This window comes from Massilia phyllosphaerae, from assembly GCF_034659755.1.
GTDB lineage: Bacteria > Pseudomonadota > Gammaproteobacteria > Burkholderiales > Burkholderiaceae_D > Telluria > Telluria phyllosphaerae.
Genome location: NZ_JAXSQX010000011.1, coordinates 57,672 through 113,750, shown reverse-complemented (window position 1 = coordinate 113,750; position 56,079 = coordinate 57,672). Strand labels below are relative to the sequence as shown.

Sequence of the window (56,079 nt, the reverse complement as noted above, 5' to 3'; positions counted from 1 at the left end):
TCGGCCATCTGTTCGGCCCCGGACAGGCCGACCACCGCCGCCAGCGGGAAGCCGTGCAGGCGGCGCACGCTGAGCCAGCGCGCCACGCCGTCGGGCATCGTCACGTCGGCGCCTCTGGCGTCTGCCTCGATGGCGTCGACGTTGATCGTCCGGCCCCAGGACAGGCGTTCGCCGACGCGCTGCGCGCGCGTGACGCCGTCGCTGCCGACCAGCGCCAGCAGGCCTTGCTCGCCCTGGCGCGAGCGTTCGTAGGCACTGGTGAAATAGGCCGGGTCGACGTCGACGATGGCGATGCCGCCGAAGCCGCCGCCGGCAGCCTCGATGCGGCGCGTGAAACGCAGGTGCGGTTCTTCCGGCGTGCCCCCGGTGCGGCTGACGAAGGGCTGGGCGCCGCCGTCGCGGTGCACGGTGAACCAGGGCTCGTGCGCGACCTCGTGCAGCGGGCGGTCCGGATTGCTGGCGACGATGCGGCCGTCGCGGTCGGCGATCGCCACCGCGAACACCAGGCCGGGCGGCAGCAGGCCCTGGCGGCGCAGCGCCGGCAGCGCCCCGGCGGGACCGTCCACCTGCACCGCGTACTTGATCACCTTCAGGGTCTGGTCGATCGCGTTCAGGTTGCGCGCCACCTGGGCTTCGTAGGTCTCGACCAGTTCATGCACGGCGTCGCGCGCGGTGTTTTCCGCGGTGCTGCGTTCGGCGTCGATGAAGTGGAAGGTCGAGATCCAGATCGCGGCCAGCGGCAGCAGGGCAAACAGCGGCAGCACGAAATGGGTCTCGAGCAGGCGCCCGAACCAGGAGCGGGCACGCATCATTGCACCACCAGCACGGCGCGCACGCTCGGGTCGAGCGCGGCGCGGTCGATGTAGCCGATGGTGTCGGCCCTGTCGGCCACGCAGCGCCGCACCGCGATGCTGTCGGGCGCTTCGAGCGGCGGCTGGCCGCGCCCGGTGAACACCATTTTCGACCACCAGGCCTTGAGCAGCGCCGGAGTTTTATTGGTGATGCGCAGGTAGAACTCGTCGCGCAGCGGGGTGCCGAGGCGCTGGTCGAGCGGCGCCGCTTCGGTGCCGTCCGGGAAGCGCGCGCTCTGGCCGAGGAAGATCGCCGCCACCTGGTCGGCGCGCAGCGTCGTCAACGCGCTTTTGGCGGACACGATCACCACCAGCTCGGCGGCTGAGGCGGGCGCGTTCGCGCCGCACACCAGGGCCGGCAGCAGGAGCGCGGCGGCGGCGGCGTGACGGAATAGCTTGATGAGGCGCATGTCAGTACACGAAGTCGAGGGCGACGCTGGCGACATGGGTCGTGCGACCGGACACGAAGTCGGGCGTCGGGTTGATCAGGGTGCCGCGTGAACCGCGGCGCGGCGTGACGCGGTCGTACTGCAGCTTGAGGGCCATGTTGGTGCGCAGGTCCCAGCGTACGCCGGCGCTGCTCGAGGTCTGTTCGGGGATGGTGCCCAGTATCCCGTTGAGGAGCTGGTTCAGGGCCGCGCCGCGGGCCGCCAGCGCGGGCGGCAAACCGGCCAGCGGCAGGCCCGGGTCGCTGGTGGCGCTGGCGGCGTGCACGCGCGACCAGGTGAGGTATGGGGTAAAGTTGTCCTGGCGCCAGCCGGCGCTGGCATACATGCTGCGGGTCGCGCCCAGCAGCGAGTGGGTGAGCGTGCGGCTGGCTTCGGCCATCGCGAACCAGCGGCCGGGATCGTAGTTGACGCCGAGGCTGGCGACGGTGAAGCGCTTGTGGTCGATCGCATAGGCGCGCGTGATCGCGGCGCCGGCCGTGCCGAAGGCGTCGAAGGCTTGGAACAGTTCACCTGCGATGTCGGTCGTGGCTTCGGTGTCGATCACGCTGGCGCGCACGCTGAGCGCGCCCCAGTCGCTGGTATGGGCCAGGCCGGTAATGTGGCGGCCATAGGCGCGCCGCGGCTTGCCAAGGCCGATGTCGGCGTAACCGTAGAACACTTGCGACACGTTGCGCAGCGGCCCCAGGCTCCAGCTGTAGTTGATGTCGGCACCGTCGCCGCTGGTGAACGGCATCGAGCCGTAGGCTTCCACCGGCGGGCGCACCCACGGGTAGATGTAGCCGACCTTGCGGTATTCGGCCGCCAGGAACATCGGCAGCGCCATGCGGCCCACGCGCAGCGCCAGTTCCGGGGTCACCTGGTATTTGATGTTGGCCCATTCCACGCGCGGGCGGTAGCTGTTGTCCAGGTCCTGTTCGCTGACCACCTGCAGGACCGCCGACCAGCGCTTGCTCAGCGCCAGGTCGAGCTGCAGGCCGAGGCGGGTGTCGACGTCGGGGCTCCAGCGCCCGCTGGCGCCGGCACCGTTCTTCTTCAGTACCGACGAGGTGAAGTCGGCGTGGCTGGCGCTGGAATGGACCAGGCCGACCGTGCCGAAGCCGGATACCGACAAGGACGGCGACAAGGACGGGGAAACACCGGACGGCGCGCCCGCGCCATCCTCGGCATGGGCGGCGCCACCGGTCATCAGGCCGAGCGCGAGCCCGGTAAAGGTCAGGAAGTGACGACGAAATGGCTGCTGCATGTGCTGGTTTCTACGTAGGCCCTGCCTCTTCGCGGCCAGCATGGTTCATGGATGGCCGGAACGGAGTGCGCATTGGCGGCCTGCTGGGACAGGGCAGGCCGGGCGCACGAGTGTGCGCGACCCTTGACTGTAAACGTAGCCTACAGGAAAGTCGAGGATTTCGGATGACTGTTATGCAATTTGTAAAATATTGTTGCGTATAGGTAACTATATCGGTGTCTGACGCCGGGCGGTTATGATGCTGGCCTGTCCACGCCAACCGGAATGCGAATTGATACTGAAGACCGGCCTGCTGTTCATCCTGACCGCCATCGCCGAAATCCTCGGCTGTTTTTTGCCCTACCTGTGGTTGCGCAAGGGCGGCCCGGCATGGCTGCTGGTGCCGGCCGCGGCCAGCCTGGCGCTGTTCGTCTGGCTGCTGACGCTGCACCCGGCGGCCAGCGGACGCGTGTATGCGGCCTACGGCGGGGTGTACGTGGCCACCGCGCTGGGCTGGCTGCGGTTCGTCGACAGCGTCGCGCTGACCACGCGCGACTGGGCGGGGGCGGCGGTGGCCCTGTGCGGCATGGCGATCATCGTGTCGGGCTGGGGCCGCAGCGGCTGAGCGCCATGAACATCCCCCGCGGCGCCGATTGCAGGTATCATTGCGCCAGCATTCAATCACGTCAGCTCAACCACTAACCGCCAACCACCCCGATGCGCCGCTGGGTCCTCATTCTCCTGCTGCTGGTCTATCCATTCCAGGTTGCCCTGGCGATGGCGGACAAGTGCTGCGTGACGACCGCCGCCGGCGTGACCCACCACGTGGCGCAGACGGTGACGATGCTGGACGACGGCTGGGCTGCCGTGCCGGAACCAGTGTTCCTGGCCGACGACGACGGCCCCTCGATGGCCGACCCGCATTGTCCGGCCTGCATGTTCGGCCACATCCTGACGTTGCCTTCCGAGGCCGGCGTGATCCCGGTCCGGCCGCATCATGGGCCGGCCGTCGCCGCCGTCCCGTCCTTGCGCGACTCGCTGTCCGCGGCGCGTCCCGAACGTCCCAAATGGCCTGCCGCCGCCACTGAGTAGCGCGCAGGTTTTTCCTTTTTCCGCGAGCCGCGAGGCCCGCGCCCGCCTGCGCGCCTGAACGACATCGTTATCAGGAGCAGATCATGGACCCTCGATCCATGCGGCCGGCGCGCATGCCTGCCGCATTTCTTTTCGCATTTCTTTTTGCATTACCTGGTGCAAGCACTGCACAGCCCGCACCCACGGTAGCCCTTGCTGCGCCGCTGACGCTGGCGGACGCGATCCGGCGCGCCCTCGAGCAGCCGGCCGTACGCGCCGCCGGCCACGAGGTGGCGGCCAGCGACGCCGCCGTCGGCCAGGCCGGCAAGATTCCCAACCCGGTACTTTCCTGGCTGCGCGAAGGCCAGCAGGCCGGCGCCCCAAGCACCACCGTGCAGATCAGCCAGCCGATCGAGCTGGGCGGCAAGCGCCAGGCCCGCATTGCGCTGGCGCGCAGCGAGGCCGATGTCGCGCGCAGCGAGCTGGCGCTGCGCCGGCGTGCCATCCGCGCCGACGTCATTGCCGCCTGGTACACGGTGCTGGTGGCGCAGGACAGCCAGGCGCTGGCCCAGGAACTGGCCGGACTGGCGCAGCGCAGCGTCGACGTGGTCGCCCGGCGGGTCGCGGCCGGCAAGGTGTCGCCGATCGACGAGACCCGGGCCCGCCTCGGCGCGGTCGATGCCGCCACCGAACTGACCCGCGCCCGGGCCGAACTGGACGTCGCCCGCGCCCGGCTGGGCGCACTGGTCGGCGCCGCGCCGCCGTCCACCGCGTTGGATGGCGCCGCCGATGCGCTGCCCGCACCGCCGCCGCGGCCGGCCTTGCAGGCGCGCGTGCCTGGCAGCGGCGCGGTGGTGCGCGCCCGCGGCCAGCTGGCGGCGCAGGAAGCGCAGGCCGGGGTCGAGCGCGCGGCGCGGGTGCCCGACCTGACGATCACGCTCGGCAGCCAACGCGAGGATGAGCCGGAACTGCGCACGGCCGGGCGCAGGCAGGCGGTGTTCGGCGTATCGGTGCCGCTGCCGCTGTTCGACCGCAACGATGGCCGCCTGGCGGCAGCGCTGCGCCGTACCGACAAGGCGCGCGACGAGCTGGCCGCCGCCGAGCGCGCGGCCGGCGCCGACCTCGACGCCGCCTGGACCCGCTACGCCGCCGCCCGCGACGAAGCCACCTTGCTGCAGCGCGACGCCATCCCCCACGCCTACAGTGCCTGGACGCTGACGCTGCGCGGCTTCGAAGCCGGCAAGTTCGGCTTCCTTGACGTGCTCGACGCCCAGCGCACCTGGTTCCAGGCGCGCGTGCGCCGGGCCGGCGCGCTGCTGGCGGCCTGGAACGCCTATGCCGACATCGAGCGCCTGGCCGGCGCCGACGACCCATCCGAATGAGAACGAACATGACGAATAAACAGAAATGGACGATCGCGCTGATGTGCGCGGTCGCCGCCGTGCTGGCCGCCCTGATGCTGTGGCGCCAACCGGCAGCACCCGCCGGCGCAGGCCACGACGCCCATCAGGATTCCCACGGCCACGACGATCGCCACCCTTCGGAGGGCGGCCCGCCCGCCGACGCCGGCGCCGATGCCGACGACCGCGTGGTCGCGATGAGCGACGCCCAGGTCAAGGCCAACGGCATCGCCATCGACAGCGCGCGCCCGGCGCTGATCGGCGAACGCCTGCACCTGCCTGCCCGGATCGCGGCGAATGCCGAGCGCACCGTGGCGCTGGCGGCGCCGGCCCAGGGCATCGTGCAATCGGTGGCGGTATCGGTCGGCAGCGCGGTGCGCAAGGGCCAGGCCCTGGCCGTGATCCGCAGTCCGGCGGTGGCGCAGTGGCGCGCCGAACTCGTGGCCGCGCGCCAGCGCCAGGCCTTGGCACGCACGACCTACGAGCGCGAGAAAAGCCTGTGGGAACAGCGCATCTCGGCGCGCCAGGACCTCGACGCCGCCGACGCCGCGCTGAAGGAAGCCGGGATCGCCGTGCAGGCCGCGCGCCAGCGGCTCGATGCCCTGGGTATCGACGCCGCCCGCGATGGCATATCGAGCGCGCTGACGGTGCGCGCGCCGCTGGACGGCGTGGTGGTCGACAAGCCGGCGGTGGCCGGCCAGGCCGTCGACGACAGCAAGCCGCTGTTGACGATCGCCGATTTGTCGCAGGTGTGGGTCGAAGCGGCGGTGCCGGCGGGCAGCCTGGGCCAGGTCGGCACCGGCATGGCGGCCCAGGTCAGCATCGGCACCCGGCCGCAGCCGATCGAGGGCAAGGTCGACCTGGTCGCCCCGGTGCTGGGCGAAACCTCGCGCATGGCCACGGCGCGCATCGTGCTGGCGAACCCCCAGGGTGCGCTGCGGCCCGGCATGCTGGCCAGCGTCGACCTGCTGGGACCGGCGTCGACCGTGGCGGTGACGGTGTCCAGCGATGCGGTCCAGACCGTCCACGAGCGCCCGGTGGTGTTCGTGCGCACCACGGGCGGTTTCCGCGCCCAGGCCGTCACCCTGGGCCGCACCGACGGCAAGCGCACCGAAATCATCAACGGCCTGGCGGCCGGCATCCCGTATGCCACCGCCGGCAGCTTCCTGCTCAAGGCCGATCTCGGCAAGGGCGAAGCCGAACACGAGGATTGAGCGAGCGACCATGTTCCAGAAACTCATCGAATTCGCCATCGCCCGGCGCTGGCTGGTGCTGTTCGCCGTGGCCTGCCTGGGCGGCCTCGGCGTGTATAACTACGGGCGCCTGCCGATCGACGCCGTGCCCGACATCACCAACGTGCAGGTGCAGATCAACACCGCCGCCCCCGGCTACTCGCCGCTCGAAGCCGAGCAGCGCATCACCTTCCCGATCGAGAGCGTGATGAACGGCCTGCCGCGGCTGGAGGGCACGCGCTCGCTGTCGAAGTACGGGCTGTCCCAGGTGACGGTGGTGTTCAAGGACGGCACCGACATCTATTTCGCGCGCCAGCTGGTGAACGAGCGTCTGCAGGAGGCGCGCGCGCGCCTGCCGGACGGCGTCGAACCGGGGCTGGGCCCGACCGCCACTGGCCTGGGCGAGATCTTCTACTGGACCGTCGAAGCGAAGGAGGGCGCGCGCAAGCCGGACGGCAAGCCGTACACCCCGGCTGACCTGCGCGAGATCCAGGACTGGATCGTCGCGCCCCAGCTGCGCGGCGTGCCCGGTGTGACAGAGGTGAACACCATCGGCGGCCACCTCAAGGAATACCAGGTGGCGCCCGACATGGACAAGCTGGCGGCGCACGGCCTGTCGCTGGGCGCGCTGCACGACGCCCTCGAGCGCAACAACACCAACGCCGGCGCCGGCTACATCGAGCGCGGCGGCGAGCAGTTCGTGGTGCGCGCGCCGGGCCAGGTGCAATCGCTCGACCAGATCCGCGACATCGTGCTGGCGCTGGCCGACGGCATGCCGCTGCGGGTGCGCGACGTCGCCGCGGTCGAGCCGGGGCGCGCGCTGCGTACCGGTGCCGCCACCGAGAACGGGCGCGAAGTGGTGCTGGGCGCGGTGTTCATGCTGATCGGCGAGAACAGCCGCGCCGTGGCCGAGGCTGCACGCCTGAAACTGGCGCAGGTGAACCGTTCGCTGCCGGCCGGGGTGCAGGCGCTGCCGGTGTACGACCGCTCGGTGCTCGTCAACAAGGCCATCGCCACGGTGCGCGGCAACCTGCTCGAAGGGGCGGTGCTGGTGATTGCGATCCTGTTCCTTTTCCTCGGCAACCTGCGCGCGGCGCTGGTGACGGCGCTGGTGATTCCGCTGTCGATGCTGATGGTGTTCACGGGCATGGTGCAGGCCGGGGTCAGCGCCAACCTGATGAGCCTGGGCGCGCTCGACTTCGGCATCATCGTCGACGGCGCCGTGGTGATCGTCGAGAACTGTATCCGGCGTTTGGGCGCGGCCCAGGCCCGGCACGGACGGCTGTTGACGCGAGAGGAGCGCTTTGCCGAAGTTGCCGCGGCGGCGGCCGAGGCGCGTCGTCCGCTGCTGTTCGGCCAGCTGATCATCATCACCGTCTACCTGCCGATCTTTGCCCTGTCCGGGGTCGAGGGCCGGATGTTCCACCCGATGGCGATCACGGTGGTGATGGCGCTGGCGGCGGCGATGCTGCTGTCGGTGACCTTCGTGCCGGCGGCGGTGGCGCTGTGCGTGCGCGGGAAAGTGGCCGAGCACGAGAACCGGCTGGTGCACGGCGCACGCCGCCTCTACCTGCCGCTGCTGGACCGAGTGCTGCGCAACCGCCCGGTGGCGCTCGCCTTTGCGGTGCTGGCCGTGCTGCTGTCCGGGATGCTGGCGACGCGCCTGGGCATCGAGTTCGCCCCCAACCTGGACGAGGGCGACCTCGCCGTGCTGACCATGCGCATCCCGGGTACCAGCCTGCAGCAGTCGGTGGCGATGCAGCAGCACCTGGAAAGCGCGCTGTTGCAGCAGTTCCCGGAAATCGAGCGCATGTTCGCGCGCATCGGCACGGCCGAGGTGGCGACCGATCCGATGCCGCCGAACGCCGCCGACAGCTACATCATCCTGCGTCCCGAGCGCGACTGGCCGGCGCCGCGCAAGAGCCATGCCGAGCTGGTTGCCGCCATCACGGAAGCAGCGGGGCGCATCCCGGGCAACAACTACGAGTTCTCGCAGCCGATCCAGCTGCGCTTCAACGAACTGATTTCCGGCGTGCGCAGCGACGTCGCCGTCAAGGTGTTCGGCGACGATCCGGCGGCGATGGCGGCTACCGCGCAGCAGGTGGCGCGGGTGCTGAACGAGGTGCCGGGCGCCACCGAAGTCAAGGTCGAGCAGGTCGAAGGCTTGCCGGCGCTGACGCTGAGGGTGGACCGCGCCCGGGCCGCGCGCTACGGCTTGAACGTGGCCGACGTCCAGGATACCTTCGGCGCGCTGGTCGGCGGCCGCGATGCCGGCACCGTGTTCGAGGGCGACCGCCGCTTCGCGCTCACGATCCGGCTTGGGGAAGGTCAGCGCAACGACATCGACGTCCTGCGCCGCATGCCGGTTGCGCTGCCGGCAGTGGCGGGGCGACCGGCGGCCAGCATCCCGCTGTCGGAGATTGCCACTCTCGATTTCGTGCCCGAGGCGAACCAGATCAGCCGTGAGAACGGCAAGCGCCGCATCGTCGTCAGTGCCAACGTGCGCGGGCGCGATCTCGGTTCCTTCGTCGGCGACGTGCAGGCGCGGCTGGCGCACGTGAAGCTGCCGCCGGGCACCTGGCTGGGCCTGGGCGGGCAGTTCGAGAACCTGCAGACCGCCAGCCGGCGCCTGGCGCTGGTGATCCCGGCGGCACTGGCGCTGGTGTTCGCGCTGCTCTATTTGATGTTCAACAGCGTCAAGGACGGCCTGCTGGTCTTCAGCGGCATCCCGTTCGCGATGAGCGGCGGCGTGCTGGCGCTGTGGCTGCGCGGCCTGCCGCTGTCGATCTCGGCGGCGATCGGCTTCATCGCGTTGTCCGGGGTGGCGGTGCTGAACGGCCTGGTGATGATCTCTTTTGTCCGCGCGCTGCGCGAGCAGGGCATGGGGCCGGAGCAGGCGATGCGCGAAGGGGCGCAGGTGCGCCTGCGGGCGGTGCTGATGACGGCGCTGGTTGCCTCGCTCGGCTTCCTGCCGATGGCGCTGGCGACCAGCACCGGGGCCGAGGTGCAGCGGCCGCTGGCGACGGTGGTGATCGGCGGGATTCTGTCGTCGACGGCGCTGACCCTACTTATTTTGCCCGCGTTGTACGCATGGGCGCACCGGAAGGAAACTAAGAGCGCCTAACAGAAGCCTTCATGACAGCGTTGCGGCGTCTCGCCGTACTAGCGTACTGTCTTCGACGCCGCGCCTTGCCCTGAAGGCTTTGTTAGACGCTCTAAGCCCACAGCCTGTCCCCACCCAGCTCGAGCTGGGTGAGGTACAGGCGCACGTCGAATTCGAGCTGGTGGTAGTCCGGCTCCATCCAGCAGCAGAGCTTATAGAAAGCCTTGTCGTGTTCCTTTTCCTTCAGGTGCGCCAGCTCGTGCACGGCGATCATGCGCAGGAATGCGGGCGGGGCGTCGCGGAACACGGTACCGATGCGGATCTCGCGCTTGGCTTTCAATTTACCGCCCTGGACGCGCGAGATCTGCGTGTGCAGGCCGAGCGCCTGCTGCACGATGGCGATCTTGCTGTCGTATTCGACCTTGGTCACCGGATCGGCGTTGCGCAGGTATTCGTCCTTCAGGTCCTGCACGTAGCCGTACAAGGCCTTGTCGGTGCGGATGGCGTGGGCGTCCGGGTAGCGCTGGCGCAGGTGATCGGCCAGGCGGTCGTCGTCGATCAGCCGGCGGACCTGGACCAGCAGGTGCTCGGGATAGGCGCCGAGGTATTTCAGGTGGGCGGGGGAGGACACGGACGGAGAATGCGGATAAAAGCGCACTCTAGCACAAGGTGGCGAAGGTGTTGGCGTCCAGGATGCGATGGGAAGACCGCGCCCGGTGACGAGCGGCGCGGACGATCCCGGTTCAGATGATCAAGATGATGCGGATGATGGATAAGGACAACGGGGCTGCTGGTCGATGCTTGCCTTATTCCTCCTTGCTGTTGCCCTGGCGGTTGCCGGGCTTGGCCGCTGCTGCGGCGCGGTTGGCCGATTGCCGGCTTTCCCCGCCCTTGCGGCCGATGTCGGCCATGTGGGCGCGGTTGCGGCTGACCACTTCCCCGCCTTTCTGGCCGGCGCGGCGCGCCTCTTCCGAGTCGAACTCGTGCGCCGTACCCTTCTGGTGGGCGGCTTGGCCACCCTTGCTGGCGATTTGACGCTGCTGGTTCTGGTCCATCGCTGCGAAACCGCGCTTGGCAGGCTGGCTTTTCTGCTCGCTGCCGCCCGAGCCTGCAGCGCTCTTGCCGCCGTCCTTGCTTGTCGCCATATCGATCTCCTTGTGCCTGTCGGTGAACAATCAAACCCGAGCGTCATGGATGCGCTCGTGCGTTTAGAGAGGCAGGGGATGCGATAGTTCCGCCGGCTTGGGGGCGGCGCACCAAAAAACGGCAGGGACAGCGCCACGATCCGGAAGTGCTCTATTGGCAATACGTGCGACAATGTCCAGCCCGACATTTTGCTTGCCCTAACGGGCTCTTCTCATGGCGTATCCTGAATATATCCTGACCTTGTCCTGCCTCGATCAGCGCGGCATCGTGCTGCGGGTCTCGGGCTTTTTGGCCGAACATGGCTGTAACATCATCGATTCCGACCAGTTCGGCGACGCCGAATCGAAGCTGTTCTTCATGCGCGTGCACTTCGCGCTGGAAGACGCGAGCGTGAGCGATGCCGCGCTGCGCGCCGGCTTCGACGCCCTGTGCGCGAACCTGGATGCCAAGGGCGAGCTGCACGACACCGCACGCAAGCCGCGTGTGATGCTGATGGTGTCGAAGATCGGCCACTGCCTGAACGACCTGCTGTTCCGCTACCGCAGCGGCCTGCTGCCGGTGGAGATTCCGGCGATCGTTTCCAACCACATGGAGTTCTACCAGCTCGCGGCCAGTTACAATATCCCTTTCCACCACTTGCCGCTCGAGGCCGGTGCCAGCGAATCGGCCAAGCGTGCCCAGGAAGCGCGCGTGATCGAACTGCTCGACACCCACCGCATCGACCTGGTCGTGCTGGCGCGCTACATGCAGATCCTGTCGCCGGAACTGTGTCAGGCACTGAAGGGAAGGGCAATCAACATCCACCATTCCTTCCTGCCCAGCTTCAAGGGAGCGCGTCCGTATGCCCAGGCCCACAAGCGCGGCGTGAAGCTGATCGGCGCCACCGCCCACTTCGTCACCGGCGACCTGGACGAGGGCCCGATCATCGAGCAGGACGTCGAGCGGGTCGACCACGCGATGAGCGTGGATGAGCTGACGGCGATCGGACGCGACGTCGAGAGCGTCGTGCTGGCACGCGCGGTCAAGTGGTTCGTGGAACACCGCATCCTGCTGAACGGCGACAAGACCGTCGTGTTCAGCTGAACCCCAATATATAGAAAGCAGCTAGCACCCGATGGCCCTGAAAGCAACGATCTACAAGGCAGACCTGAACATTGCGGACATGGACCGCAACTACTACCAGGAGCACGCGCTCACCATCGCGCGCCATCCTTCGGAAACCGACGAGCGCGTGATGATCCGCCTGCTCGCCTTTGCCTTGCACGCCGACCCGGCGCTCACCTTCGGCAAGGACCTGTTCGACGTCGAGGAACCGGCCCTGTGGCTGAAGGACCTGACCGGCGCCATCGACACCTGGATCGAAGTCGGCCAGCCCGACGAACGCCGCCTGATGAAGGCCAGCGGCCAGTCCAACCAGGTGATCGTGTACAGCTACAGCGCTACCAGCCACATCTGGTTCAAGCAGCTCGCCAGCAAGATCGAGCGCGCCAGAAAGATCACCATCATCAACATCCTGCCCGAGACCAGCGCCGCCCTCGAGCGCCTGTGCAGCCGCAACATGCAGCTGCAGTGCACGATCCAGGACGGGCAGGTGTGGATCACCGACGGCACCGAGACCGTGCAGGTGGAGCGCGAGACGCTGACGGCGCCGCGCTGATTACAGCCCAGCCGCTATAATCGCCGCGTGCACGCTGAGGTTTTTGTTAGCTTATGAACGTCGCCCCCGCGAAGGCGGGGGCCAAGTTGCTGGCACTACCGATATGCGGGCAAAACTTGGATTCCCGCCTGCGCGGGAAGTCGTTTCCGGCAGTGCCGGGAACGACGCTATTCGACTACTCACCAGGTAACGCCATGTTCAAACGCATCGCCCTGCTGGCCACCGCCGGCCTGCTGTCCACCGCCGCCTTGGCCCAATCCCAGGTCCAGGTAAGTGACCCATGGATCCGCGCCACTGTCCCGGCCCAGAAGGCCACCGGCGCCTTCATGCAGCTGAAAGCCGCCAAGGCGGCGCGCCTGCTGGCCGCCAGCAGCCCGGCCGCCGGCCGCGTCGAGATCCACCAGATGGAAATGCAGGGCCAGACCATGCGCATGCATGCGGTCGACGGCATCGACCTGCCGGCCGGCCAGGCCGTCAACCTGGCGTCCGGCGGCTACCACATCATGCTGCTCGACCTGAAGCGCCAATTGAAGGAAGGCGAGCAGGTGCCGATGACGCTGACGGTGCAGGGCGCCGACGGCAAGCGCGACAGCGTCAACCTGACCGTGCCGGTCAAGCCGCTGGCCTACAGCGCACAAGGCGGCCACTGAGCGCGCATTGAGCCGCCACCGGGCCGCCACCGGGCGGCCCAAGCGTCAGCGCGGGTCGCCGCCGGCACGGTGCACGCCGCCCGAGCCCGCGACCGACTTGCGCACGCGCGGGTCGCCGTAGTACTCGACGTCGCCCGAACCGGCGACCGACACGTTCAGCTCGTTGCGCGCCCACACCTTGGCGTCGCCCGAACCGGCGATGTTCACCTTGACGTCGTCGCTGCGCACGCGCGCCAGGTCGACGTCGCCCGAGCCGGCGATCGACAGCGACAGGCTGCGCACGCTGCCCTCGTCGACCCGCAGGTCGCCGCTGCCGCTGACGTTGGCGCGCAGGTCGGCGCCTTCCGCCTTGCGCACATTGACGTCGCCCGAACCGCCGATGGCGATCTGCATGCGGTCGCCGCGCACCGCGTCGGCGTCGATGTCGCCGGAGCCGGACACCGACAGCCGCTCGATTTCGCGCGCCTGGACGATGAACTTCAGGTTGCGCGTCTTCGGCATCATGTGGCCCTTGGCGCGGATTTTCAGCGTGCCGTCTTCCACCACGGTCTCGATCAGCGGCAGCAGGTTGGCGTCGGTCTCGACCGTGATGCCTTCGCGGCTGCCGCTGCGGATCTCGACCTTGCCCGGCAGCGACAGCGCGACGCCGCTGAAAGCCCCCAGCTCGCGCGCCTGGCGCTGCACGTTGCCGTTACCCTGCACCTGTTCTCCCTTGCTCCAGTCCCAGTCGCGGGCCTGGATGGCAGGGAGGGCAAAAGCGGCACCGAGGGCGAGGACGCAGGCGGCGGCGAGCAGGCGGCAGTTCGGGCGGGTCGTGTTCATCTTGTTATCTCCGTGAAAAGTGGCTGGACGTTTGCATCCTAGGCAAACGGCCCGGTGCATGCGCGGACTTTGCGACGAAGTGCGCAATTGCCACACCAGAGTGCCGCCGGCTGGAGCGAACGGTACGCCGTCCAGTATGATACGAGCCTTCCGATTTACCCTTGATGGATTAGAGAACAGACATGGCAGCCGAAGAAGTGACATTCGACCAGGTGGCAAAAGCGGCAAGCGGGCTGCGGGACGCGGGCGAGGCGGTGACGCTAGACGCGGTGCGCGCGGCACTCGACGCCGACGGCGTGCAGGCGACGGCGGGCGCCGTCTACAAGCACCTGGCCGACTGGCGCGCGGCGCATGTGCCGGCCCCGTCAGCCCCCGCGGCGGAACTGCCGCCGGCACTGCTGGCGGGCCTGGCCGACTGGGCGCGCCAGTTCGCGCACGAGGCCGGCGCCGCCGACCGCGAAGCGCTGGCCCGCGCCGGCGACGACATGCAGTCCCTGATCGACGCCGGCGACGAACTGGAAGCCGCGCGCGCCGAACTCAGCGGCCAGGTGGCGGCGGCGTCGGCCGAACGCGACGACATGCTGGCCCAGCTGGCCGACCGCGACGAAACGATCGAGCGCCTGACGGCCGAGCTGAGCAACGCCAAGCAGGTGGCGATGGATGCGCTGGTCGGCAAGGCCAAGGACCAGCTGGCGATCGAAGGCAAGGACGCCCAGCTGGCCGACCTGCGTGCCCAGATCGAACGCAACGTGACGGCCGCTGCGGCGCTGTCCGATGCGCGCCTGGCGGCCGAGATGGAACTGGTCGGCGCGGCGACCGCGCGCGACAGCCTGGCGGCGGAACTCAGGGATGTGCGGGCGCAGCTGGATGTGCTGCGCAACCGGCGCTGAGCTTGCCGCGGCATCAAGCTTACCTGTAGCTAGCATTCGATGGCCGTCGTCCCTGCCTTCGGGAACGACGTTCGGTTGTCAATTTGCCACAGCGGTATCGAAAAAATATCTTTCCAAGTGGAACTTTGTGTTGGCGCTGGTTTTATAATTAATGCATCGCCTGTTTCAGCCCTTGCATGATGGAATATCACCAGTCCTCGCAGATTCCCACCCTGTCGTACGTCGAAAACGAAGACCATCCGGTGTTCGGCACCCTGGTCGAGCAGATCCTGCATCTGCTGAATTCGAAGCTGGTATTTTCCGACGTCATCATCCACCAGAACAGTCCCTTGATGCTGCGCCAGCCGAAGGGGCTGGTGGCGGTGACCGATTCGCCGATCACCCGCGAAGAACTGGAAGAATTCTTCGACGTCATCGAGCCGAACTGGGCCGAGCGCATCGCCGACCGCGCCTTCGACCGCTCGATCGACCTGCACACGGCGCGTATCCGCGCCAACTGCTTCAGCTTCCAGGGAAAGAAGCGCCTCGGCTGCGTGATCCGTCGTTTCCCGAAGGAGCCGCTAGGGCTGCATGAGCTCGGCCTGCATGCCGACGAACTCGAATTCGCGCGCCTGACCAGCGGCCTGGTCCTGATCATCGGCGACACCTGCCAGGGCAAGTCGACCACGATCGCGTCGATGCTCGACGAGATCAACAAGCGGCGCTCGGGCCACATCATCACCATCGAAGACCCGGTCGAGACCCTGATCCCGCAGCGCAAGTGCATCATCACCCAGCGCGAGGTCGGCCTCGACGGCGACGTCGAGAGCTATTACCTCGGTGCGCTGGATGCCTTGCGCGAACGGCCCGACGTGATCGTGATCGGCGAGATCCGCGACGCCCAGACCGCCCAGGAAGCGCTGGCCCTGGCCGAGTCCGGCCCGCTGGTGCTGGCCACGCTGCACGCGCGCTCGACCGAGCTCGGCCTGCAAAAGATGCTGCGCCTGCTGGGCAATTCCGACGCCCAGGGCCAGGCGCTGGCGCATGCGCTGCGCGGCGTGCTGTGCCAGGCGCTGCTGCCGTCGAAGCAGGGCAACCGGTATCACCTCGCGACGGAATGCCTGAGCCTGAATCCGGCGGTGGCGGCGATGATCGAGCAGGGCGACCTGGGCGCCATCCGCACCCACATGAACGCCGGCCATGCGCCCGGCTGCCATACGATGAACAGCGTGCTGGAAGCGCTGCTGGCGGCGCACAAGGTGGGCGTCGACGATGCGCGCGCGGCCACCACGGATCGGATTGGATTCGCTGAAATGGTGTGAGGGAAATAGCCCTCAGGTAGCCCTTAAAGGTACTCTTCACGGTGCTTTCCCACTTTTCTTGATGCCTTCGCGCTGGCGCAATACCGGCGCTTGTCGCGTGCCTCAACATCTGCCGGGTGTGCGCCAGAACACGGCACCGTTCGCGCATGCCTTCAAGAAAAGGAGATGCGTGCAATGTGCGGAATCAGTGGGATTGTCAACAAGAACGCCTCGGCCGTGAGTCCCGGCGCGATCAAGGGCATCAACGATCTGATCGCCCACCGCGGCCCGGACGACGAAGGTTTTTTCCTTGGCGGGCACTTCGCACTCGGGCACCGGCGCCTGTCGATCCTCGACCTGTCGCCGGACGGGCACCAGCCGATGCACTACCAGGACAGGTACGTCATCACCTTCAACGGCGAGATCTACAATTACCTCGAGATCCGCGAAGAATTGCTGCAGGACGGCTACCGCTTCGTGTCGAAGACCGACACCGAAGTCATCCTTTGCGCCTACGACAAATGGGGGCCGGCCTGTGTCGAGCGCTTCAACGGCATGTGGGGCTTCTGCCTGTACGACCGTGAAAAGCAGGTCCTGTTCTGCAGCCGCGATCGCTTCGGCGTGAAGCCCTTCTATTACGCGGATACGCCGCAGAAATTCATCTTCGGTTCCGAAATCAAGCAGGTGCTGGCCGGCCGCGGCGGCCCTGCCGTGGCCAACATGGGCGCGGTACGCGACTTCCTGATCGAAGGCTATTCCGACCACACGCACGAAACCTTCTTCGAAGGCGTGGTCGCGCTGCCGGCCGGCCATAACCTGGTGTATTCGCTGGCGAACCACAGCGCCGAGCTGTCGCGCTATTACACGCTGGCCGCGCCACCCGAGGTCGAAGCGCTCGACGAACCCTCGGCCATCGCACGCTTCCGTGCAGAACTGAAGCGCTCGATCGGCTACCGGCTGCGCTCGGACGTCAAGGTCGGCACCTGCCTCAGCGGCGGGCTGGACAGCTCCAGCATCGCCAGCCTGTCGGCCGCGCTGTACCACGAAGCCAGCCCCGACCGCTTCCAGGCGATCCACGCCAACAGCGGCATCGACGAGATTGACGAAAGCGCCTACGCGCGCGAAGTCGCCAAGGCCGGCGGGATCGACCTGTTCGTCATCGAGCCCAGTGCCGACGAATTCATTCGGGCCATCGACGAGGTCGTGTACTGCCAGGAAGAGCCGTTTGCCGCGCCGTCGATCTTCATGCAGTATTTCGTGTTCAAGAAGGCAAAGGAAATCGGCTGCAAGGTGATGCTGGACGGGCAGGGCGGCGACGAGACCCTGCTCGGCTACGAACGCTACTACGCGGCCTACCTGCATTCGCTGCCCTGGCGCGACGCCATCGGCGAACTGTTCGTGATGCGCAATCACTCCAAGCTGTCGCTATCCGAACTGCTCGGCAACTTCATGTATTTTTCGATCTCGCGCCTGCGCATCTGGCGCCTGCGCCGCAAGTTCGCCTACATCAAGCCCGAATACCTGCTGCAGTTCCCGAACATCCGCAAGCTGAGCAAGGGCTACCGCGACATCCGCGCCATGCAGAAGCTGGAAATCGAAAGCTTCCAGCTGCCGCACCTGCTGCGCTACGAAGACCGCAATTCGATGCGCCACTCGATCGAGGCGCGCCTGCCTTTCCTCGACTACAAGCTGGTCGAAGCCGCCTTCGGCATGAACAACCATTTCAAGATCAAGGACGGCTGGACCAAGCACGTGCTGCGGGTCGCGATGGAAGGCCTGGTGCCGAAGAATATCCTGTGGCGCAAGGTCAAGCTGGGTTTCGAAGCGCCGGCGGACGCCTGGATCAAGGCGGCCAGCGCCAGCATGCGAGCGACCATCGGCGGCTCCGCCATCGTGGCCGGCATGTGCAAGGAAGCACTCAACTTCGACAAGATCGACAAGGTGACCTTCTGGAAGCTCTACAGCATCGCCAAATGGGAAGCCGTGTATTCGGTGCATGCGTCCAGGATCCCGGACGAAGTCCGCGCCGCCAGGCCGGCGCAGAGCGGAGCGTTTGCGCACCGTACCCCGACCGCGCCCTCGGCGGTGCAGGTGCGCAGCGGCCGGTTCGATTGACGCGGCCATGCAGTTGGTGCCGCTGCCGGTTGCTGTCCGCGCCGGCGCCGGCACCCTCGCTCGCGCCGGCTGGCACCGTCAGTCCAGCGGCACCGCGCGATAGCGGTTGACCTGCGCCGCCGTCACTTCGGGCGCGGCATTGCCCCAGCTGGCGCGGACGTAACTGATCACCGCGGCGGCTTCGGTATCGTTCAGCACCAGGCTGAAGGGCGGCATGCCGTAGGGCCGTGGGTTGCCCGCGGTCGACGGCGGAAAGCCGCCGCTGAGCACGATGCGGATCGCGTTGACCGGCTCCGCCATCGTCAGCGCGCGGTTGCCGGCCAGCGGTGGATAGATATTGCCGTTGCCGCGGCCGTTGGCGCCGTGGCAGTCGGCGCAGTGTGTCTCGTACAACTGGCCGCCGAGCTTCATCGCCGCTTCGTTCGGCGGCGCGGCCGGGGCCGCCTCTTCGCGGTCCGCGGGTAGCGATTTCAGGTACACCGCAATGGCGCGCAGGTCGGGTTCGGACAGGTGCTGCAGGCTTTGCTGGACCACTTCGGCCATCGGCCCGAACACGGCACCCTGGGGCGAGACCCCGGTGCGCAGCAGCTGCACGATGTGCGGCACTTCCCACTCCCCCAGTCCCGCTTCGCTGCCCGACGTCAGCGATGGCGCGTACCAGCCGCTGACCGGGATCAGTCCGCCGGACAGGCCACCGCCGCTGCCGCCCAGCAGGTTGCGCGTGCTGTGGCAGGCGCTGCAATGGCCCAGGCCTTCGACCAGGTAGGCCCCGCGGTTCCACGCCGCCGGCCGGGCCTGGTCGACAGGCTGGACGCCGGGGCGGAAGTACAGCAGGCGCCAGCCAGCCAGGGCCAGCTGGCTATCGTACGGAAAACGCAGCGCGTGCGGCCGGTTCGGCTGGCGCACCGGGGGCAGGCTGCGCAGCCAGGCGAACAGGGCATCCGCATCATCGCGCGTGACCCGGGTGGTGTGGGTGTAGGGAAAGGCAGGATACAGCAGGCGCCCGTCGCGGCCGATGCCATTGTGCAGCGCGTTCCAGAAATCGTCGGCGCTCCAGGCACCGAGGCCGGTGGCTTGATCCGGTGTCAGGTTGGGGCCGTACAGGCGGCCGAACGGGGTGTCGAGCGCGCGGCCACCGGCATAGGCCGCGCCGCCGCGCGCGGTATGGCAGCCGATGCAGTCGCCGGCGCGCGCCAGGTAGGCGCCGCGGGCGATGTTGTCAGGCGTAGGTGCCCAGGCCTGGGGCGAGCGCGCCGGAATGAATTCGGCGCGCGGCCAGGCAGCCACGGCCCAGGCGGCCAGGGCCAGCAGCAGCGCCAGCAGCACGATGCCCAGCCGTGCGAAGATGCGCCTCATCGCGCCTGCTCGCGCGCCTGGGTGGACGCAGCCTGCTGCGCGCTGCCGCAGGCCAGCGGCAAGGGCTGCGGACCGGCCGCTTGCGGGGCCGGGTCCGCCGGCTGCGGTTCGCTCGCCAGCCAGGCCGAGACCGCGGCGACGTCGGCCAGCGACAGGCGCGTTGCGATCGTCCCCATGCAGTCGGGCGCGTGGGCACGGCGGCTGCCGTTGCGCCAGGCCCCGAACTGGGCGTTGATGTAGTCGCGCGGCAGCCCGAGCAGGCCGGGAATGGCGGGCAGAGTGCCGGTCAGGCGATGGCCGTGGCAGGCGATGCAGGCCGGCACCTTCAGCGCGGTGTCGCCCTGCTTCACCAGGTGGTGGCCGCGCGCCAGTTCGGCCGTCGGCAAGCCGGCGCGGTCGAGCGGTGCGGCCGCCAGGTGCTGCGCCGCGAAGTAGTCGGCGATCTCGCGCAGGTAATCGTCGGACAGCGGCGTGACCATCCAGGTCATCAGCGGATACTGGCGCCGGCCTTCGCGGAAGTTGAGCAACTGGTGATACAGGTAGCCGGCGGGCTTACCGGCGATGCGCGGGAAATAACGGGGTTCGTCACGCGGCGGCGGCTTGCCGGGGTCGCCGTGGCACGAGGTGCAGGCCACGAGGCGCTGGGCCAGCGTATCCGGTACCGGAGCTGATACGGGAGCAGGTGCGTGGGCAGATGCGGACGTCGGCTGACCCGCAGCCGTCGCGGCCGGTAATAGGCTTGGGCTCAGGCAATACAGCAGGACGATCGGCGCACATCGAAACGCAGCCCGCATGGCGACTCCCGGAATGGCGGAGTTCGCATCATACTTTGTTTTGTTGCAATGTGGTCAATGCGCGTCCTGGAAACTGCGCAGGTAGGCCAGCAGCGCCTGCATCTCGTGGTCATTGCCGATGCCCCAGAAGCGCATCCTGGTGCCGGGCATCGCCTGGTCCGGATTGGCCAGGAAGTGGGCCAGCGTCTGCTCGTCCCAGACGATGCCGGATGCCTTCATGGCGGGCGAATAGGCGAAGTCGGCGGTGGACCCGGCACGGCGTCCGAACAGGCCGTTCAACTGCGGGCCGAAGCCGCCGCGGGCATTGGCACCGACCTGATGGCAGGAGGCGCATTGGCGGAACACGGCGGCACCGTCGACTGGCTTGTCGGCGCGCGAGCAGCCTTGCACTGCGGTCAGGAGTACGAACAAGGGAAGCAGAGGGTAGACAAGGAAGTGCGGCGCTTTCATCCCGCCAGTATAAAACGGGGTGGAAAGTCCGTTAGCTAGTTTGGAGCGGCCGATAAAACGCTGTTGTTGTCCTGGAGGTAACAGAGGCGTACACGGATCCGTTCGGCGACGCCTCTGGAATAAGCCAGTTGGAACTATCCGCTTAGCGGGCGCGCGACGCGCGGCGGCGGCGCGCCAGCAGACGCTCAAGTTCGAGCCTCTGTTCCATCGTTTCCTGAATGAGAATCTCGGCGGACCGGGAATCGCCGATGATGAATTTCCATAATGCCTGCAGCCGTTTCATAATCGCCCGATGTGGTTCACAACAAAAGTCGCGATCTTATTTCCTTTAGGCATTACGAATCGGTGCGTCAACGCACATTAAGATGATAGTAAGAAATATTTGTTCGTCATTGTTGTCCTCACGCCCGGTGGGCACGGTCTTGGATTCAACTAGTGAACGCAACACGCCAAGACAAACAGAGGAGTGGAACAGCAATGAGCGCTACAACGCAGCGGGATCGAGCGGTGGGCTTGGCAAAGTCGCGCCCGGCTGAAGCACTTAAGCAAGCTCGTCAGATTGACGACCCATGGTTTCGCGCACAGGCGTTGACTTGGGTTGCACGATTTGCAGACATTGATGTCATCAGAATCTCGGCGGAAGCAGCGAGAGCTGCGGCTGAAGGTCGCGACAAGTATCAACAGTGTGCAGTCTGCGCATGGGAAATTGTTGCGCTTGCTGAACGAGAGTACCAATCCGAAGCCAGCAAACGTCTTCGCGAAGCCCTGAACCTCGCCAAACACGTGGAGCCTGTCGCTTCTCGAGGCGAAGCGCTTTTTCTCCTTCTGCAGGCCGGCGCAAGGATCGCTCCTGACGATGCGGAAGACGTGTACGACATGCTGAAGAACTTATGCGGCGCAGAGGGACATTGGCGGTGTCAACGTGCAGTACGGAAAGCAGCGAAGATAATGTCTGGGGAATTGCAACCTCGCCCATTCTTTTGGTGACGCAAGACTGTGTGCGTTCGAGCGCAACGTACGCAATAGCGCGGTTGCTGCTTATCGTGACCGTTCGTGACTTTCCCGCTCAGTCAACCTGTTATGCTGTGTTGAACGGCCAGTCCGGCCTTGTGACTGGAATGGCTGGGATCGCTTTTATGGTTGCCGCGCTGGCCTATCGCGCGAAAAAGGCGGAATTTTAGGTCAGGAAGTGCCTTATCACATCTCCAGTTCGGCTCGCAAGTGAACTCAGCCGGACGACCGCAATCGGCCAGAAGCAGACTTATCAAACAAGGAAAATATGCTGCATCACCTGTCTATAGCCGTTTCTGATCTCGACCGAGCCTCTGCTTTCTACGACGCGGTTTTAAAACCATTGGGGTATGCCCAAGTCTTTGCTGACGACGAGGCTGTGGGCTACGGGTATGAAGGTGGTGGCGATAAACTGTGCCTGAAACTTGCAAAGCACGTGATGATTCCTGGAGAAGGCTTTCACTTGGCCTTCACCGCCACGGAGCCTAATCAAGTGCACGAATTCCATGCCGCTGCGCTGCGCCACGGTGGACGGTGCAATGGCGCACCAGGGCCTCGGCCAGAATATGGCGATAGCTACTATGCAGCCTTCGTCTTTGATCCCGAGGGGTATCGGATTGAAGCGGTCATCAACTGAACTGCCTAATAGCCGTATCGCGAATGACCGCAATGGGTCGGGCGCTGCCGTACACTGGATGGCCGAGTTCGGCCAGAAGTAGAGGTTCATCCTGGCATTCCGATGGCGTCGATCGTACTAGATAATTTCATCAAGCAAATAGAAAGAAGATTTATGATCGACAGCGTCTTGTTGGCTCGTGCGCTTTTTTCTTGCTGTGTTCTTGTGGCCGTAACTGGAGGCGTGGCCAGTTTTCTTCTGCTCCCCGGGAAGAGACGCTTTTTCAAACTCTTCTATTCGCATCCAAAAACTGACTTCACTGGCATAGGGTGGCAGCTTCGACAAGCATCGCTATTCTTCACTTATCTGGCCTTCGCAATCGCTGTCATTTTTTGGATTCTGAAAAAATGAGCGACCTTGACGCCAGTGTGCATCCGCTTTGGGGCGAAAGTGGACGCTACCGTAAGGCTGCTAACGGCCAGAATCAGACGTTCATGCAAACCGCAACGACAAGGAAAGATCATGCGTGACGAGGACATCGTGCGGGCGAATTTCTGGAACGAGTCGACAGGGAACTGCGATTGCTGCGGTAAGCAATCGAAGACTATCTGGGGGGATTTAACGGACTCTTATGGAGCGAAGGCTGTCTATTTTGTGCAGTGGACAGTTGACGAGCCAGGCCATATGCCGAATTTCGACATGGTCATTGGGCCATGGGGAGATGGAACTTCCCCAGCTGACCGTGTGTTGGTTTCCTTGTTATACCAGCCTCGTTCAGGTGGTGAAGCGTTCATGCTGGCTGACGGCAAAGGACGGCGTGCGGATGACCGCAGCCTTTGTGACCGAGCACTTGAGCGAGCGGATGTGATCGGTACCACGTTAGCAAATCAAGTGTTTTCGCTAGTCGATTCGCTCTGGCTGACAGAACCACGGATAGAAGGAGTTCGGGCTTTGGACAACCTCGCCCATCCAAGCAGTTGAGCGTCGGCTTCGAGTCGGAAGCGGACTTGGCCTTATGTCCGCAATCGGCGCAATTTCTTATAATACTTCGCTGAAGATTTATGAAAACGAAATGGTTAGTCCAAACAAACGTACTTGGCGACTCACCAACGAAGGATCAGCTTCGCGAAGCTTGCAACGCTGAGGGGCTGGAGTTCATCGGGTTTGCTCATCCACCGGGAAGCCGATGTGAGCCAAGCATCGCGGTCGAACATGCCAAGGGACCAATTGTTTTCCACGCGCGATCATCGGCGCTTCTTGGCGCGTTAGGCACAATTTGGTCATCAGGTGTATTTTTTTCGCCTGAGAGTTTTTGCCATGAGGCATATGCTGCTCACTATGGGAGCGATTACATTAACCATCAGGCTATAGTCGTTTCGTGGGATGAGCTTGTGGGCACCCGCGGAACACGCGATGAGCATCTGTTCATAAAACCAGTTGACGACTACAAAGGGTTCACCGGGCAGTCCCTCAGCGCGCGTTCGCTCGCATCTTATTTTGAGCAACTGTGCAGCCGAAATCCGCAGATCACACGTGCCACGGAGGTGGTTGTCGGGCCTGCCATCGAAGTCGACGCTGAGTGGCGTTTCTTCATTGTCGGCAATGAAGTAGTTAGTGCGAGCATGTACCGTCCGGTTGGCGATCCAAGTGTACCTAAGCCAGTTGTGGACTTTGCTCAAGCGCTGGCCCGCGGTTGGTCCCCAGCACAGGTATATGTTTTGGACATTGGCAAAGCGAATGGGCGCCTAAGCGTTATAGAATGCAATTGCTTCAACGCAAGCCGGTTCTATTGCGCCGACATCAGACGCGTCGTCAATGCAGTTTCAGAATTTCAACAAAAACAGTATTTTATAGGCTGACGCTTCGGCTAAGCTTGGCAAGGATGAATCGATCGGACAACTGCCATATCTTAACGAGTATTTCAATAGCGCCGTTTCAAAGTTTCAGCTTGCAGGGGGCAGGATCATAGAGTGAAGCAAACCGAGGTCTGTTCCGAACCTGTCGAGGAACATCTGCTGCATGAAGAAATTTCGCCATCATGCGTATTTTGCGAAGCCAAAGGTCGTACAGACCTATCGCTTCCCATTCGTCTGTCTTTCCTGCCGCAAGTCGTTCAAGTTTCCTGCGGCTTTACGTGAGCGTCACTGTCCGCAATGTGCAGGGCCGATGGTCATGTTGAGTCGGAAGTTCTCGGCGCCGAAATGCAAGAATCTGGCGCAATGGGCAAAGGTTCGATTCCTCATCGAACATGGATTTCGTTTTTACCCTGTTTTCGATCCTTGCGCAGGCGGCATGCTCACCGCCATGTATCCTGACACGCTGGAACAGGCGAGGTGGTTTGTGCAGCGCTATGCTTCTCAGCGGGCACGACAATGAGCCGATCTCCCGTCCCCAACCGTCGATCTTCATACGGATAAGGGCAATACAATTGCCGGCAAGCGGCCAGGAGCAGGCGTTCGTCAAGCGTCACGGACAGTGCGAATACAGTTCACCTATCGCCAGATTGATGACTCCAAAAAATTCCAATAGTTTGTTTGTCGCGGCACTTCGCTCGCGATTTCCAGAAGAAGCAGCCCTGACTGATCATTGGCTTAGGGAAAGGGGATGGGAACCCAACGATGACAATACAGCGCTCAACTGGGTCGAAGCGTTCGCTGACAGGACCACCGAAGCCGTCAAGCGCAGGGATGCTGAAGCGGTCCAGGCACAAACGGACTTTATCGCTGCCGCCTATCGTGCCGAACCCGGTGCATTGCGTACCATTGTCGATGTCTCGTACGCCGAAAACCTGATGTGGGATGCCAGCGCCTTTGACAAACAGTGGGCCTGGAAATATATTGCGGCAGAAATCCAGCAACTTTTTGCCGAGATATGGGGCGACCCCACCAGCGGTCAGGACTAATGGTTCGAAGCGGACATAAACGACCTCTATAGCGTGCGCAACTACGTCAACGATGTCGCCTGCGCCCTGTCAGTCTTTCGGCAGCGTGGCCCGGACAACTGCCGGCGCCGCCGGCTGCGCCCGCCAGTGACGGTAGATGCGCAGCGCCACGTGGGCATCGTCCGCCGCGTACAGGATCTGCTTGTCGCTCAGGCGCGGCAGCGACCAGTTGGTGGTGGTGATCTTGCGCGACTTCTGCAGGCGCTGGCCGAAGAAGCGCTCGACCGCGGTCTTCGCGCCCCAGGCATTGCGCTCGCCGCGGCGCAGGGCAGTGGAGAGGTCGAGCACGTTGCGGGTGTCGATGCCGAGCTTGGCGCGCAGGCGGCGCAGGTCGTCGCCGAGGCCGAAGCCAACTTTCAGGATCGTTTCCGATTCCAGTATGGCGCGCAATACCGGCACGATGTGCGCGCAGGACGGCTCCGGCTCGCCGTTCGCCGGCGCACGCACGCCGGCAATCTGGAACAGCCAGGCGTGCTCGTCGGTCGCCAACTGCACCAGGTGCGGGCCGGTCGAGACCTCGCCTTTCTGGAAGGTCGGCTTCGATTCGGTATCGAAGCCGACCGTGTCGGACGCCGCCAGCGCCGCCAGGGCGGCGTCGGCATCGGCGCGCGTGCGCACCAGGCGCACGTCAGCGAGCTGCAGGCCTTGGTAGGGTGGCAGCGCGTCGTCCAGGGCTTCGCTCATGGGCGCGATTGTCCTGACTGGTTTAGCGGCGCGAGAATTTCGACGCCAGCTGTTCCAGCTTTTCCTGGCGCTTGCGGTCGGCTTCTTCCTTGACGGCCAGTTCGCGTTCGGCCTTCTTGCGCTCGGCTTCTTTCTTGAAGCGTTCCTGCAGCAGTTCCTTGGCGTGCTGGCGGTGGGTGTCGGTGACTTCGGCGCCCGGATTGCCGTCGAGGTCGTAACGCACGGTGGCCTTTTCCATCGCGCGCAGGTAGCGCATCGAGCCGGTATGGATGCCGAGCGCGGCGCGCATGGTCTTGCGGTTCAGGCCGGGCATCTTGGCCAGCACCTGCTTGTCGATGCCGATCGCGAGCGGCAGGCACTCGCGGAAGGCCTTGAACTGTTGCTGCAACTGCTTCAGCAGGGCGCGCGGGGTTTGCGCTTCGGCGGCCGGTGCGTCGGCGGCCGGTGCCTCGGCGCCCGGCTGCGGGGCGGACCCGGCGTCGAGCTGCGGTGCGGAAGTGCCGGTATCAGTGGCACCGGTATCGGACGTCGGGGTAGGGGACGTACCGGTTGCTGCGTTTTCGGTGGCCTCGTTGGACTCGGCGACAGGACTCATCGTATTCATTGACTTCATGGTAAGAACAAGAAGCGGAAGGATAGCATGGCCGGCGCTCCGTTGTGCCGCTCAGCCGTGTCATAGAAGGTTTTTTAGCGGAAATGACCACCATTTCTCATCCAGCGAACGGGCACGGGGCCGGGAAATCGTGTATGATCCGCCCCTTTGCTTGCGTCGGACTTGCGCCGACGCAGACTGGCCGGGGGGGCGAAGAGCGGGCAGGGGAAGTATGCGAAATTCTTATATCCCTTATCGGATATATTAATTGGCAAGTAAACTTTCTCGCATGCATAATGTGCCTGTCTCCTCTATTCTCCTCTGGAAAATAGATTTCAAGCCCGTCGCCTGACGGGCTTTTTTTCGTTCTGACATGCTAGACCGCGATCTCGACATCACCACGTTCCGCCCCAGCCCACCGGCCCTGTCCGGCGCCGCCCTTTTGCGCGCCGAAGGCGGACCGGCCGGTGCGATGCCGCGGGGTGCTTGATTTTCGGCCTAATCGCCCTTAGGTAGGGCCATCCCGTTATCCCTTCCCAAGGCCCGCGTTGCGGGCCCGGTGGATTATTGACTTCGCAGGCGCGCACTTCGCCTCGACTGGAGAAAGTTTTATGAAAAACACCGCCAAGACCTTGACACTGACAGCGAAGAAAGCGCCGGCGAAAAGCACGGCCCAGCTGTCCGTGCCGAAAACCGCGACCTCCTACTTCCTCGAAACGGAAGTGGCGGCCGGCGCGCCGGCGGCCAAGGTGACGGTGGTTAAAACGCGTTCGCGCCTGGCGTCGCTGAAGGCGGCCCAGGCCGAGCAGGCGAACGAGGCAGCGCAAGCGGCGCAACTCGAGCCGGAACAATTCGACCAGGCCGCGGCGGCAGGTGCCGAAGCGGCCGACGCGGTCGCGCCGGTGCTGGCCGCAACCGAATCCAGCCTGCCTGCCGACGAAGTCGACACCGTGGCCGACCCGGTCGCCGCGCCGGCCCCGGCCGCATCGATCCCGGCCCCGGCCGCCGCAGCCGCCGCCCCGGAAGTCACCCAGATCGTGACCCCGCACGCGGCCGTGGCCGCCGACGCCTCCGACCCGATCCCGACGCCGACGGCACCCGCCGCGCCGCCGGTGATCGTGCGCAAGCGCGTGTCGAAGCTGGCTGCCCTGAAGCCGGCCGAGCCGGCATCGGCGTCGGTACCTGAGCCGGTCGCACCGGTCGTGGAAGCCGCACCGGCCGCCGCCGAGGCGCCGGCCGCGCGCGTGATCCGTACCCGCACCGCGCGCCGCGTCGAGCCGGGCACCGCCGCCGCATCGAGCGCCCCGACCGGCACCGTCAGCACCACCACCGATGCCGCCGCCCTGGCCGCGATCGACACTTCCGGCTACACGCTGCCGGGCGTGAAGGTACCGGGCCGCCGCGGCCGCAAGCCGAGCGAGTTCACGCCGGAGAACGACGAGATCGCGGCGCTGAACGCGGTCGAGCGCGCCGAACTGAAGGCAGCCTCCAAGCTGCGCGAGCGCAAGGCCAAGGGTATCTCGGGCATCCTCGGTGCCGAGCAGGGTTTCTCCGGCGAAGAGCTGGAAAAGCGCCGCACCCAGCTGAAGAACCTGATCAACATGGGCAAGGAGCGCGGCTACCTGACCCATGCGGAGATCAACGACCACCTGCCGGAAAACATCATCGATCCGGAAGCGATCGAAGGCATCATCGCGACCTTCAACGACATGGGCATCGCCGTCTATGAGCGCGCCCCGGAAGCCGAAATGATGCTGCTGTCGGACGCCGTCGTCACGCCGACCAGCGAAGACGAAGTCGAGGCCGCCGCTGCGACCGCGTTGTCGACCGTCGATTCCGACTTCGGCCGCACCACCGACCCGGTCCGCATGTACATGCGTGAGATGGGCGCGGTGTCGCTGCTGACGCGCGAGGGCGAGATCGCGATCGCCAAGCGTATCGAGGAAGGCCTGAAGGACATGGTGCAGGCGATCTCGGCCTGCCCGGTGACGATTTCGGAAATCATCGCGCTGTCGCACAAGATCGCCAGCGACGAGCTGAAGATCGACGACGTGGTCGACGGTTTCGTCGACCTGAACGAAGGTTCTTCGGCCCCGGCCGCGCCGGCCGCTGCGGCCTCGTCGTCCGATGACGAGGAAGAAGACGAGGTCGAGGAAGAAGAAGAGGAAGAGGGCGAGTCGGGCGGCAGCGCCGCCGCCGGCTATTCGGCCGAACAGCTGGCTGCGCTGCGCAAGAGCGCGCTGGACAAGTTCTCGACCATCGAAAAGCACTTCGACAAGATGGGCCATGCGTTCAAGACCCACGGCTACGGTTCGCTGCAGTACCTGGCGGCCCAGGACGTGATCACGACCGAACTGCTCGGCATCCGCTTCACCGCGAAGATCGTGGAAAAGCTGTGCGACACGCTGCGCGGCCAGATGGACGAAGTGCGTTCGATCGAACGCGCCGTGCTGGACATCTGCGTGAACCGCTGCGGCATGCCGCGCGCCCACTTCATCAAGGTGTTCCCGGGCAATGAGACCGACCTCGAGTGGGTGCAGCGCGAAGTCGACTGCGCGTATCCGTACAGCGCCGTGCTGTCGCGTAACGCGCCGGCGATCATGGAACTGCAGCGCCGCATGATCGACCTGCAGGCACGCGTCGCGCTGCCGCTGGCCGACCTGCGCAAGATCAACAAGCAGATGGCTGCCGGCGAAAAGCGTGCGCGCACGGCGAAGCGCGAAATGACGGTCGCCAACCTGCGCCTGGTGATCTCGATCGCCAAGAAGTACATCAACCGCGGCCTGCAATTCCTCGACCTGATCCAGGAAGGCAACATCGGCCTGCTGAAGGCCGTGGACAAGTTCGAGTACCGCCGTGGTTACAAGTTCTCGACCTATGCGACCTGGTGGATCCGCCAGGCGATCACGCGTTCGATCGCCGACATGGCCCGCACCATCCGCGTGCCGGTGCACATGATCGAGACGATCAACAAGATGAACCGCATCTCGCGCCAGATCATGCAGGAAACCGGCACCGAGCCGGACATGGCGACGCTGGCAGCAAAGATGGAGATGCCGGAATCGAAGGTGCGCGAGATCATGAAGATCGCGAAAGAGCCGATTTCGATGGAAACTCCGATGGGCGAGGACGGCGATTCGCAGCTGGGCGACTTCATCGAGGACAACGCGACCCTGGCGCCGCTGGAAGCCGCGATGCACGCCTCGATGCGCGGCGTGATCAAGGAAGTGCTGGACTCGCTGACCCCGCGCGAAGCCAAGGTGCTGCGCATGCGCTACGGCGTCGAAATGTCGAACGACCACACGCTGGAAGAAGTCGGCAAGCAGTTCGACGTGACCCGCGAGCGTATCCGCCAGATCGAAGCCAAGGCGATGAGCAAGCTGCGCCAGCCGTCGCGTTCGGACAAGCTGAAGACCTTCCTGCAGAATCAGTAAGCGCTGCGCAGCAAGGCTTCGCACCACGTAAAAAATCCCCGGTCCGTCCGGGGATTTTTTTTTGGCCATTTCATTGCACCCGTGATCTTTGGAGAGAATCGCGCAATACGTGTTTCTACGTAATTGTCGTGCAATTGCAAAGGAGAATTGTTTCTAGCATGTATCTTCTTTTGTTGCCTCCTATTCGCAGATAGAATTTCGCACTTTCCTTGTCATAGAGCATCACATGTCTGACGATCAAAAATCCTCGTCGCGCCGACGCCTGATCAAGAGTCTGGTATTCGTGCCGATGGCAGCAGGTGCCGCCGGTGCAATCCATGGCGGTTTGACGACGGCGGGTGCCGCGGCCACCGTGGCTCCTGAAGGCAAGCCCGACGCATATACCCCGAAATATTTCACGCCCGACGAATGGCGCTTCCTCGGCGCCGCCGTCGACCGCTTGATCCCGCACGACGAGCATGGTCCGGGCGCGATCGAACTGGGCGTGCTCGAGTTCCTCGACCGCCACATGCAGACCCCGTACGCGGCGGGCAGCATCTGGTACCTGCAGGGTCCGTACTTCGAGGCGGCACCGGAATTCGGTTACCAGGGCAAGCTGCCGCTGAAGGACATCCTGCGCGTCGGCATCCGTGCCTTCGACAAGCACGCCGTCAACAATTTCGGCGGCAAGAAGTTCGCCGACCTCGACCACAAGCAGCAGGAAGCGCTGCTCAAGGACGCCGAGGGCGGCAAGCTGAAGTTCGACGACATCTCGTCCAAGATCTTCTTCGCCAACCTGCTGGCCGAGGTGCGTAACGGCTACTTCGCCGACCCTATCCATGGCGGCAACAAGGGCATGGGTGCGTGGAAGATGATCGGTTACCCAGGCATGCGCGCCGACTACCTCGACTGGGTCGAGGTGCGCGACAAACCGTATCCGATGGGGCCGGTGGACCTGAGCGGACGTCGAGGCTAAAGGCAAGGAATCAAAGAAAATGGCAATCGTAAAAACTAAAGTGGATGCCGTGATCGTCGGCGCCGGCTGGACCGGCGCGATCATGGCCAAGGAACTCACCGACCAGGGCTTGACCGTGGTCTGCCTGGAACGCGGCCCGGACCGCGACACCGTGCCCGACTTCGCCTACCCGCGCGTGGTCGACGAACTCGAAGGTTCGGTGCACCGCAAGTACCTGCAATCGCTGTCGCAGGAAACCCTGACCATCCGCCACGGCGTCAACGACACCGCGGTCCCGTACCGCCAGATGGGCTCGTTCAAGCCGGGTACCGGCGTCGGCGGCGCCGGCAGCCACTGGTCGGGCGCGCACTTCCGCCCGCTGCCGGAAGACTTCACCGCACGCAGCAGCCTGGAACAGCGCTTCGGCAAGAAGTTCATCCCGGCCAACATGACGATCCAGGATTTCCCGGTCACCTACGAGGAACTGGAAGCTTCGCTCGACCACTTCGAATACGTGTGCGGCACCTCGGGCAAGGCCGGCAACATCAAGGGCCAGATCATCGAAGGCGGCAACCCCTTCGAAGGCGCGCGCACGCGCGACTACCCGCTGGGTCCGAACCCGAACTACCTTGGCTCCGAACTGTTCTACAAGGCCGCCAAGGAAATGGGCTACCACGCCTATCCAATCCCGGCTTCGAACGCTTCCGCTCCCTACATCAACCCCTACGGCTGCCAGATGGGCCCGTGCAATGCCTGCGGCTTCTGCTCGGACTACGGCTGCCTGAACTATTCCAAGGCCAGCCCGAACGCCAACATCTGGCCGGTGGTCCGTGGACGCAAGAACTTCGAGATGCGCACCCACGCCCAGGTCATGAAGGTGAACCTGGACGCCGACAAGAAAAAGGCGACCGGCGTCACCTACCTGGACGCCCAGGGCCGCGAAACCGAGCAGCCGGCGGACATCGTCCTGCTGTGCGCATTCTCGTACATGAACGTGCACCTGATGCTGCTGTCGGAAATCGGCACCCCGTACGATCCGGTGACCAAGACCGGCACCATCGGCCGCAACTACTCGTACCAGAACCTGAACCGCGTCCAGCTGTTCTTCGACGAGAGCGTACAGGCCAACCCCTTCATCGGCATCGGCGGCGCCGGCGCCACCTTCGACGACCTGAACGGCAAGCAGAACGACCCGACCAAGTCCGGCTTCATCGGCGGCGGCATCGTGTGGGCGCGCCAGCCGGGTTCCGGTCCGGTGCGCGGCATCTCGACCGCGCCGGGCGTGCCGAACTGGGGCAGCGGCTGGAAGAAGGGTGTCAAGGAAGCCTTCCGCCATTCGTTCTACTACGAAGTGCAGGGTTCCTGCATGTCCTACGACGACGCCTACCTGAGCCTGGACCCGAACTACAAGGACGGTTTCGGCCGTCCGATGCTGCGCATGACCTTCGACTGGCACGACAACGAGATCAAGGCCTCGCAATTCCTGGTGGACAAGGCCCAGGAGATGAGCAAGGTCCTGAACCCGATGGCGATGAAGGGCGATGCCAAGAAGGACGGCACGCACTACAACATCACCCAGTACCAGTCGACCCACACCTGTGGCGGCGCCATCATGGGCAAGGATCCGAAGACCTCGGCCCTGAACAAGTACCTGCAATCGTGGGACGTCTCCAACGTGTTCGCGCCGGGCGCCAACGCCTTCCCGCAGAACAACGGCTACAACCCGACCGGCCTGGTCGGCGGCCTGGCCTACTGGTGCGCCAAGGCGATCCGCGAGCAGTACCTGAAAAACCCGGGCCCGCTGGTGCAGGCGTAAGCGCGCACTAAGCGCACAAGGACACGACAAGAATGACAATGAGCTCCAAGAAGAAAGCCCTGCTCGCCGTGGTCGCGGTAGGCGTGATCGCGGTTGCCGGTGCCTTCGCGTATGCGACGGCGCCGAGCCAGACGCGCGCGATTCCCGAGGCCGCAGCACCGGCCGGCCTGAACGATCCGGCCCTGATCGAGGCCGGCCGCTACGTGGCGGTGGCCTCCGACTGTATCGCCTGCCACACGGCGCCAAGCGGCAAGCAGTTCGCCGGCGGCCGCGCGATCGCTTCGCCGATCGGCAACATGTACTCGACCAACATCACGCCGGACAAGACCACCGGCATCGGTGCCTACAGCCTGAACGAGTTCGACCGCGCCGTACGCCACGGCATCCGCCAGGACGGCACCTCGCTGTACCCGGCCATGCCGTACCCGTCGTACGCGAAGATGAGCGACCAGGACGTGCGCGCCCTGTACGCCTACTTCATGCACGGCGTCGAGCCGGTCAAGGCCGACAACCACGCCAACGACATCACCTGGCCACTGTCGATCCGCTGGCCGATGGCGATCTGGCGCAAGACCTTCGCGCCGGCCGACATGGCCCCGCTGAACCTGACCAAGTACCAGAGCGAGCAGCTGGCGCGCGGTGCCTACCTGGTGCAGGGCGCCGGCCACTGCGGCAGCTGCCACACCCCGCGTGCGGCAACGATGCAGGAACAGGGCCTGGACGAGTCGAGCAAGGCCTACCTGGCCGGCGGTCCGCTGATCGACGGCTGGCTGGCCGCCAACCTGCGCGGCGACAAGGTCGACGGCCTCGGGTCGTGGTCCGAGCAGGACATCGTCGACACGCTGAAGACCGGCCGCAACAAGACCACCGCGGTGGTCGGCGGTCCGATGAACGACGTGGTCGCGCACAGCATGCAGCACATGAGCGACACCGACCTGCACGCGATCGCGGCCTACCTGAAGTCGCTGCCGGCCAGCGGCACTGCCAAGGCGACCTTCACGGCCAGCGACGACACGGCGAAAGCCCTGCGCGCCGGCCATGACGACACCCGCGGCGCCCAGCTCTACCTGGACAACTGCGCGGCCTGCCACCGTACCGACGGCAAGTCGAACGCCATCACCTTCCCGGCACTGCCGGGCAACCCGACGGTGCTGGCCGACGACCCGGCTTCGCTGATCCGCCTGGTGCTGGCCGGCAGCCGCCTGCCGTCGACCAAGGAGCGTCCGTCGGACCTGGCGATGCCGGGCTTCGCATGGCGCCTGTCGGATGACGAGACCGCGCAGCTGGTGACCTTCGTGCGCCAGAGCTGGGGAAACCACGCGCCGGCCGCCACGGCGTCGGAAGTGGCCAAGGTGCGCAAGGAGCTGCAGAAGGATGGTGGACTGTCGGCCGATAAGGGCGACACCCACTAAATAAAAAAGGCGAGGCCGAGAGGTCTCGCCTTTTTTCTTGCATGCGAAGCGAATTGGCATCGCGGCGCGGACTGGTGGATACTGGCGCTTTCCACTCCACTCCCTACCCAGATGCCAGTTTCGCGCCTTTCCCTGTTTTCCCTGGCTGTGCTGTCCAGCCTGAGCCTGTCGGGTGCCGCCCATGCCGCCGATGACGACACGATCGTCACCGACCGCCCCGGCGTCGCCGAATCGAGCAAGGTGGTCGGCAAGGGCCGCGTCCAGCTCGAAACCAGCGTCGCCTGGGAGCGCCAGCGCGACGAGGCGCTGCACAGCCGTACCTTGACCACGCCGAGCCTGCTGCGCGTCGGCCTCGGCGACACGCTCGAGCTGCGCATCGAGACCGATGGCCGCACGATCGAACACGACGCCGATCCGGCAAGCGGCGCGCATGCGATTGCGGCCGGCTGGGCCGACACCGAACTCGGCCTGAAGTGGCATGTGGCCGACCAGCAGGGCAGCCATCCCTCGCTGGGCTGGCTGCTGCATGCCGCGCTGCCGAGCGGCAGCCACGACTTCAAGGGGCATGGGGTGCGGCCGACGCTGCGCCTGTCGGCCGAATGGGAGTTGCCGGGCGATTATGCGCTGGGCCTGATGCCGGGTGTCGGCAGCGATTCGGACGACAACGCCAGCCGCTACGGCTACGGCGTGTTCGCGCTCAACCTGGGCAAGGATTTCGGCGACCATGCGCACGGCTTCGTCGAACTGGCGGCGCCGCAGATCACCCACGCGTCGCATGGCGGCACCCAGATGCTGTTCGATACCGGCATGAGTTATATCGTGAACCGCAACTGCCAAGTCGACTTTGCCGTCACCCATGGCCTGAACCACCGCACGCCGGACCTCGGCCTCGCCTTCGGCCTGTCGCTGCGCATGTAATCCTGCCCGGCAGGCGGGGCGCCTTGCACGCCCCGCCTGTTTGCTGCATCAACCGGTATTGCGCAAGCCCGCCGCCACGCCGTTGATCGACAGGTGGATGCCGCGATGGACCCGCTCATCGATCTTGTCCGGATCGCCGGCCGCCGCGCGGTGGCGCTGAATCAGTTCCACCTGCAGGTGGTTCAGCGGATCGAGGTAGGCGAAGCGGTTCTGGATCGAGCGGGCCAGCAGCGGGTTGCCGACCAGGCGTTCGTCGTTGCCTGTGACGTCTTCCAGGCAGCGCAGGGTCTGGTTGTACTCGTCCGAGATGCGCGCGAAGATGCGCTCGCGCAGTGCGACGTCCGGCACCAGTTCCGCATAGCGCGAGGCGATCGCGAGGTCGGTCTTGGCCAGCACCATGTCCATGTTGGAAAGCAGGGCGGCGAAGAACGGCCACTCCTTCGCCATGGCGCGCAGCAGGGCCAGGCGTTCCTCGCGCGTGCCTTCGCCGCCATCGTCGCCGAGCCAGCCCGAGACCGCGGCGCCGAAACCGAACCAGCCCGGCAGCAGCAGGCGGCATTGGCCCCACGAGAAGCCCCACGGAATCGCGCGCAGGTCTTCGATGCGGCGGGTCGACTTGCGCGAGGCCGGGCGCGAACCGAGGTTCAGTTCGGCGATCTCGGCGATCGGGGTGGCGGCGAAGAAGTAGTCGGTGAAGCCCGGGGTCTCGTACACCAGGTTGCGGTAGGCTTTATAGGCGCGCTGCGACAACTCGGCCATCACGCCTTCGAAGCGCTGGAACTGCTCGACCTGCGCTGCGTCCTCGCCATGCGGCATCAGGCTGGCTTCCAGCGTGGCCGCGACCAGCAGCTCGAGGTTGCGGCGCCCGATTTCCGGGTTCGAGAATTTCGAGGAGATGATCTCGCCCTGTTCGGTCAGGCGGATCTGGCCGTTGACGGTACCCGGCGGCTGCGCCAGGATCGCGTCGTAGGTCGGGCCGCCGCCGCGGCCGACGGTGCCGCCGCGGCCGTGGAACAGGCGCAGCTTGACCTTGGCGTCGGCGAACACCTGCACCAGTTTCAGTTCGGCCTGGTACAGCTCCCAGGTCGAGGTCAGGATGCCGCCATCCTTGTTCGAATCCGAATAGCCCAGCATGACTTCCTGCAGGCGGCCCTGGCCTTCGATCAGCGTGGCCACCAGCGGCAGTGCCATCCACTCGGCCATGATGCCGGCGGCGCGCTGCAGGTCGGGAATGGTCTCGAACAGCGGGATCACCATCACGTCGTGGCGGCCTTCGCGCGGGTGCAGCAGGCCGGTTTCCTTCTGCAGCAGCAGCACTTCGAGCAGGTCGGACACGGTCTCGGTGTGCGAGATGATGTAGTTGCGGATCGCGCGCGCGCCGTAGCGCTGGCGGATCTCGCGCGCGGCGCGCAGCACGCCCAGTTCGGACTCGGCTTCGTCGGAGTAGGTCTCGTAGGGCGTGTACAGCAGGCGCGGCTGGGCCAGCTCGTCGAGCAGCAGTTTCACCTTGGCCGCTTCGTCGAGCGCGGCATAGTCGGCCTGCACGCCCGCGCGCGCGAACAGCTCGGCCAGCACGCGCTCGTGCACGTCCGAACTCTGGCGCATGTCGAGCGAGGCCAGATGGAAACCGAAGATCAGCGCCGCGCGCATCAGGCCCTGCAGGCGCGGCTTGACCAGGATCGCGCCGAAGTGCGTTTCCAGCGACTCGGCCACGACCTGCAGCTCGGCGTGGAATTCCTGCGGATCGCGGTAGGGCTCGGCGTGGCCGACTTCCTTGCGCAGGATGTTGGAGGCGCCCAGTTCGCGCGCGGTGGAGGCCAGGCGCGCGTAGATGCCGATCAGGGCGCGCCGGTAGGGCTCGTCCTTGCGGTGCGGCGAATGGTCGGGCGAGGCGTCGGCCAAGGCCTGCAGGTGCTGGCTGGCCGGGACGAGGAGGGTCGAGGGCGACAGTTCGGCGCCCAGCGCATGCACTTCGTCGAGATAGAAATCGAAGGCGGTGGTGGCCTGGCGCACCAGTGCGCGCTGCATGGTGGCGGCGTTGACGTTCGGATTGCCGTCGCGGTCGCCGCCGATCCAGCTGCCCATCTGCATGAAGGCCGCATCGTGCAGGGTGGCCGGGTCGCTGCCGAAATGCTCGGCCAGCTCGTCGCCGATGTCGTCGTACAGGGCCGGCAGTTCGCGCAGGAAGGTCATGCGGTAGTAGGACAGGGCATTCTCGATCTCGTCGGCCACGGTCAGCTTTTCGTAGCGCAGCATGCGCGTCTGCCACAGCGTGGCGATGCGCGCCTGCAGCAGCTGCAGGTTGCGCTTGGCTTCCTTCGGCGTCTGCGGCAGGTCACGTTCGGCCAGCAGGCGCGCGATGTCGTGCTCGGCGTCGAGGATGCTCTTGCGCTGGACTTCGGTCGGGTGGGCGGTCAGCACCGGCGAGATCAGCGCGTCGCGCATGAAGGTCTCGACGGTCTCGCGGCCGACGCCGGCATCCTTGATGCGCTCCAGCGCGAACGCCACCGTCGACGCATGCGGCTGGGCGCCGCGCAGCATGTGGGCGCGGCGGCGGCGGATGTGGTGCTGGTCTTCGGCGATGTTGGCCAGGTGCGAGAAATAGGAAAACGCGCGCACCACCGAGTTGGCCTGCTCGCGCGACAGCTTGTGCAGCAGCGTGGTGAGTTCGGCGCCGGCCTGCGGGTCGTCCCAGCGGCGGAAGCGCACGGCGGTCTGGCGCACGGTCTCGACCACGTTGAAGACTTCCTCGCCTTCCTGGGCGCGCACGACGTCGCCGAGCAGGCGGCCGAGCAAGCGGATGTCCTCCTTCAGCGGTTCGTCCTTGTCGGCGCCAGCCTGGGCCGCGGTGTGTTGGGTTGCTTCCAGATCAAGTGCAGCAGGTTTGTCCATTATCGAGCACAGTTTTAGATTGTTCGGAACAGCGGATGGGCAACTTAAAGTACAAGGGTCGCATGCTAAAATTTGTGATCTCAAGCAGGCGCCCGCCGGCGCTGGCCGGTCCGGCCACAACGACAGTGAAAGAATCCGTTTTGAACTCTACGATGACGCAGCGCGCTTCGGCAAAATTACCAGCGAAACTCATTATCGCATCGCGTGAAAGCCGCCTGGCCATGTGGCAGGCCACGCACGTGCGCGACCGCCTCGCGGCATTATATCCGCAGTGTCAGATCGACATCCTCGGCATGACCACCCGCGGCGACCAGATCCTGGACAAGACCCTGTCCAAGGTCGGTGGCAAGGGCTTGTTCGTCAAGGAACTCGAAGTCGCGCTGGCCGAAGGCCGTGCCGACCTGGCCGTACACTCGCTCAAGGACGTGCCGATGGACTTGCCGGACGGCTTCCTGCTGTCCACCGTGCTCGAGCGCGAAGACCCGCGCGACGCCTTCGTTTGCAACGACTACGACAGCCTGGCCACGCTGCCGGCCGGCAGCATCGTCGGCACCAGCAGCCTGCGTCGCCAATCCCTGATCGCGGCGCGCTACCCGCAACTGGTGATCAAGCCGCTGCGCGGCAACCTCGACACCCGCCTGGGCAAGCTCGACCGTGGCGAGTACGCCGCCATCATCCTGGCCGCCGCCGGCCTCAAGCGCCTCGGCCTGGAGCGCCGCATCCGCGCCTATCTCTCGCCCGAAGACAGCCTGCCGGCCGCCGGCCAGGGTGCAATGGCGATCGAGATCGTCGCCGCCGAACGCAGCGACGGCGTCGACCTGGCCGCGTTGCTGTCGCCGCTGAACCACGAGGCGACCCTGCATGCGGTCATGGCCGAGCGCAAGGTCTCGAAGATGTTCGGCGCCAGCTGCCAGATCCCGCTGGCGGCGCACGCGACCATCGACGGCACGGAATTGCACCTGCGCGCCATGGTGGCCACGCCGGACGGGCGCCGCAACGCCTTTGCCGAGGCGTCCGGTCCGGCGGCGCTGCCGGAAGCGCTGGGCGAACAGGTGGCGCGCCTGCTCGAGCAGCAGGATGCCGCCAGTATCCTGGCCGAGTGCCGCCTCGACGCGGCAGCTGCCGGCGATGCCTGAGGTGGCGACCGGCGCCGGGGGCGATGCCGGCGTGCCGGCCGCGCCGGCTTTGTCCACTTTGTCCGCCACGCCGCCATCGGCGGGCCGGGCGGTCGTGATCACCCGGCCGCGGCGCCAGGCCGAGGGGCTGGCCGCCGCCGTGGGGGCGCTCGGGCGCCGGCCGGTCATCCTGCCGCTGCTCGATATCGAACCCGTCGACGACCAGCAGGGACTGGCGCAGCGCCTGGCCTGCCTTGATGCGTACGCGCTGGTGGCCTTCGTCTCGCCCAACGCGGTCGACGCCGCCTTTGCCCACATTGCGCGCTGGCCCGACGGCGTGGCGATCGCGGTGGTGGGCGAGGGCAGCCGCGCGGCCCTGGTGCGGCATGGCGTCGACGACGGCCGGGTAGCGATCCACTGCCCGCGCGATCCGGCGCGCAGCGATTCCGAACACCTGCTGCAGGCGCTCGACCTGGCGGTGCTGGCCGGCCGCCGCGTGCTGGTGGTGCGCGGCGACGGTGGCCGCGAACTGCTGCCCGACGCCTTGCGCGCGGCCGGCTGCACGGTCGAGACCTTGACCGCCTACCGGCGCGCGCTGCCGCGCCTGGACGCGGCGCTAACGGCAGCGCTGGCGGAACTGCTGGCCACGCCGAACGACTGGATCGTGACCAGTTCGGAAGCGCTGCGCGGCTTGGTCGCCATGGTCTCGGCCTTTGGCGATCCGGAAAGTGTGGCAAGATTGCAACGCCAGCACCTGATCGTGCCCCACGCCAGAATCGCGGAAACCGCACGGGCACTGGGTTTCGGCGCGGTGACGCTCACCGGCTCGGGCGACGAGCGTTTGCTTGCCGCGTTACAATCATGAGCATGAACGAATTGCCGAATAATCCAGAGAAACCGAACATGGGCGCCCCGTTGGCGCCGGAGACGTATCCAGCGCCGGCCCCTGCCGCGGCATCGTCGGCCGGCCCGGCCGTCGAACCGCGCGTGCCCGAGGCGCCGTCCGGCCTGGGCGGTCTGCTGAACAAGCCGCAGAACCTGGCCATCGTGGCGCTGGCGGTGCTGCTGGCGCTGCAGACCTGGTCGACCCATTCCCGTTTCAACAAGCTGCGCGAAGAGGTCGCGCGCACGCTGCAGAAGGACAACGCCTCGAACGCCGAGACCGCGCAGCTGGTGCGCGACACCCAGGAAACCGCCAAGGAACTGCAGGTCAAGGTGGGCGTGCTGGAAAGCCGCCAGAGCGAATCCCAGAGCCAGCAAGCGGCGCTGCAACAGATGTACCAGGACATCTCGAAGAACCGCGACGAATGGGCGCTGTCCGAGATCGAGCAGGTGCTGTCCACCGCCAGCCAGCAGCTGCAGCTGGCCGGCAACGTGCAGGGCGCGCTGATCGCGCTGCAGAATGCCGACCGCTCGCTGTCGCGCTCGGACAAGCCGCAATTCATCACCATCCGCCGCGCCATCGCGCGCGACATCGAGAAGCTCAAGGCGCTGCCCTCGGTCGACCAGGCCGGCATCGCGCTACGCCTGGATAACGTGATCGGCCAGATCGACAACCTGCCGCTGCTGGCCGACGAAAAGCCGGCCGAGCCGCAGGCGCCGCGCCGGGTGGCGGCGGCCCATGGCGCCGCCGGCGCCGGCAAGCCCGCCGGCGCGGCCGCGCCGGTGCCGCAGGAACTGGGCCTGGGCCAGCGCGTGACCGAGACCTGGCGCAACTGGAGCCAGGAGATGTGGGACGACATCCGCCAGCTGATCCGGGTGCGCACCGTGGCCACGCCGGAAGCGCTGATGCTGTCGCCGAGCGAATCGTATTTCGTGCGCGAAAACCTCAAGCTGCGCCTGCTGAACGCGCGCCTGGCACTGCTGTCGCGCAACGAGGGCACCTTCCGCGACGACATCGGCACTGCCCAGGAGATGCTGGTCAAGTACTTCGACGCGCGCGCCCGCTCGACCATCGCCGCGCAGTCGATGCTGCGCCAGGTGCAGGCCAACAACGTGTCGATCGACGTGCCGGACCTGTCGGAGAGCCTGAACGCCGTGCGCAATTACAAATCCAAGTCCTGAGTCCCGACGATGCGCTTACTCCTCTGGTTAGTCGCCCTGATGGCCGCGGCGATCGGCATCGCCGTGACCGCGCGCTTCAACCCCGGCAACGTGGTGTTCTTCTACCCGCCGCACCGGATCGATTTGTCGCTCAACCTGTTCGTGGTGCTGGCGGTGCTGCTGTTCCTGCTGGTCTACGGCCTGGTGCGGGCGGTACGCGCCACCCTCGGCATGCCGAAGCAGGTGGCGGCCTACCGTTTCCGCAAGCGCGAGCGTGAAGCCAACCGCGGCCTGCGCGACGCCCTGAAAGCCCTGTTCGAAGGCCGCTTCGGCCATGCCGAGAAGGCCGCGATGCAGGCAGCCGAGCTGCCCGAGAATGCCGGCCTGGCGGCCCTGATCGGCGCCCGCGCCGCCCACCGCATGCGCGAACCGGCGCGGCGCGACGCCTGGCTGGCCGGCATCGCGCACTACACCAATCTCAAGACCGCGCGCCTGATGACGGTCACCGAGCTGCTGGTCGACGAGCACAAGCCGGAAGCCGCGCTGGAAGCGGTAGCGGAACTGAACGCCAGCGGCCAGCGCCACATCCACGCGCTGCAGTGGGCGATGAAGGCCAACCAGCAGGCGCGCAACTGGCCCGAAGTGCTGCGCCTGGTGCGTACCCTCGACAAGCGCAACGCCTTGCATCCGGCCCTCTCAAGCCGCCTGCGCGAGATGGCCTACGAGTCGCTGCTGTCCGAAGGCGGCATGGATGCCGAATCGATCCGCCGCCTGTGGGCCGGCGTACCCGCCGCCGATCGCCTGCAGCCGGCGATCGCGGCGCGCGCGGCCGCCGCCTTCAATGCGCGCGGCCTGCACGACGAGGCGCGCCTGATCGTCGAGGACGCCCTCAAGGCCGGCTGGGACGAGCGCGTGGTGCGTGCCTACCGCGACGCCGCCGGCCCGGAAGGCTCGCCCACGCTGCTGGCCCAGATCGAAAAATGCGAAGCCTGGCTGCGCGCCCACCCGAACGACGCCGAGCTGGCGCTGACCCTCGGCTCGCTGTGCCTGCGCCAGAAACTGTGGGGCAAGGCCCAGCGCTACCTGGAAGGCGCGCTGTCGGATGCGGTCGACACCGCGCTGGTGCGCGAGACCCATCTGAAGCTGGCCCAGCTGCACGAGGCGCTGGGACAGCAGGAGGAGGCGAACCGCCATTACCGCCTGTGCGCACTGGCAGACCTGGTGTGAGCTGCCGTCCGGCAAAAGTACCGTCCTGCCGCGGCCGGCGCGGCTGGCGGGCTTGTGCGGCGCACAAGCCTGGTGCGATTCGCTATAATGCCCCCTTTATTGTTTTCCCAGCAACCGACTCCCAGTAAACAAGGACTAGCATGAGCCTGAATAACGTCAACGCCGGCCGCGATGTGCCGAACGATTTCAACGTCGTCATCGAAATCCCGATGAATGCCGATCCGGTCAAGTATGAAGTGGACAAGGAATCGGGCGCGATCTTCGTCGACCGCTTCATGGGCACCGCCATGCACTACCCGTGCAACTACGGCTACATCCCGGACACCGTCGCCGACGACGGCGACCCGTGCGACGTGCTGGTCATCACCCCGTTCGCCCTGATCCCGGGCGTGGTGGTGCGCTGCCGCGTGCTGGGCGTGCTGAAGATGACCGACGAAGCCGGCGGCGATTCGAAGATCCTGGCCGTGCCGGTCGAAAAACTGCTGCCGCTGTACAGCAACCTGCAGAAGGTCGACGACGTTCCGGAACTGACCCTGCGCCAGATCCAGCACTTCTTCGAACACTACAAGGACCTGGAAAAAGGCAAGTGGGTCAAGGTCGAAGGCTGGGAAGGCCCGGAAGCCGCCAAGCAGGAAATCCTGAACGGCGTCGCCGCTTTCAACAAGTCGAAGCAGTAATTTGCACTGCGCGCAGCCGTAACGCGCGCCTGGAAGGGCCGGCTCCTTGTGGGGACCGGCCCTTTTGCTTTGTTGGCCCTGTATTACCTTTCTTTGATTACCTGCGATCACCAGCCGCTCGTTACCAGCCTATATCCTGCAGCAGCGGATAAGTCAGGTCGCGCGGCGGCGTCACCTCGTGGGTCAGGTCGTCGTTGATGAAGGGTTCCATCAGCTGATTCGGCTTGGCTTCGGTGGTGTAGTGCGATACCGACGAGCCCGGCGAGTAGATGCTCGGCGTGTACAGCAGGATACGGCCGCGGGCGTCGGTGCCGGCCAGGCGGGTCGTGTTCAGGCCGAGGCTGGCCACCACACCGGACGCGGTGCGCGAGCGCCGCTGCAGCGCCGCCTTGAGGGTCGCGCCGTCCGGCTGCGTGACCCGCACCGACGGGATCGCGATCGACGGATCGCTGCCGCTCATCCCGGCCACGTCGCCCGGCTGGTTGTCGGCCACCACCATCCCGATCGCACCGGCGGCCTGCACGGTGGCAGCCTTGGTGACGAAGTCGCAGCTGCCGCGGTCGACCAGCGCGACGTTGCCGCGCACCGCCAGCGCATTGGCCGCGCTCAGCGGCGTACACGCCAGGCCGGTGCCGTTGGCCTGGTCGACCACAGGCATCAGCTGGCCGCGCACCGGCGGGTTCGCCAGCGGCGGCCCGAACGAGGCGTCGCCGACCTGGTAATCGCCGGCCGCATTGCCGGCGGCGCTGCCCGAGACCGCGAGGTTCGAGGACGGATCGAGCACCTGCGGCACGTTACGGGTCACGACCGGACCGTTCCAGGACAGGCCGCGCCAGGTCACGGCCGAGGCGGCGCGCTGGGCCGCGGTCAGTTCGACCCAGGTGCGGTTCAGGCGGTTGTCCAGCAGGTAGTAATCCCAGATCGACGGCAGGTTCTCGATCTGCTCGCCGGTTTCCTCGTCGGTGAAGGACTGGAAGCCGAGGCCGTGCGCGAACTCGTGCAGCAGTACCGTCACCAGGTCGATGCCGTCGCCGACATTGCGGTCCAGCCCGAGGTAGAAGCCGCCGCCGGGCAGGCAATCGGGAAACAGCCCGAGCCGCGAGTTGAAGCGCGCCCGGATATGCGGCTGGCCCGGCGTGGCGATGTCGGTGCCGGCCAGCTTGCTGCCCAGTGCGCTCGGATACCAGGTGTTGGCGCGCGGCGCGTTCGTGAAATCGGAAAAGATCTCGGTGGCGCCGGCCGAGCCCAGCACCGCGCTGCTGGCGGTGCAGGACAGCGGTTCGAAGGACGCGCCGATGCGGATCGGCACGCTGCTGATGAGGGTGGCGCCCCACAGGTCGGCCGCGCGCTGGAAGGCGATCAGGCGCTGCTGGCCCAGCGTGGTGCCGGTGTTGCCGCCGACCGGCGTGGCCCGGGTGGTGTCGTTGAAGCCCACGCCCGGCTCGTTCAGGTTGATGATCACGATGGTGGCGGCGGCATGCGCGCTCGAGGCGCCGACGGCGAGGGCGCCGCAGGCCAGCGCCAGCGCCACGCCGACGCCGGCCGCGGTGTTGGCAAGGCGCTGCAGGCGCGACGGTGCGCCGGATTTGCCGGGTTCGCCGGCCGGTGCGGCGCAGGATGGATCAGCGGGTTTCATGGACATGCTCCTCGTGGGCGTCGGTGGCAGGGACGGCACCGCCCAGGGCAGCTTCGGCAGCGGCGGCGCCGTGCACGCATTCGCTGGACAGCTTGCCGTCGGCACCGCGCGTGACCACGTCGTAAACCATGGTGCGGTCGCCGAGACGTACGCCGCGCGTGCCGTCGCGGCGCGGGGCCAGGGCCTGGTGCTGTTGCGGCCTGCCGGCAGCCAGGGCGGCCGGTGCTGGGGTGCGGCCTTGCAGTGCCTTCAGCTCGTCCGGCGTGGGGGCGCGCATCTTGCCGGTCTGGGCATCGCGCACGACGACCATGCCTTCCTGGCTGTGCGGGCTTGCCGGCTGCGCCTGCTGCTGTGCCTTGGCCTGCAGCGAGAACGCAGCGAGCGCGCACAAGGTGGCCATGGCGCTGGCGTTCAGGATTCTTTGCTTGGACATGACGGTTCCCCTTCTACGATTGCAGCCGGCGGCGCGCCAGGCCCAGGCCGCCGAGGCCCATGGCCAGCAGCATCCAGGTCGCCGGTTCCGGCACCGCCGTCACCACGCTGACCGAATCCAGGCCGACATAGCCCGAGAGCTCGGCGGGCCCGGCGTAGCGGAAGGCAAAGCGGCCCGGGCCCTCGAGCGCGAGGCTGGTGTCGAACAGCGCCCACTCGGTCGGGTAGCCGCCGGTGTTGCCGATGGTGGTGATCAGCGTATTGAAGTCCGCCGGATTGCTGCTGTCGCCGTAGGCAAAGCGTACTTCCAGCAGCTCGCTGAAGCCAGGATCCGCGGCGTGGCGCGTATAAAAACTGATGTCGGTGAGGCCGGACAGGGTGAGGGAGGGGGTGATCAGCCAGTTGTCGATGTTGCCGCTGCCGCCGGCGGCGCTGAGGAAGTTGACGCCGGCATAGGAATCGGCCGCGCCCGCCTGCGCCGGGAAGATACCAGCATTGCCCTGGAACCAGGCGTTGCCAACCGGGGCGCTATTGTTTACCTGCGTCCATCCGGTCAGGCCGCCGATGTTCTCGAAGCCTTCGTTCAGGACCTGTACGCGCGACGTCTGCGCTGCCGCGGAGCCGATTGCCGCCAGCGACAGTGCCACTGCCGCACACAAGGTTTTCGCATGTTTCATTGGAAAGCCCTTTCAAGGAAGCCAGTAGGATGGTGGACTGCTCGCGCTGGCTCATCGACGAGACCATTGATGGGCTAATCTTATGAGTTGAACGACAACAAACCTTGATCTTTAGCTAATGGCTGGGCTGGACAAACGACGTATCGTCTGGCGGGACTTGCGGGGGCGTGGGACGGATCGTGGCAGCGCCCGCTCGGACGCTGCACGTGAAGGAGACAGGAAGGTGCCTGCTGGAAGGATCAGCGCTGGGGCGCAAGGAAGCGGCGCAGGCGCAGCTTGCCGACGATCCCGATCGGGAAGAAATAGATCGACAGGATGAACAGCACCCCCAGCCACAGCATCCAGCGGTCCGGATGCAGCGCCGCCGCCAGCAGCGGCGTGCCGGCGAGCGCATCCGAGGCTTGTCCCATCAGCGTCTTGAGGTAGTTCTGCGCCAGGATGAACAGCGTGGCGCCGACCACCGCGCCGTACATGGTGCCCATGCCGCCGATCACGACGATCAGCAGGATGTCGGTCATCACCTCGAAACCAAGCGAGGTCTTGGGGCCGACGTAGCGCAGCCACAGGGCCATCAGGGCGCCAGCCAGCGCCGCCACCAGCGCCGCCAGCACGTTGGCCCAGACCCGGTAGACCACGGTGCGGTAGCCGAGCGCTTCGGCGCGGAATTCGTTCTCGCGGATCGCCTGCAGCACCCGCCCGAACGGCGAATTGACCAGCCGCAGCAAGAACAGGAACAGCAGCACGCAGCCGAAGAACACGATGTAGTAAGTGATGACCTTGCCGTCGATGGCGCGGCCGAGCACATCGTTTTCAAATAGCGTGAAGCCGGGCGTGAGCAGTTCCGGCACGCCGAAGGTGCGGCCATCCTCGCCGCCGGTGAAATCGGACAACTGCGAAGCCAGCACCGCGAACGAGGACGCCACCGCCAGCGTGATCATGGCGTAGAAGATCGCCCGCACGCGCAGCGCGAACAGGCCGATCACCAGCGCCAGCGCCACCGTCAGCAGCAGCGCCAGCGCCAGCCCGCCCAAGGCCACGCCCCAGGTCGGCTCGTCGACGCGCGCCAGGGCAATGCCGATGCCGTAGGCACCGATCCCGTAGAACATGGTGTGGGCGAACGAGACGATGCCGGTATAGCCCAGCAGCAGGTCGTAGGATGCCACCAGCACGATGTAGATGCAGATGGTGGCCGCGGTGTTGAGCGGACGCGCGCCGCTGAACAGGAAGGGCGCCAGCAGCAGCCCGAGCACGATGGCGACCAGCACGGCGGCCAGCAGGCGGCTGCGCGGCAGGTCGTTGGAAAGGAATTTGACCAGCATCTCAGCTCCGCGATTTGGAATACAGGCCGGCCGGGCGCCACAGCAGGATGGCGATCATCAGGATGATGTTCGACACCAGCGCGACCTTGGGTGCCAGGAAGCCGGCGTAGTTGCCGGCCAGCGCCATCAGCAGCGCGCCGATGAAGCAGCCGCCGACGGACCCCAGTCCGCCGATGATGATGACGATAAAGATCATCACGGTGATGTCGGCGCCCATCGAGGCCGACAGGGTTTCCTTGTACAGTCCCCACATCACGCCGCCCAGGCCGGCCAGCGCCGACCCCGCCGCGAACACGGCGACGAACAGGCGGCGGATCCGGTAGCCGAGCGCCTCGACCATGTCGCCGTTCTCGACGCCGGCGCGGATCAGGAGGCCGATGCGGGTCCGGTTGAGCGTGAGGAACATCGCTGCGAACACCACCACCCCGACCACGACCGCCACCAGCCGGTATTTCTCGATGGCGGCATCGCCCAGGAACAGGGCGCCGTGCAGGGCTGCCGGCAGGGGGAGCGGCAATTGCTCAGCGCCCCAGATCACGTTAATCAATTGTTCCGAGACGATCATGCCGCCCATCGTGATCAGGATCTGCTTCAGGTGCTGGCCATACACCGGCATGATCAGCACGCGCTCGAAGACCAAACCGAGTAGAAATGTGACGCCCATCGCCAGCAGCACGGCCAGGCCGAGCGCGCCGAGGTTGGCTGCCAGCGAATCGGCTTCCAGCCAGTTGCGCATCGGCAGCAGCACCAGCGTGGCGCTGAAGGCGCCGACCGAGACGAAGGCGCCATGGCCGAAGTTCAGCACGTTCATCAGGCCGAACACCAGGGTCAGGCCGCTGGCCATGATAAAGATCATCATGCCCATTGCCAGCCCGGCCACGGTCAGCGTGATCCAGGTCGGGAAGCTGACGAAGGGCAGGACGGCCAGCATCAGCAGCGGCACCAGCAGCAGCGGCGCGATGTCGCGCCGGGCCGCCGGCAGGGGCGTCTCGGCCTGCAGGGCCGGGGCGGCCTGGGGGAGCGGGAGTGGAGCGGTCACGGTAGTCGGTTTCATGTCATTGGTGGGAGTCGAGCGACAGGCCCAGCAGCCGCTGCTGGAGTGCCTCGTCGCCGGCCAGGTCGTGCATCAGGCCGGCATGCACGACGCGGCCGTCGTCCATCACGCTCACGCTGTCGCCCAGGCTCCTGACGAAGTTGAAGTTCTGCTCGACCAGCAGGATCGTGGTGCGGGTATCCTTCAGCTCGCGGAAGGCCGCCATCAGGCTCTGGACGATGGCCGGCGCCAGGCCCTTGGTCGGCTCGTCGACCAGCAGCAGCTGGCGCGGTTCCACGATCGCGCGCGCGATCGCGACCATTTGCTTCTGCCCGCCCGACAGATTGCCGGCCGGGGTGTTCCAGAAGCGCTTCAGGGCCGGGAAGAAGGCGCAGATCCAGTCGACCCGCGCCGCGTCCAGCGGGCCCGTGCGCGCCGCCAGGTAGAGGTTCTCACGTACCGTCAGTTCCGAGAACACCGCCATGCTTTCCGGGACATAGGCGATGCCGGCGCGCGCGATGTCGGGCGTCGTCATCTTGCTGATGTCGCGGCCGTCGAACATGATCGATCCGCGGCTGGCCTTCCACAGGCCCATGATGGTGCGCAGCGTGGTGGTCTTGCCGGCGCCGTTGCGGCCCAGCAGCACCGCCAGGCCGCCGCGCGGCACCACCAGGTCCACGCCCTGCAGGATATGGTACTGGCCGATGTGGGTGTGGACGCCGGACAGGGTCAGGATCGAGTCGGCGGCCGGCGCCGCGTTCACGTCACGCAGGTTCGGGTGTGCCAAGATAGGCCTCCTGTACGATCTGCGACTGCATCACGGTGGCCGGTTCGCCGTCCGCCACCAGGGTGCCGTTGTGCAGCACGACGATGCGGTCGGCCAGCGCGCGCACCACGTCCATCTTGTGCTCGACCAGCAGCACGGTGCGCCGGCGCTCGGCTTTCACCTGGTGGATCAGGTCGAGCACCACCGGCACCTCGTCCACGCTCATGCCGGCGGTCGGTTCGTCGAACATCATGATCTCGGGTTCCAGCGCCAGCAGGATCGCGACTTCGAGCTTGCGCTGGTCGCCGTGCGACAGCGTGCCGACCCAGGCGTTGCGCTTGCCCGCCATCGCCACCCGCTCGAGGTAGTGTTCGGCGCGCGCGATCACGTCGCGGTGCCCGGACCACAGCGACAGCATCGACAGGCCGATGCCGGCCCGGCTCTGCACCGCCAGCCGCACGTTTTCCAGCACCGTCAAGTGCGGGAACAGGTTGGTCAGCTGGAACGCCCGGCCGATGCCCAGGCGGGTGCGGCGCGCCGGTCCGGAGCCGGTGATGTCCTGGCCGCGCAGGAACACGCGGCCTGACGTGGCCTGCAGCTGGCCCGACACCAGGTTGAAATAGGTGGTCTTGCCGGCCCCGTTCGGACCCACGATCACGGTCAGCGTACCGGGATAAAAATCGGCCGATACCGCATTCACCGCGACGTGGCCGCCGAAGCGGATGCTCAGGTCGCGCGTGGACAGCGAAGGCTGCCCTGGCTTGCTCGACGGCGTGTCCATGTCAGCGCTTGTTCTTGACCGGCAGCGGCATGTCGGCAACCGGAATCTCGCGCACCAGTTCCAGCAAGTCCCACTCGTTCTTCTGGTCTTTCTTGATGCGGAAGTGGTACATCGTCTGCAACGCCTGGTGATCTTCCTTGCGGAAGCTCATAGTGCCTTTCGGGGTCTCGAAGCTCATGCCTTCCATCGCCGCCGCCATCTGGTCGCCGTTGGCGTTCGGGACTTTCTGCAGCGCCGCGACCACGGCGCCGGCCGCCGCCATGCCGCCGGCGGTGAACATGTCGGGCGGCATCTTGTAGCGCTTGATGTGCTCGGCGACCAGCCAGTCGTTCATCTTGTTTTTCGGGAAGCCGTAGTAATAGAAGATGGTACCTTCGGTGCCGGCGTAGGCCTTCCAGGTCTTCATGACGGGCAGGATGTTGCCGCCGGGAGCGACCGCGATGCCATAGCGCTCCGGCTTCATGTTGGCGACCTTGGTCAGCGGATTCGGGCCGGCCCACACGATCTGCAGCACGCGCGGCTGCGGCTTGTCCTTCAGGGCGTCGAAGATGCGCTGGGTCGGCGCCGTGAAGTCGGTGGAGGCGGCCGGCGCGTATTCCTCGTGCACGACGACGGCCTTGCTGCCGGTGGCGGCCAGCGCTTCCTTGGCGGCCTTGACGGCGTCGCGCCCGAATGCATAGTCCTGGGTCAGGAAGCCGACGCTGCCTTGCTTGAAGGTGGAGGCGGCCGCCAGGGCATCCTGCATCGAGCTGCGCGCGGTGCGGAAGATGTACTTGTTCCACTTGCTGCCGGTGATCTCGTCGGCCACGGCCGGTTCGACGATCAACACCTTCTTGTATTCCTTGGCCACCGGCAGCATCGCCAGCGCCGAGCCGGACGAGGTGGTGCCGACCGCGATGTCGACCTTGTCGTCGCCATAGGCTTCCGCCAGCAGCGTGCGCCCGAGGTCGGGCTTGCCCTGGTCGTCCTTGACGATCACCTTGATCTTGCGGCCGTTGATTTCCATTTTGCCGCCGGTAAGGTACTCCAGGCCCATCATGAAGCCGGTCTCGGTTTCCTTGGCATAGGCTTCGAGGGCGCCGGTCTTGCCGGCGATGAGGGCGACCTTCAGGTCCGGCGCGGCGCAGGCGCTACCGGCGGACAGGGCGGCGGCGAAGGCAGCCAGGAAGGCTGCCGGCATCGATTTAATACGGGTCATGCTGGTCTCCTTGTTTCTGATTTTTTTTGCTCATGGCACGCTGGCCAGGAAGCGTTCGATCGCCTGCAGCGCCGGCGCTTCGGTCAGCATCGGCGCATGTCCGACGTTCGGCACCTCGACATACTGCATCAACGGCGCCGCATGCCGCATCCAGTCGGCCTGCCTGGTTTCCAGGAGGTCGGACAGGGCGCCGCGCACCAGCAGCACCGGGCGCTCGCGCGCCAGGCGCCGGAACGCCATGCGCGAGGCCAGCGAGGTGGTTCTGAGTCTACCGGTTTGCAGCGCAATGGCAATGTTCGGATCGTAGCGCGGCGCCAGCCGGCCGCTGGCATCGGGTTCGAAGGCGCGCCGCGCCCACTTGTCCCATTCCTGTTCCTGGTAGTCGGGGAAGGCGCAGGCGTTGATGTCCCTGACGTAGCAGGCCGCATCGTGCCACGAGGCCGGCGCGACGGCCTTGCCGGTGTAGCCGGCGATGCGCGCCAGACCGCGTTCCGACAGGACCGGGCCGACGTCGTTCAGGACCGCCGCCGCGATCAGGCCGATGTGGCGCGCCGCCAGCGCGATCGTGATCAGGCCGCCCATCGAGGTGCCGACGAAGACGGCACGCGCGATGCCGAGGTCGGCCATCAGCTTGACCACGTCGTCCGCATACACCTGCGGGGTGTAGTTCGACGGATCGGGGTCGCGCTCGGAGTGGCCGCGGCCGCGCACGTCGAGCGCCAGCACGCGCCGGCCCAGCGCCGCGATGGCCGGGGCGAATTCGTCGAAGTCGGCCGAATTGCGCGTCAGGCCGTGGATGCAAATGACGGGGAGGCGGGCCGCGACAGGCTGCGCCTGCATCTGCCCCATCGCTGCCACGGGCGCGGTGCCTCCGCCCGCCGGGTAGTCACGGGCATACAGCGCCAGGCCGTCGGCACTGGTGTAACGGATCGGTATGAAATTAGGCACGCTCAAACAATCCTTCGATGGCGGCCCTGCGTGCAAGGCCACCGGTTCAAATCTCGGGCACACAGGGTCCCGCCCGGTGCCCGACGGCACCGGGCGGGACGCCGCTTCATGGCCGGGGCTTCAGAAGCGGTACTCGACCGTCGCCTGCACCGTGCGCGGGGCGCCGTAGAAGGCGGTCAGCGTGCCTTCGTTGCCCAGCGTCGGGAACAGGTAGCCGGCGGTCTTGTAGTGCTTGTCGTTCAGGTTCTTGCCGTGCAGGCCGGCGCGGATCTTGCCGTCGGCGCGGGTCCAGACCATGCTGGCGTCGTACAGGTAATACGATTCCTGGTCGAGGATCGAGACGGTCTCGAACTGGTTGGTGGCGCCGCGGTAGGAAGCGCTGCCGATCAGCGCCAGCCGGCCGCCCACGCCGCCGACCGGCAGCGGAATGTCGTAGGTGGCGCGCAGGTTGGCCGAGTTGCGCGGGGGTGTTTTGGAACACGCGCTGGTTGGCCACGTTGACGCCGGCCACGATGTATTCGTCGTACTTGGCGTCAATGTAGCTGTACATGCCGGCCAGCGAGAAATTCGGGGTCAGGTGCGCCACCGCTTCGAATTCAAAGCCCTTGATCTTGGCCTTGCCGGCGTTGGTGGTCAGGCCGGCGAAGCTGTCGTCGCGGCCGTCGCCGTTGGTGTCGATCGCCACAGAACCGGGGATCTGCACGTCCTTGTAGTCGCTGTAGAACAGGGCGGTGTTGGTGGTGATGCGGCCGCCGTTGAACGAGGACTTCAGGCCCAGCTCCGCGGTGCCGATGGTTTCGGGACGGTAGCCGGCGCGGGCTTGCGCCTGCGTGATGCGGGTGCCGACCACGTTCAGGCGCGGGTCGAAGCCGCCGCCCTTGAAGCCTTTCGAGTAGGACGCGTAGACGTTCTGGTCAGGGGTCGCCTTGTAATTCAGGGCGATGCGCGGGGTGAATTTCTTGTCCTCGCGGGAGAGCCCCGGCAGATCGGTGTCGGTGCGGAACAGGATGGCGCCCGGGTTACCCATTTGCGGCGTGCCGCCCAGGCCGAAGTAGATCTGGCGGAAGATGTCGGCTTCGCGCTTGTCGACGGTGTAGCGGCCGCCCAGCGACAGCTGCAGCGTGTCGGTCAGGTTATAGCTGCCGTCGGCATACACGGCCCAGGCCTTGGTGTCGATGTCGCCGCTGGTGAAGGTGCTGGTGGGCACGAGGCCGGCCAGGATGGTATCGAACTTGTTGTAGGCGTTGGCGTCGATGTAGTAGACGCCGGCCACGCCCTGGATCTTGGGACCGGTGTAGGTCAGGTTGAATTCCTGGCTGAACTGCTTGTTGGTGTACAGCGCCGGCACTTCCATGTCGACCACGGGAAGGGAATCGAAGTCGATCGGCGCGTACGACTTGTCCTGGCGCTGGGCGGTGATCGACTTGAAGGTCAGCTCCGGGGTGACGTTCCATTCGACCGTGGCCGACACGCCGTGCTGGCGCACTTGCTGCTCGTGCCCGAGCGCCGTCATCATCTCGGCCTGGGTGTCGTAGACGTTGGACAGGATCGGGGCACCGCTGGTGCGGCCGACGATCAGGCGGTGGCCATTCTTGGGATGCGAATCGTCCTGGGTCAGGTCGGCGGCCACACGCACGAACAGGTCCGGGGTCGGCGTCCATTCGGCCGACACGCGCGCCGCCGCCAGGTCCTTGTCGTAGTTGGGCGCGCCGTTGAACAGGTTGCGGCCGTAGCCATCGTGCTTGAATTTGGCGATGGTGCCGCCGACGCGCAGCGTGTCGCTGAGCGGGGTGCTGGCGGTGAGGACGCCGTCGCGTTCCTTGTAGTTGCCAAGCGTGCCTTTCAGGCGCACGTCGGTCTGCGGCGCCAGCCTGCGGGTGACGTACTTGACGGCGCCGCCGATGGTGTTGCGGCCGTACAGCGTGCCCTGCGGGCCGCGCAGCACTTCGATGCGCTCGACGTCGTAGATGTCGGCCACCGCGCCTTGCGGGCGGGCCAGGTAGATGTCGTCGAGGTAGATGCCGACGCCGGATTCGAAGCCGGCCAGCGGGTCGGCCTGGCCGACGCCGCGGATGAAGGCGGTCAGCGTGGAATTGGTGGCGCGCGAGGCCTTCAGGGTGGTGTTCGGCAGCGTGGTGGTGAGCGCGACCACGTCCGGGATGCCCTGCTTGGACAGCTGGTCGGCGGTGTACGCCGTGACCGACACCGGCACGTCCTGCAGGGTTTCCTGGCGGCGGCGTGCGGTGACGACCACTTTCTCGACATTGCCTTCAGGGGCGGGGACGGCACCACCGGTATCCTGGGCATGGACCGTACCGGCGGCGGCGCCGGACAGGGCGAGCAGGGCAGCCGCGGAATGGCTCAGCAGGTGCTGCCGGGTTGCGCGCATGGGCAACCGCGCTTTTTTCTTGCAAACACGCATGGACGTCTCCTGATTTTGTTGTGGTGTCATGCTTTTTTTTCGCACGCACCGCAGTGTGACTCGGATGGGATTGGTTGAATAGACAACAGCGCGCCCACCGGGTGTGCAAATTTGCACAGCCATATACACCGCCCGGGGGCACGCGGGAAAGGGCACTGTCGAGCTCGCTTGTGTGGTTTTTGTGCACGCACAAATAGCAGCACCAAAACCTTGCAGCAGGAATGTGCACTAGTGCACAATGTGTCATCTTGATAAGGAACAACCTGTCATGAACAGCCTGCCCGAGTGGACTGACCTGCGTTTTTTCCTGGAACTGGCACGCGCCGGCACGCTGTCGGGCGCGTCGCGCCGGATCGAGGTCGAGCACACCACGGTGGCGCGCCGCATCGACCGCCTCGAACACCAGCTCGGCAACACCCTGTTCGACCGCTCGCGCGAAGGCTACGAACTGACTGAAATGGGGCGCGCGCTGCTGCCGCACGCCGAGGCGATGGAAGGGGCGGCGCTGGCGGCGGCCGAGCAGCTCGGCGGGGCCGAGGTCGCGGCCCACGGGGTGGTGCGCCTGGGCGTGCCCGAAGTGTTCGGCGTGCGCGTGGTGGCGCCACTGCTGGTCAAGCTGTTCGAAGACCATCCCGACCTGTCGATCGACCTGCTGGCGCTGCCGCGCTTCGCCAACCTGGCCAACCGCGAGGCCGACCTCGGCGTCATGCTCGATCCGCCATCCACCGGGCGCTACATGGTCACGCGGCTGGCCTCGTTCCGCTTCTACCTGTACGCCGCGCCGGCCTACCTGGCAAAACACCCGAAGATCGAAACGCACGCCGACCTCGAGCGCCACGATTTCGTCGATTACGTGCAGGACCGCCTGGCCAGCCGCGAACTGTCCTACCTGAACGAACTCGGCTTCACGCCGCGGCGGCGCCTGTGCTGTTCCGGCATGACCGCCCAGATCGAGGCGGCGGCGATCGGCATGGGCCTGATGATGGCGCCGCCTTATGCGGTGATGGACGACGAGCGCCTGGTACAGGTGCTGCCGGGCTTCTATGCCGAACGCTCGTTCTGGCTGGCCGCGCCGGCCGACCTGTACCGGCTGCGCCGCGTGAAAGTGGTATGGGACCTGCTGCGCGAGCTGGCCGACAACAATCCGAAACTGTGGTGGCACAAGGCCGATATGGAAAGAACTGCACTGGAAAGGACTGCATGACCCTGATGATCCGACGCTACGAACCCCGCGACGCGGACGGCGCCAATGCCGTCGCACGCGCTGCTTTTGCGCAGTACGAAGCGCACTACGACGACTGGCCAACCTTCATCGAGCGTATCGGCCGGCTGGGCGACCTGGCGCATGAGGGCGACCTGTTGGTAGCCGAGCAGGGCGACGCCATCGTCGGCGCCGTGCTGCACGTGCCGCCGGGAGGGCCGCGCAGCGCGATCTTCCCGCCCGAGTGGTCGGTGGTGCGCATGCTGGTGGTGGCGCCCGAGGCGAGGGGGCAGGGTACCGGGCGTCGGCTGATGGCGGCCTGCCTGCGCTGCGCGCGCACCGCCGGCGCGCCGGCAGTGGTGCTGCATACCAGCCCGGTGATGGCGACGGCGCTGCGCATGTATGAGGCGATCGGCTTCGTGCGCGACCGCGACATCCCGCCGATCCAGGGCATGGCGTACGGCCGCTACATGCTGCCGGCATCACGCATCGCCCAGGCCCTGGCCACACTCGAAGCGCCGAGGGACTGACGGCCCGGCTACAATGCCGGCATGCCCAGTAAAACGCCCATCTTCCCCGGCCCGCGCACCGCGCGCGGCCTCGTGCTCGCTGTCCTGCTGTCCAACGCCGACCAGGCCGGCGCCGAACCCCTGCGCGGCCGCGTCACGCTGGCGGCCATCGTCCGCGCGCTGAAGCGCAAGTACCACTGGCCGATCGAGACCACCAGCTTTCCGTCGAATGCGCCCGATGGCCGCGCTACCTGGGCCACGGTCTACAGCCTGCCGGAAGCAGTGATCGCCAAGGCGATGGATGCGCGCGGGCGCGACTGGCTGCGCAGCAGCCTGGGCGACAGGCCCATGCCCTGA

The 56,079-nt window shown here is 66.2% G+C and carries 55 protein-coding genes (1 of these 55 cut by a window edge); 32 read left to right on the top strand and 23 right to left on the bottom strand.

Annotated elements, in window-relative coordinates; all coding sequences use genetic code 11:
• The 3 genes in view from U1H99_RS28655 to U1H99_RS28645 are tightly spaced (at most 1 nt apart) and all read right to left on the bottom strand, a layout consistent with a single transcriptional unit that may run on beyond the window.
• On the bottom strand, positions 1–812 hold the beginning of the coding sequence (locus tag U1H99_RS28655; RefSeq protein WP_323144758.1) for a bifunctional diguanylate cyclase/phosphodiesterase. Its footprint begins 1,891 nt before the window's first position; 812 of the gene's 2,703 nt are visible here — the first part of the coding sequence; it begins with the start codon at positions 810–812; its stop codon lies off the left edge, out of view.
• On the bottom strand, positions 809–1,261 hold the full coding sequence (locus U1H99_RS28650) for a phosphate ABC transporter substrate-binding protein (protein ID WP_323144759.1): 453 nt from the start codon (positions 1,259–1,261) through the stop codon (positions 809–811). The genes U1H99_RS28655 and U1H99_RS28650 overlap by 4 nt, the downstream gene beginning before the upstream one ends.
• 1 nt (position 1,262) lies before the next feature.
• Complete coding sequence (locus U1H99_RS28645; protein ID WP_323144760.1) at positions 1,263–2,543, bottom strand: hypothetical protein; 1,281 nt, start codon at positions 2,541–2,543, stop codon at positions 1,263–1,265.
• A gap of 271 nt (positions 2,544–2,814) precedes the next feature.
• Here U1H99_RS28645 and U1H99_RS28640 point away from each other — a divergent pair, with 271 nt between their 5' ends.
• The 5 genes from U1H99_RS28640 (at position 2,815) to U1H99_RS28620 (ending at position 9,349) form a co-directional block, all read left to right on the top strand.
• A complete protein-coding gene (locus U1H99_RS28640) occupies positions 2,815–3,147 on the top strand; it encodes a YnfA family protein (protein ID WP_375341655.1) in 333 nt (110 codons plus the stop codon).
• Between the two features lie 92 nt (positions 3,148–3,239).
• Positions 3,240–3,614, top strand: a complete 375-nt coding sequence (locus tag U1H99_RS28635) for a hypothetical protein (protein WP_323144761.1) — start codon at positions 3,240–3,242, stop codon at positions 3,612–3,614.
• Between the two features lie 83 nt (positions 3,615–3,697).
• Complete coding sequence (locus tag U1H99_RS28630; protein ID WP_323144762.1) at positions 3,698–4,975, top strand: TolC family protein; 1,278 nt, start codon at positions 3,698–3,700, stop codon at positions 4,973–4,975.
• Between the two features lie 8 nt (positions 4,976–4,983).
• Positions 4,984–6,207, top strand: a complete 1,224-nt coding sequence (locus U1H99_RS28625) for an efflux RND transporter periplasmic adaptor subunit (protein WP_323144763.1) — start codon at positions 4,984–4,986, stop codon at positions 6,205–6,207.
• 10 nt (positions 6,208–6,217) lie between these two features.
• Positions 6,218–9,349 carry an efflux RND transporter permease subunit gene (locus tag U1H99_RS28620; protein ID WP_323144764.1) on the top strand — a complete coding sequence of 1,044 codons (3,132 nt, stop codon included), beginning with the start codon at positions 6,218–6,220 and terminating at the stop codon, positions 9,347–9,349.
• A gap of 91 nt (positions 9,350–9,440) precedes the next feature.
• Here the strand turns inward: U1H99_RS28620 and U1H99_RS28615 are convergent, their stop codons facing one another.
• Positions 9,441–9,959: a YgjP-like metallopeptidase domain-containing protein gene (locus tag U1H99_RS28615; protein WP_323144765.1), complete on the bottom strand. Its 519-nt coding sequence runs from the start codon at positions 9,957–9,959 to the stop codon at positions 9,441–9,443.
• Between the two features lie 175 nt (positions 9,960–10,134).
• On the bottom strand, positions 10,135–10,473 hold the full coding sequence (locus tag U1H99_RS28610; protein ID WP_323144766.1) for a KGG domain-containing protein: 339 nt from the start codon (positions 10,471–10,473) through the stop codon (positions 10,135–10,137).
• Between the two features lie 214 nt (positions 10,474–10,687).
• Here U1H99_RS28610 and purU point away from each other — a divergent pair, with 214 nt between their 5' ends.
• From purU to U1H99_RS28595, 3 genes are all read left to right on the top strand, one after another.
• Positions 10,688–11,557: a formyltetrahydrofolate deformylase gene (gene purU, locus U1H99_RS28605; protein WP_323144767.1), complete on the top strand. Its 870-nt coding sequence runs from the start codon at positions 10,688–10,690 to the stop codon at positions 11,555–11,557.
• Positions 11,558–11,588: 31 nt separating this feature from the next.
• On the top strand, positions 11,589–12,131 hold the full coding sequence (locus tag U1H99_RS28600) for a YaeQ family protein (protein WP_323144768.1): 543 nt from the start codon (positions 11,589–11,591) through the stop codon (positions 12,129–12,131).
• A gap of 194 nt (positions 12,132–12,325) precedes the next feature.
• Positions 12,326–12,781: a copper chaperone PCu(A)C gene (locus U1H99_RS28595; RefSeq protein ID WP_323144769.1), complete on the top strand. Its 456-nt coding sequence runs from the start codon at positions 12,326–12,328 to the stop codon at positions 12,779–12,781.
• A gap of 45 nt (positions 12,782–12,826) precedes the next feature.
• Here U1H99_RS28595 and U1H99_RS28590 read toward each other — a convergent pair whose 3' ends face one another.
• Complete coding sequence (locus U1H99_RS28590) at positions 12,827–13,603, bottom strand: head GIN domain-containing protein (protein ID WP_323144770.1); 777 nt, start codon at positions 13,601–13,603, stop codon at positions 12,827–12,829.
• A 182-nt stretch (positions 13,604–13,785) separates the two neighbouring features.
• Between U1H99_RS28590 and U1H99_RS28585 the strand changes: the two genes are divergently transcribed.
• The 3 genes from U1H99_RS28585 (at position 13,786) to asnB (ending at position 17,888) form a co-directional block, all read left to right on the top strand.
• Positions 13,786–14,493: a DNA-binding protein gene (locus U1H99_RS28585; RefSeq protein ID WP_323144771.1), complete on the top strand. Its 708-nt coding sequence runs from the start codon at positions 13,786–13,788 to the stop codon at positions 14,491–14,493.
• Positions 14,494–14,672: 179 nt separating this feature from the next.
• Positions 14,673–15,794, top strand: coding sequence for a type IV pilus twitching motility protein PilT (locus U1H99_RS28580; RefSeq protein ID WP_323144816.1), 1,122 nt, complete (start codon positions 14,673–14,675; stop codon positions 15,792–15,794).
• 174 nt (positions 15,795–15,968) lie between these two features.
• Positions 15,969–17,888 (top strand): asparagine synthase (glutamine-hydrolyzing), encoded by a 1,920-nt coding sequence (gene asnB / locus U1H99_RS28575; RefSeq protein ID WP_323144772.1) that lies wholly within the window; start codon positions 15,969–15,971, stop codon positions 17,886–17,888.
• Between the two features lie 78 nt (positions 17,889–17,966).
• On the opposite strand, the gene U1H99_RS28570 is transcribed toward asnB, so the two are convergent.
• The 4 genes from U1H99_RS28570 to U1H99_RS28555 all read right to left on the bottom strand — a co-directional run bounded on the left by U1H99_RS28570 (position 17,967) and on the right by U1H99_RS28555 (position 20,771).
• A complete protein-coding gene (locus U1H99_RS28570) occupies positions 17,967–19,244 on the bottom strand; it encodes a c-type cytochrome (RefSeq protein WP_323144773.1) in 1,278 nt (425 codons plus the stop codon).
• The gene (locus tag U1H99_RS28565; protein ID WP_323144774.1) at positions 19,241–20,038 is read right to left on the bottom strand and encodes a c-type cytochrome; all 798 of its coding nucleotides are present in this window, start codon (positions 20,036–20,038) and stop codon (positions 19,241–19,243) included. Before U1H99_RS28565 ends, U1H99_RS28570 begins: the two co-directional genes overlap by 4 nt.
• Before the next feature lie 54 nt (positions 20,039–20,092).
• Complete coding sequence (locus U1H99_RS28560) at positions 20,093–20,449, bottom strand: c-type cytochrome (RefSeq protein ID WP_323144775.1); 357 nt, start codon at positions 20,447–20,449, stop codon at positions 20,093–20,095.
• A gap of 181 nt (positions 20,450–20,630) precedes the next feature.
• Positions 20,631–20,771: a hypothetical protein gene (locus U1H99_RS28555; RefSeq protein ID WP_323144776.1), complete on the bottom strand. Its 141-nt coding sequence runs from the start codon at positions 20,769–20,771 to the stop codon at positions 20,631–20,633.
• 230 nt (positions 20,772–21,001) lie between these two features.
• On the opposite strand from U1H99_RS28555, the gene U1H99_RS28550 reads away from it, so the two are divergent.
• The 7 genes from U1H99_RS28550 (at position 21,002) to U1H99_RS28520 (ending at position 25,017) form a co-directional block, all read left to right on the top strand.
• Positions 21,002–21,475, top strand: coding sequence for a hypothetical protein (locus U1H99_RS28550; RefSeq protein ID WP_323144777.1), 474 nt, complete (start codon positions 21,002–21,004; stop codon positions 21,473–21,475).
• A gap of 292 nt (positions 21,476–21,767) precedes the next feature.
• The gene (locus U1H99_RS28545; protein WP_323144778.1) at positions 21,768–22,136 is read left to right on the top strand and encodes a VOC family protein; all 369 of its coding nucleotides are present in this window, start codon (positions 21,768–21,770) and stop codon (positions 22,134–22,136) included.
• Between the two features lie 153 nt (positions 22,137–22,289).
• Positions 22,290–22,526 (top strand): hypothetical protein, encoded by a 237-nt coding sequence (locus U1H99_RS28540; RefSeq protein ID WP_323144779.1) that lies wholly within the window; start codon positions 22,290–22,292, stop codon positions 22,524–22,526.
• 111 nt (positions 22,527–22,637) lie between these two features.
• Positions 22,638–23,096, top strand: coding sequence for a hypothetical protein (locus tag U1H99_RS28535; protein WP_323144780.1), 459 nt, complete (start codon positions 22,638–22,640; stop codon positions 23,094–23,096).
• An 80-nt stretch (positions 23,097–23,176) separates the two neighbouring features.
• On the top strand, positions 23,177–23,974 hold the full coding sequence (locus tag U1H99_RS28530; RefSeq protein ID WP_323144781.1) for an ATP-grasp domain-containing protein: 798 nt from the start codon (positions 23,177–23,179) through the stop codon (positions 23,972–23,974).
• A gap of 160 nt (positions 23,975–24,134) precedes the next feature.
• Complete coding sequence (locus U1H99_RS28525) at positions 24,135–24,491, top strand: hypothetical protein (RefSeq protein ID WP_323144782.1); 357 nt, start codon at positions 24,135–24,137, stop codon at positions 24,489–24,491.
• A complete protein-coding gene (locus U1H99_RS28520) occupies positions 24,466–25,017 on the top strand; it encodes a DUF7674 family protein (RefSeq protein ID WP_323144783.1) in 552 nt (183 codons plus the stop codon). Before U1H99_RS28525 ends, U1H99_RS28520 begins: the two co-directional genes overlap by 26 nt.
• Before the next feature lie 69 nt (positions 25,018–25,086).
• Here U1H99_RS28520 and U1H99_RS28515 read toward each other — a convergent pair whose 3' ends face one another.
• Entirely contained in the window at positions 25,087–25,740 is a 654-nt protein-coding gene (locus tag U1H99_RS28515) for a 3'-5' exonuclease (RefSeq protein ID WP_323144784.1), read from the bottom strand.
• A gap of 22 nt (positions 25,741–25,762) precedes the next feature.
• Positions 25,763–26,335 carry a ProQ/FINO family protein gene (locus U1H99_RS28510; protein WP_375341656.1) on the bottom strand — a complete coding sequence of 191 codons (573 nt, stop codon included), beginning with the start codon at positions 26,333–26,335 and terminating at the stop codon, positions 25,763–25,765.
• Positions 26,336–26,943: 608 nt separating this feature from the next.
• On the opposite strand from U1H99_RS28510, the gene rpoD reads away from it, so the two are divergent.
• The 5 genes from rpoD (at position 26,944) to U1H99_RS28485 (ending at position 34,846) form a co-directional block, all read left to right on the top strand.
• Positions 26,944–29,766: an RNA polymerase sigma factor RpoD gene (gene rpoD, locus U1H99_RS28505; RefSeq protein WP_323144786.1), complete on the top strand. Its 2,823-nt coding sequence runs from the start codon at positions 26,944–26,946 to the stop codon at positions 29,764–29,766.
• Between the two features lie 226 nt (positions 29,767–29,992).
• Positions 29,993–30,721 (top strand): gluconate 2-dehydrogenase subunit 3 family protein, encoded by a 729-nt coding sequence (locus U1H99_RS28500; protein ID WP_323144787.1) that lies wholly within the window; start codon positions 29,993–29,995, stop codon positions 30,719–30,721.
• Between the two features lie 19 nt (positions 30,722–30,740).
• Positions 30,741–32,516 (top strand): GMC family oxidoreductase, encoded by a 1,776-nt coding sequence (locus tag U1H99_RS28495; RefSeq protein ID WP_323144788.1) that lies wholly within the window; start codon positions 30,741–30,743, stop codon positions 32,514–32,516.
• 38 nt (positions 32,517–32,554) lie between these two features.
• Entirely contained in the window at positions 32,555–33,928 is a 1,374-nt protein-coding gene (locus tag U1H99_RS28490; RefSeq protein WP_375341658.1) for a c-type cytochrome, read from the top strand.
• A 111-nt stretch (positions 33,929–34,039) separates the two neighbouring features.
• Positions 34,040–34,846, top strand: coding sequence for a transporter (locus tag U1H99_RS28485; protein WP_323144790.1), 807 nt, complete (start codon positions 34,040–34,042; stop codon positions 34,844–34,846).
• 48 nt (positions 34,847–34,894) lie between these two features.
• Here U1H99_RS28485 and ppc read toward each other — a convergent pair whose 3' ends face one another.
• Positions 34,895–37,738: a phosphoenolpyruvate carboxylase gene (gene ppc / locus U1H99_RS28480; protein WP_323144791.1), complete on the bottom strand. Its 2,844-nt coding sequence runs from the start codon at positions 37,736–37,738 to the stop codon at positions 34,895–34,897.
• On the opposite strand from ppc, the gene U1H99_RS28475 reads away from it, so the two are divergent.
• The 6 genes from U1H99_RS28475 (at position 37,731) to ppa (ending at position 42,800) form a co-directional block, all read left to right on the top strand.
• On the top strand, positions 37,731–37,946 hold the full coding sequence (locus tag U1H99_RS28475; protein WP_323144818.1) for a hypothetical protein: 216 nt from the start codon (positions 37,731–37,733) through the stop codon (positions 37,944–37,946). The two genes, ppc and U1H99_RS28475, sit on opposite strands and share 8 nt — an antisense overlap.
• On the top strand, positions 37,891–38,874 hold the full coding sequence (gene hemC / locus U1H99_RS28470) for a hydroxymethylbilane synthase (protein WP_323144792.1): 984 nt from the start codon (positions 37,891–37,893) through the stop codon (positions 38,872–38,874). The genes U1H99_RS28475 and hemC overlap by 56 nt, the downstream gene beginning before the upstream one ends.
• Complete coding sequence (locus U1H99_RS28465; protein WP_323144793.1) at positions 38,816–39,718, top strand: uroporphyrinogen-III synthase; 903 nt, start codon at positions 38,816–38,818, stop codon at positions 39,716–39,718. The genes hemC and U1H99_RS28465 overlap by 59 nt, the downstream gene beginning before the upstream one ends.
• A gap of 2 nt (positions 39,719–39,720) precedes the next feature.
• The gene (locus tag U1H99_RS28460) at positions 39,721–40,917 is read left to right on the top strand and encodes a uroporphyrinogen-III C-methyltransferase (RefSeq protein WP_375341659.1); all 1,197 of its coding nucleotides are present in this window, start codon (positions 39,721–39,723) and stop codon (positions 40,915–40,917) included.
• A 9-nt stretch (positions 40,918–40,926) separates the two neighbouring features.
• Complete coding sequence (locus U1H99_RS28455; RefSeq protein ID WP_323144795.1) at positions 40,927–42,123, top strand: heme biosynthesis protein HemY; 1,197 nt, start codon at positions 40,927–40,929, stop codon at positions 42,121–42,123.
• A 140-nt stretch (positions 42,124–42,263) separates the two neighbouring features.
• Complete coding sequence (gene ppa / locus U1H99_RS28450; RefSeq protein ID WP_323144796.1) at positions 42,264–42,800, top strand: inorganic diphosphatase; 537 nt, start codon at positions 42,264–42,266, stop codon at positions 42,798–42,800.
• A 121-nt stretch (positions 42,801–42,921) separates the two neighbouring features.
• Here ppa and U1H99_RS28445 read toward each other — a convergent pair whose 3' ends face one another.
• The 10 genes from U1H99_RS28445 to U1H99_RS28400 form a co-directional block, all read right to left on the bottom strand.
• Positions 42,922–44,436 carry a PA domain-containing protein gene (locus tag U1H99_RS28445; protein ID WP_323144797.1) on the bottom strand — a complete coding sequence of 505 codons (1,515 nt, stop codon included), beginning with the start codon at positions 44,434–44,436 and terminating at the stop codon, positions 42,922–42,924.
• A complete protein-coding gene (locus U1H99_RS28440) occupies positions 44,423–44,869 on the bottom strand; it encodes a post-PEP-CTERM-1 domain-containing protein (protein WP_323144798.1) in 447 nt (148 codons plus the stop codon). The genes U1H99_RS28445 and U1H99_RS28440 overlap by 14 nt, the downstream gene beginning before the upstream one ends.
• 13 nt (positions 44,870–44,882) lie before the next feature.
• A complete protein-coding gene (locus U1H99_RS28435) occupies positions 44,883–45,545 on the bottom strand; it encodes a choice-of-anchor J family PEP-CTERM protein (protein ID WP_323144799.1) in 663 nt (220 codons plus the stop codon).
• A 239-nt stretch (positions 45,546–45,784) separates the two neighbouring features.
• Positions 45,785–46,864, bottom strand: coding sequence for a branched-chain amino acid ABC transporter permease (locus U1H99_RS28430; protein ID WP_323144800.1), 1,080 nt, complete (start codon positions 46,862–46,864; stop codon positions 45,785–45,787).
• Between the two features lies 1 nt (position 46,865).
• Complete coding sequence (locus tag U1H99_RS28425) at positions 46,866–47,918, bottom strand: branched-chain amino acid ABC transporter permease (protein ID WP_375341657.1); 1,053 nt, start codon at positions 47,916–47,918, stop codon at positions 46,866–46,868.
• Position 47,919: 1 nt separating this feature from the next.
• Positions 47,920–48,660: an ABC transporter ATP-binding protein gene (locus U1H99_RS28420; RefSeq protein WP_375341660.1), complete on the bottom strand. Its 741-nt coding sequence runs from the start codon at positions 48,658–48,660 to the stop codon at positions 47,920–47,922.
• A gap of 1 nt (position 48,661) precedes the next feature.
• A complete protein-coding gene (locus U1H99_RS28415; RefSeq protein WP_323144802.1) occupies positions 48,662–49,444 on the bottom strand; it encodes an ABC transporter ATP-binding protein in 783 nt (260 codons plus the stop codon).
• 1 nt (position 49,445) lies between these two features.
• A complete protein-coding gene (locus U1H99_RS28410) occupies positions 49,446–50,642 on the bottom strand; it encodes a substrate-binding domain-containing protein (protein WP_323144803.1) in 1,197 nt (398 codons plus the stop codon).
• Between the two features lie 30 nt (positions 50,643–50,672).
• Positions 50,673–51,590 (bottom strand): alpha/beta fold hydrolase, encoded by a 918-nt coding sequence (locus U1H99_RS28405; protein ID WP_323144804.1) that lies wholly within the window; start codon positions 51,588–51,590, stop codon positions 50,673–50,675.
• 106 nt (positions 51,591–51,696) lie between these two features.
• Entirely contained in the window at positions 51,697–53,979 is a 2,283-nt protein-coding gene (locus U1H99_RS28400; protein ID WP_323144805.1) for a TonB-dependent receptor, read from the bottom strand.
• 301 nt (positions 53,980–54,280) lie between these two features.
• Here U1H99_RS28400 and U1H99_RS28395 point away from each other — a divergent pair, with 301 nt between their 5' ends.
• Genes U1H99_RS28395 through U1H99_RS28385 form a run of 3 tightly spaced genes read left to right on the top strand, consistent with a single transcriptional unit; the run spans position 54,281 to position 56,079 of the window.
• Positions 54,281–55,216, top strand: coding sequence for a LysR family transcriptional regulator (locus tag U1H99_RS28395; protein ID WP_323144806.1), 936 nt, complete (start codon positions 54,281–54,283; stop codon positions 55,214–55,216).
• A complete protein-coding gene (locus tag U1H99_RS28390; RefSeq protein ID WP_323144807.1) occupies positions 55,213–55,743 on the top strand; it encodes a GNAT family N-acetyltransferase in 531 nt (176 codons plus the stop codon). The genes U1H99_RS28395 and U1H99_RS28390 overlap by 4 nt, the downstream gene beginning before the upstream one ends.
• A gap of 21 nt (positions 55,744–55,764) precedes the next feature.
• Complete coding sequence (locus U1H99_RS28385; RefSeq protein WP_141828871.1) at positions 55,765–56,079, top strand: hypothetical protein; 315 nt, start codon at positions 55,765–55,767, stop codon at positions 56,077–56,079.

Excerpts from the sequence above, each read along its gene's own strand:
- U1H99_RS28650 (WP_323144759.1), bottom strand. The coding sequence starts at position 1,261 with ATGCGCCTCATCAAGCTATTCCGTCACGCCGCCGCCGCCGCGCTCCTG.
- U1H99_RS28645 (WP_323144760.1), bottom strand. The coding sequence starts at position 2,543 with ATGCAGCAGCCATTTCGTCGTCACTTCCTGACCTTTACCGGGCTCGCG.
- U1H99_RS28635 (WP_323144761.1), top strand. The coding sequence starts at position 3,240 with ATGCGCCGCTGGGTCCTCATTCTCCTGCTGCTGGTCTATCCATTCCAG.
- U1H99_RS28630 (WP_323144762.1), top strand. The coding sequence starts at position 3,698 with ATGGACCCTCGATCCATGCGGCCGGCGCGCATGCCTGCCGCATTTCTT.
- U1H99_RS28625 (WP_323144763.1), top strand. The coding sequence starts at position 4,984 with ATGACGAATAAACAGAAATGGACGATCGCGCTGATGTGCGCGGTCGCC.
- U1H99_RS28620 (WP_323144764.1), top strand. The coding sequence starts at position 6,218 with ATGTTCCAGAAACTCATCGAATTCGCCATCGCCCGGCGCTGGCTGGTG.
- U1H99_RS28610 (WP_323144766.1), bottom strand. The coding sequence starts at position 10,473 with ATGGCGACAAGCAAGGACGGCGGCAAGAGCGCTGCAGGCTCGGGCGGC.
- purU (WP_323144767.1), top strand. The coding sequence starts at position 10,688 with ATGGCGTATCCTGAATATATCCTGACCTTGTCCTGCCTCGATCAGCGC.
- U1H99_RS28600 (WP_323144768.1), top strand. The coding sequence starts at position 11,589 with ATGGCCCTGAAAGCAACGATCTACAAGGCAGACCTGAACATTGCGGAC.
- U1H99_RS28595 (WP_323144769.1), top strand. The coding sequence starts at position 12,326 with ATGTTCAAACGCATCGCCCTGCTGGCCACCGCCGGCCTGCTGTCCACC.
- U1H99_RS28590 (WP_323144770.1), bottom strand. The coding sequence starts at position 13,603 with ATGAACACGACCCGCCCGAACTGCCGCCTGCTCGCCGCCGCCTGCGTC.
- U1H99_RS28585 (WP_323144771.1), top strand. The coding sequence starts at position 13,786 with ATGGCAGCCGAAGAAGTGACATTCGACCAGGTGGCAAAAGCGGCAAGC.
- U1H99_RS28580 (WP_323144816.1), top strand. The coding sequence starts at position 14,673 with ATGGAATATCACCAGTCCTCGCAGATTCCCACCCTGTCGTACGTCGAA.
- asnB (WP_323144772.1), top strand. The coding sequence starts at position 15,969 with ATGTGCGGAATCAGTGGGATTGTCAACAAGAACGCCTCGGCCGTGAGT.
- U1H99_RS28570 (WP_323144773.1), bottom strand. The coding sequence starts at position 19,244 with ATGAGGCGCATCTTCGCACGGCTGGGCATCGTGCTGCTGGCGCTGCTG.
- U1H99_RS28565 (WP_323144774.1), bottom strand. The coding sequence starts at position 20,038 with ATGCGGGCTGCGTTTCGATGTGCGCCGATCGTCCTGCTGTATTGCCTG.
- U1H99_RS28555 (WP_323144776.1), bottom strand. The coding sequence starts at position 20,771 with ATGAAACGGCTGCAGGCATTATGGAAATTCATCATCGGCGATTCCCGG.
- U1H99_RS28545 (WP_323144778.1), top strand. The coding sequence starts at position 21,768 with ATGCTGCATCACCTGTCTATAGCCGTTTCTGATCTCGACCGAGCCTCT.
- U1H99_RS28540 (WP_323144779.1), top strand. The coding sequence starts at position 22,290 with ATGATCGACAGCGTCTTGTTGGCTCGTGCGCTTTTTTCTTGCTGTGTT.
- U1H99_RS28535 (WP_323144780.1), top strand. The coding sequence starts at position 22,638 with ATGCGTGACGAGGACATCGTGCGGGCGAATTTCTGGAACGAGTCGACA.
- U1H99_RS28530 (WP_323144781.1), top strand. The coding sequence starts at position 23,177 with ATGAAAACGAAATGGTTAGTCCAAACAAACGTACTTGGCGACTCACCA.
- U1H99_RS28525 (WP_323144782.1), top strand. The coding sequence starts at position 24,135 with ATGAAGAAATTTCGCCATCATGCGTATTTTGCGAAGCCAAAGGTCGTA.
- U1H99_RS28520 (WP_323144783.1), top strand. The coding sequence starts at position 24,466 with ATGCTTCTCAGCGGGCACGACAATGAGCCGATCTCCCGTCCCCAACCG.
- U1H99_RS28515 (WP_323144784.1), bottom strand. The coding sequence starts at position 25,740 with ATGAGCGAAGCCCTGGACGACGCGCTGCCACCCTACCAAGGCCTGCAG.
- U1H99_RS28510 (WP_375341656.1), bottom strand. The coding sequence starts at position 26,335 with ATGAGTCCTGTCGCCGAGTCCAACGAGGCCACCGAAAACGCAGCAACC.
- rpoD (WP_323144786.1), top strand. The coding sequence starts at position 26,944 with ATGAAAAACACCGCCAAGACCTTGACACTGACAGCGAAGAAAGCGCCG.
- U1H99_RS28500 (WP_323144787.1), top strand. The coding sequence starts at position 29,993 with ATGTCTGACGATCAAAAATCCTCGTCGCGCCGACGCCTGATCAAGAGT.
- U1H99_RS28495 (WP_323144788.1), top strand. The coding sequence starts at position 30,741 with ATGGCAATCGTAAAAACTAAAGTGGATGCCGTGATCGTCGGCGCCGGC.
- U1H99_RS28490 (WP_375341658.1), top strand. The coding sequence starts at position 32,555 with ATGAGCTCCAAGAAGAAAGCCCTGCTCGCCGTGGTCGCGGTAGGCGTG.
- U1H99_RS28485 (WP_323144790.1), top strand. The coding sequence starts at position 34,040 with ATGCCAGTTTCGCGCCTTTCCCTGTTTTCCCTGGCTGTGCTGTCCAGC.
- ppc (WP_323144791.1), bottom strand. The coding sequence starts at position 37,738 with ATGGACAAACCTGCTGCACTTGATCTGGAAGCAACCCAACACACCGCG.
- hemC (WP_323144792.1), top strand. The coding sequence starts at position 37,891 with ATGACGCAGCGCGCTTCGGCAAAATTACCAGCGAAACTCATTATCGCA.
- U1H99_RS28465 (WP_323144793.1), top strand. The coding sequence starts at position 38,816 with ATGCCGCCAGTATCCTGGCCGAGTGCCGCCTCGACGCGGCAGCTGCCG.
- U1H99_RS28460 (WP_375341659.1), top strand. The coding sequence starts at position 39,721 with ATGAACGAATTGCCGAATAATCCAGAGAAACCGAACATGGGCGCCCCG.
- U1H99_RS28455 (WP_323144795.1), top strand. The coding sequence starts at position 40,927 with ATGCGCTTACTCCTCTGGTTAGTCGCCCTGATGGCCGCGGCGATCGGC.
- ppa (WP_323144796.1), top strand. The coding sequence starts at position 42,264 with ATGAGCCTGAATAACGTCAACGCCGGCCGCGATGTGCCGAACGATTTC.
- U1H99_RS28445 (WP_323144797.1), bottom strand. The coding sequence starts at position 44,436 with ATGAAACCCGCTGATCCATCCTGCGCCGCACCGGCCGGCGAACCCGGC.
- U1H99_RS28440 (WP_323144798.1), bottom strand. The coding sequence starts at position 44,869 with ATGTCCAAGCAAAGAATCCTGAACGCCAGCGCCATGGCCACCTTGTGC.
- U1H99_RS28435 (WP_323144799.1), bottom strand. The coding sequence starts at position 45,545 with ATGAAACATGCGAAAACCTTGTGTGCGGCAGTGGCACTGTCGCTGGCG.
- U1H99_RS28430 (WP_323144800.1), bottom strand. The coding sequence starts at position 46,864 with ATGCTGGTCAAATTCCTTTCCAACGACCTGCCGCGCAGCCGCCTGCTG.
- U1H99_RS28425 (WP_375341657.1), bottom strand. The coding sequence starts at position 47,918 with ATGAAACCGACTACCGTGACCGCTCCACTCCCGCTCCCCCAGGCCGCC.
- U1H99_RS28415 (WP_323144802.1), bottom strand. The coding sequence starts at position 49,444 with ATGGACACGCCGTCGAGCAAGCCAGGGCAGCCTTCGCTGTCCACGCGC.
- U1H99_RS28410 (WP_323144803.1), bottom strand. The coding sequence starts at position 50,642 with ATGACCCGTATTAAATCGATGCCGGCAGCCTTCCTGGCTGCCTTCGCC.
- U1H99_RS28400 (WP_323144805.1), bottom strand. The coding sequence starts at position 53,979 with ATGCGCGCAACCCGGCAGCACCTGCTGAGCCATTCCGCGGCTGCCCTG.
- U1H99_RS28395 (WP_323144806.1), top strand. The coding sequence starts at position 54,281 with ATGAACAGCCTGCCCGAGTGGACTGACCTGCGTTTTTTCCTGGAACTG.
- U1H99_RS28390 (WP_323144807.1), top strand. The coding sequence starts at position 55,213 with ATGACCCTGATGATCCGACGCTACGAACCCCGCGACGCGGACGGCGCC.
- U1H99_RS28385 (WP_141828871.1), top strand. The coding sequence starts at position 55,765 with ATGCCCAGTAAAACGCCCATCTTCCCCGGCCCGCGCACCGCGCGCGGC.